Genomic DNA, 57,268 nt, shown 5'->3' on the forward strand with positions numbered 1-57,268 from the left:
TATACTATTTGTAACGATAAAAACATTTGCTCTGCTAGAGTGGGAGCTTTTCTAAAGAAAAGCCCTTGTCCTATTCTACATTTACTGCAAAAACGACAAAGCGATTCGAAAATTGCCCCAGCCACATTTCTCCATTCCCTACCATCACGCCTTGATCATTGACAAACGTATCTGTTACCTTTTGCTGTAAAAACGCTTCCTTTACCTTCTCCGTCATGATTCGATCATACTCTTCCAAAAATTGCTGTTCATCTCGGATAAAATGACTTTTTCCGTCTTTGTTCACACGCAGTGGATACCTGATATGCTTGGCTACTTCTGTCTTGTCATTTTTTTTGACCGCCTCTTGAAGTTTTCCATAAAAGGATTCGAATGCGCCTGCATTTGTAATACCCGCGACTTCATACCGATTCGAGGTATTTCCTTCACGCACATATCCGTCATACCCACTCACCTGTGGAACCAAACTCGTCGTTGCGTGAGCCATCAGCGCGATTCCCATTGCAAGCAACACCCATCTCATTCTTTTCATCGCGTTCCTCCCATATGTATTTCTATTTCCTTCCTACTGTTAGCTTTTCGTCCTCTGCCATTCGTTATGCAAAACCACCATCTACGAAAAAAAGCCCTTATGCCAATACTGACATAAGGGAGGCTCTGCCAACTTCTTTTCCATTAGGAGTCCCGAAATTTCGCTTCCTGACGTTTAATGTCTTCCTCCGAATTGCCCAGCGCAGCTTGCGGGCCTTTGAACTGCTTCCGGTAATAAGCCAAATCCATGATCAGAAGCACCAAAAACATGGCTATCAAGGCATACCCAGCTGTTTGATTGGGTGGAATCACCATCATAATCGAGATGAAGAGGATCCAAATCAAGCTCAGCACATTAATGGGTTTACTCCAGTTCCCCAAATGCCAGGGACCGTAATGCTTCCGCTGAAATAGTCCTCGCGATTCCGCCCGGAGCTTGAGGTACAAGGGGATTCCGTAGGCGACATAAAGCCCAACGACACTTACCGCCGTAAGAAATGCCAAAGTGGTATACGTCGTATTCGGATTGATGCTTTTCACGATGTAATCGAACAAGGCAAGCGCAAAGGAAAGAATGATAACCAGCCAAATTGCTTTTGCTGGCGTTCTGTACTTGGTCGATATTTCCGCCCACTGGTGGCTCCACGGCATTCCTTTGTCACGTGAAAACGCATACAACATTCGCGAGAAGGAAGTAATGGACGCCAAGCCACAGAACCACATCGCAAAGGTAACCAGCCACAACACCACTGAACCAAATGTGCCTCCTAATGCCTCGCTAATCACGTAAATAAATGCATTTTCCGCTTCACTCGCAGTCGCTGCGTTTTTGATGGATAAGGTGACAAAAGCAAGCATGATAAATCCAAAAATAAAGGAAAAGGCCACAGACGTATAAATTCCCCAGGCAGCACGAACCCGCGGATTAATCGTTTCTTCAATCGTATGCGCCGATGCATCATAGCCAGTAAACGTCCACTGCGCTTGTAACAACCCAATTAAAAAAGCAATCGCGTACGGTTTGTCAGAAAAGGTTTGACCGACCTGAAAGAGGTAATCAAGCGGTTGCAAATCATGACGGGAGAAAAAGACGAGACTTCCGACGAGTATGACGACGACGCCAATATGGTACCAAGCGGAGAAGTCATTTAACCGGGCCACGAGTCGAATTCCAATGTGGTTAAACGTACCGTGCAATAGGAGTGTGATCCCGAACAGGATTAACGTGGTTGTTTCTGTTGAGGTATAACCAAACGCACTCGCGAGCAGTGGGTCCGCAAACAAAGAGAACGAATAGTCAATACCTGCGACTATCCCGATTTGGCCAATGAGATTGATCCACGCTGTGTACCACCCCCACCGTTTGCTACCTAAAATGGCTGCCCAGTGATACAGCGCTCCAGCTGTAGGGATCGCTGATGCGAGTTCAGACATCGATGCTGCAATCAGGATGACAAATAACGCTACCAAGGTCCATCCGAAGCCCATCATGCCAGAACCGCCATACAGTAATCCATGTCCGTACAAGGATACTGCACCTGTCAAAATAGAGATAATCGAAAATGAGATCGCAAAGTTCGAAAAGCCACCCATATCCCTCAGTAATTCTTGTGCATAACCAAACTTGTTTAGGTCTCTCTTGTCCTCGAGTAATTGCTGTTCTTTTTCCTGCCGCATTTCGTTATCCCTCCCTTCCCTTCTCTGCTTGGGAACCGATAAAGCTTTCATGCGCGCTTTCATCAAATTGCCGGACGCTTTCGTTTGCCCGATACCCAATGGCAATCGCAACTCCAATGGTAAACAGCAATAAGACGACACCTAGAGCCAGCATTCTCTCCCTCCTTTCGTCCTAGATGCAATTCCTTGACAAGTTAGCAGGAATAGTACATTTTACGTGCCAATTTGACAGCTATACCACCTCATTTGGCTGGCAGCTGCAAAACAAAAGAGCAACTCATGAGAGCTGCTCCTCTTGTTTAATTAGCGCCTTTTTGGGCTTGCAAATAAAAGGCTACGTCTTCACTCGGTAACGGTCTGCTGAATAAATAGCCTTGAACTTCTTCACACAGATGCTCCTGCAAAAACGCAAGCTCCTCCTTTGTCTCGACCCCTTCCGCGATCACACGCAGTTGCAAATGATGCGCCATGGAAATTATCGTGGATACGATGGCCTGATTGGAAGGGTGTCCGATCATGTCGCGCACAAACGAGCGATCTATTTTCAAACGATTCAACGGAAATTCTTTCAGATAGTAGAGAGAACTGTAGCCCGTTCCAAAATCGTCAATCGCAACGTGCACCCCTAATTGCTTCAGTTCCTTCAATGCCTGTGTGGCGCGTTGGACGTCGATCATGCTGCTTTCTGTGATTTCCAGCTCCAAGTATTCCGGTGCCAACCCTGTCTGGTGCAGAATCTCAGCGACCATCTGGGTAAAGTCTTGTTTGAGAAATTGACGCGCAGATAGATTAACGGCTACCCGAAGCGACATGAGTCCCTGCTCTTGCCATTGTTTGTTCTGTTTGCAGGCCGTCCGCAGCACCCATTCTCCAATCGGTACGATCAACCCGGTTTCTTCTGCTACAGAGATGAACTGGTCTGGCAAAAGCAATCCTCGTTCAGGATGATTCCAACGAATCAACGCTTCTACACCAACGATTGCGCCTGATTTGGCACATACCTGTGGCTGGTAATGCAATAGAAATTCTTTCCTAGCCAAAGCGCGATTCAATTCATTTTGAATATTCATTTTGTCATTCACTGCTTGTTCCAGATTCGGTACGTACAGGTGGAAACTGTTCTTTCCTTTGTCTTTGGCTGCATACATTGCCGCATCTGCGTTACGCATCAAGACACTTCTGTCTTGTCCATCTTCTGGATATCGAGAAATCCCGATACTCGTCGTTATGTACAGCTCGTGCCCATGGATAAAAAATGCCTGTTCAATCCTTTGGTTGATTTCATTCGCTATGGATGAAACTTCTTTTTCCATGACATCCGTTAGAATCACCATGAATTCGTCTCCGCCAAGCCTGCTCACCGTTCCTTTTTTGCCCACACAATCCTGCAAACGCAAGGAGGCTTCCTGAAGTAACAGGTCACCAAAATCATGCCCCAAGGAATCGTTTACCAGCTTGAAATGGTCGAGATCCAGAAACAACACGTATACTTGCTGATCCGTTTTTTGTGCCTCCATGATCACCTGATCCAGTTGTTGTTCGACAAAACGGCGATTCGGCAAACCAGTCAACGAATCGTGAAAAGCGAGATAATTGATTTTTGTCTCGTATTCTTTCTTATTGGTAATGTCTCTCACAATCATAAAGACACCCGTAATCTGCTGATCGACAAACACAGGGGTATGGGTCATGTTCAAATGAAGCTGACGACCCTCGCTCGTGGTCAAGGTGATCTCGTAGTTGTGCGCCTCACCTTGCACTGCATTTGTAAAGTTTGTCGATATGAGCTCGGCATCTTTAGAAGCACACATCTTCATTAATTTTTCGAGAGGCAAGCTCCGTTCCTTTGTCAATCTCATTGCCGCAGGATTCATGACGCTTTGGCTACCATCGATCGAGTAAAAGATCACCCCATCGTAATTGTGCTCAAATAGCGATTTATAGCGTTGATCACTTTCTAGCACGCGCAAGCTCTTCCCTGCGAATTGCTTGTCCACGTATACAGAAGCCAATGTCACGACCAGAATCATTACGATGACAATGCCAATCATAGTAGCGATCAGGCCCGAATCATCATGCGAGATCACTGCGATTGTCATGTGCTCATGAGCGACGAATGTGGTGGCGTACATACCAGTGTAATGCATACCGGTAATGGCTGCCCCCATCAACAGCCCTGCAATAATTTTACGCCAGAGACCTTTTACTGGGTCCACCGAACGCAATTGAAACGTAAGAATCAACGCAACCATCGAAACCAAGATGGCAACGAAAATAGATATGGTAAACCACAGCCAATCGTACAGAATAATGGCGTTCATCATCATCGCTGCCATCCCTGCATAATGCATTCCGGCGATACCAGACCCAATGACAACCGATCCTGTTACTACCCTCGTTTTGGACATGGACTGCTCGCTCACGATCCATAATGTAAGCGCTGATGATAAAACGGCCAAAACAATCGAGAAAAATACAATCAGGTTATCATACTGGACGGCAATCGGCAGATGCAAGGCAAGCATGGCAACAAAATGCATAGCCCAAATACCAAGCCCCATGGAGACGGCACCAGCACATAACCAAAACACACGTCCCCTGCCTTTTGCAAAATGGAGACGTGCGCCTAGATCTAATGCTGTGTATGACGCCATTGCTGAAATAAAATAGGAGAGAAAAACCAGAGTCATACTATAGGATTGGTCAAGACTATTCATTACATTCTCCTTCAAAAACCTCTACCGAAGTTTACTCACAAGGAACGTCCTCGCTTTCACGGAAAGTTAATTGGCGTGCCTGTGACATTCTCCCATCTTATCCGTTTTATAATTCTCTGGCAAGAAGCCGACGACGTTCGCGTTTTGGAGATACTACAAAGGAATGCTGCTGCAAAGGAGGGAGATTTCCTTGATCCGTATGGGCTATGCCTGCATCAGTGTAAAGACGAAGAACAATCCAAACAAAAAAACGACGGTTGCCCAAGTAAATAAATTAGATCCCCAAGCTCGGTTAAAAAAGCTGCGGCAAGTTATGCAGGCAAACTTTTTCAATTTAATGGATTTGCTTGCTTATAATGTAGAAAATCATATCTTTTTGTATCGACTTCCTTCTGAATTTGTTCCACTCGCTACTCATCCAGTAGCAGCTGAATGGGATTGGGCAAAAGAATTTGCATGGGACTTCCAAAAAGCAGGGAATTATATCCGCAATCATGGCATTCGTTTGACAGCTCATCCCGGACATTACAGCATATTGAACAGCGACAAGCCTTCTGTGCTGGAATCGACGATTGCCGATTTTTCCTACCATGCAAAAGTGTTTGATTTACTGGGGCTCGACGATAATTCCGTCTTGGTGACGCACGTGGGAGGAGTATACGAAGACAAAGCCTCTTCTCTCGATCGTTTTGCATCCAACTTCGAGCTGCTTCCTGAAAACGTCAAACGTCGCTTAGTCGTGGAAAACGATGACATGTCTTTTACCATGCGCGAGGTACTGGAGCTGTGCGAACGGATCGGTGTGCCGATGGTGCTCGATATTCATCACCACAACTGCCATTCTGATGGCGAAGATTGGGCGGAATACCTTCCACGCATTATTCAAACCTGGGGAGAGCGCACACCGAAGATGCACATGTCCTCGCCTAAGTCAGCAAATGACTTTCGCGCTCATGCAGACGATATTGATCCCGAGGCGTTCCTGACATTTGTCAGTGCGCTAGCGGATTACAATGTGGACATCATATTGGAATGCAAAAACAAAGATGATGCCCTGCTTACTTTAAGGCGCGAGTTAAAGAAAAAAGGCGTCGCAGTTGAAGCATTTACGAATTGAGTATGGAAAAGGACGCCGCTTAATTAGCTGGCGTCCTTCCTCGTGCGCTTCAAAATGAACATCCGCAGTCACACCCACGCCCTCGTCTATGACCCCTTCTATGTCGGCAATTGTATCCGGAGGAAGAGCTACCGCCACTCGAAGATGATGAGCCTCGACCAAAGGAACTGCTACCGTCATTCCATAATTGGCAACGGTCATGATAATGATGCATTCTCCGTTCATGATGTTTGTAATGTCTGCGGTATTCCATGTATTTGCGGCGATTTTCACGATGCTCATCGCATTTGTGGTGGAAATACTGCATCCGGTCCATATGAAACTGGAATTTAAACAGGTACAGCTCCAGATCCCTTCCTATGTTCTCATTCGGTCGCGCATTCGGCCTGACATTCGGTCTAATATTTGGTCTAATATTTGGTCTAATATTTGGTCTTAGATTTGGCATCATGTTTGGACTTTCATTCGGTCTAATATTTGGTCTGATATTCGGTCTTAGATTTGGCATCATGTTTGGACTTTCATTCGGCCGCACATTTGGTCTGACATTCGGCCTTACGTTCGGCCCGACATTTGGCCTCATGTTTGGACTTTCGTTTGGCCGGACATTCGGTCTGACATTCGGTCTCATGTTTGGACTCTCATTCGGTCGCACGTTTGGTCGCACGTTTGGTCTCACATTGGGTCTTACATTTGGCCTCATGTTTGGGCTCTCATTTGGCCTGACATTCGGTGAAGCGTTAGGCATAGGGTTTGCCGGCATCCGGTTCGGTGGCATTGGCATTGGATTCGACGGTTTGAGGTTTGGTGGCAGCAGATTTGGCGGCATTGGATTGGACGGCTTGAGATTTGGTGGCATTGGATTCGCTGGCATCCGATTTGGCGGTATTACGTTCGGCACGTTCGGGTTAGCCAGATTGGGAGCAGGCATGATCGGTTTTTGCGGCATTGGGCGCGCAGGAATAGAATGATTCGGATTGATTGGACTTTCCAACTTGGGCTTTTCAGGAGAAGGCTTCATAGGTGACGGCATCGATGGAGACGGCAATGGCATCGCTGAAGAAGGCGGTTTCGGCATTTCTTTAGGACGCCTTGGGAGTGCGGTAGGCATAGGCGGCATCTTACGTCGCTTTTCCACGGAATTCTACACGTCCTTTCGGATGAAATAACACAGTACATGGTATGACATTTATCCAACTCGAGAGACGACTCTCGCCCAGTTTGAAAAAAAGGACTAAGCCCGTTTTTTACACTCTAGGGAAGTCGCCGTGACAAGATCATCTTGACTGCACGCAGGCATTTGATACAATGATAGCAATAGCTAAAATAATCAGACAGTTGCACATGAACGAAAGTGAGGAAGAACGTATGCCGCCACGAATGCAGGCTTGCACGTTTTCATCCAATCACATACATGCTCTCGAGCGAGGGGTTAGGATATGATATCCTAACCCCTCGCTCTTTTCGTTCTCTGCTCTGCTAAAGGAGGAAATTACAGATGAATCAGCAAGCAAACGTTGTAAAAGTAGATGGGGATCAATTACGTATCGAAGATGTTGTTTCCATCGCAAGAAGCGCCACGCACATCCAATTGACCGAAGAAGCATTGAATCGTGTTCGTGACTCACGTGCCATGGTGGAGAGAATGGTATCGCAGCAGGAAGTCGTATACGGAATCACCACTGGCTTCGGAAAATTCTCCGATGTCATGATCCAAGATGAGGACGTAAGCAAGCTGCAAGAAAATTTGATTATGAGTCATGCTTGCGGGATGGGGGACCCTTATGCCGTTGAAGTTGTCCGTGCGATGATGGCTTTGCGCATCAATGCGTTAGCAAAGGGTTATTCGGGAATTCGGGAAGAGACATTGCTTCAGCTTGTAGAACTATGCAATCGAGGCGTTCATCCGATTATTCCTCAACAAGGTTCCCTTGGTGCAAGCGGCGACTTAGCCCCTCTCGCTCATATGGTATTGGTTATGCTCGGCAAAGGTGAAGCGCTCGTCAATGGCAAGCGACTATCCGGAAAAGAAGCACTGAGTGAAGTAGGTCTCTCCCCAATTCGACTGGAGGCAAAAGAAGGTCTGGCTCTGATTAACGGTACACAGGCAATGACTGCACAGCTTTGCCTCGCCTTGTATGATTCGCGAGTTCTGCTTGAAAGCGCTGAATTGATTGCGGCCATGACGATTGAAGCGCTGCGCGGAATTCCAAAAGCCTTTGATCCCCAGCTCCATCTCGTCCGCCCGCATCCAGGACAGCAGGAATCAGCAAAGCGCTTGCTCCAGCACTTATCCGGCAGCAAACGTACAACTGCGCAGGGTGAGCTACGTGTCCAAGATCCATATAGCCTTCGTTGCCTCCCGCAAGTACATGGTGCAACTCGTGATACGCTGGAGTATGCATGGACCACGGTTACACGCGAATGCAATAGCGTCACTGATAACCCTATCCTTTTTACAGAAACAGGCGACGTTATCTCCGGCGGAAATTTCCATGGTCAGCCAATGGCATTCGCAGCTGATTTTCTTGCCATTGCCATGGCTGAGCTTGCAAATATTTCCGAAAGACGCACAGAACGTCTCGTCAATCCACAGCTAAGTGGTCTTCCCGGATTCTTAACCGAAAATGGCGGACTCCATTCTGGATTTATGATTACACAATATGTAGCCGCTTCCATCGTTTCTGAAAACAAAGTGCTCTGCCATCCCGCATCAGTCGATTCGATTCCGTCATCTGCCAATCAGGAGGACCACGTCAGCATGGGAACGACTTCTGCTCGCAAGCTTCGTACAATCGTATCGAATGTCACCAAGGTGCTTGCCATTGAATATTTGGCAGCAGCTCAAGCTATCGATTTTGGCTCGGGAGATCTCGGCACAGGTACAGCGCGAGCCTATGAGCAGTTACGTCGGGTGATTCCCCGCCTGCATGAAGACCGAGAAATGCATCCTGATCTCGTAAAGGCAGAAGAGCTGATCCAACAAGGGACACTCGCATTTGTAACGGAATAATCGTTCGTGTATAGGAACCATTGTCTTTCTCTGCTAGAATGGAGCTAAGGATAAGCATGTAGATCAAACCACTAGAAGTATGGAGGGCTGTCTCATGAAAGCAGGCAGAGAACTGGACCATCCTGAGTACCTGTTACTGTTTGATGGGGTTTGTCATCTGTGCCACGGTGCTGTGCAGTTTATTTTAAAGCGTGATCCGCATGGATACATTCACTTTGCTTCCTTGCAATCACAGAGAGCGCAGGAAATTTTGTCTCATTACAACTATCAGGAAAAAGATATGTCATCCGTGGTCTTTATCGCCAACGGACAGCTATATACAAAATCAGATGCGATCTTGCATGTTGGCCGCAAGCTTCAAGGTGGATGGCCTCTGCTGTCAAACGTAGCTCGGCTCATCCCGAGACCTGTCCGCAATCCGATTTATGATTGGGTCGCGAGAAATCGCTATCGGTGGATGGGCAAAGCAGAACAATGCATGCTTCCTACCCCACAGATCAGATCCCGCTTTTTAGATTAAAAGGAAAAGGAGAAGACGCTGTCCTACCGCGGCTCCTCCTTTTTTTATTCGCTGTGCCCAATCATTCGTTCTTGAATGACAATCCCTTTTCGTTCATTGCTGTCCGAAGTTTCGGCATAGATGCTGGCCCCATCCCATGAAATTTCAGGATCTCTTTTTCGCTGTAACTAGCAAGCTGTCCCAGCGTAGTGATTCCATTGTGTTCCAGTGCCCTTCTAGCTGGTGCCGAGAGCAGAGAAAGAAATCCTGTGTCCGGTTTGCGTTCTTGCTCACAGATTGGACAAGTCGGACAATCACTGCTTTTCATGTATGAATGACCATTCGCGCAAGTTCTTACCGTTTTTTTGGAAGTTGTCATGGCACATATCCTTTTTATTTCGACGTCGCTAGTGGATGCTCATCGCTCACATAGTCAGCCGCTTTGGCATTTGCCTCTACCTGCGATGGACTCTTGCTGCCTGGGATCACAGTAGTGACTGCCGGATGCTTGAGGCACCACGCCAATGCCCATTGCGCCATATCCATTCCTTCTGGAACTTCATTTTTCTTGATTTCTTCTACTTGGAGCAACAGCTTGTTGACATGCTCCTGATCGTGTCGATGTCGCACATCGTTTCCACCGAATACAGAACCCGGCTTATACTTTCCGCTCAAATAACCACTCGCCAACGGAACGCGCGCCAACACACCCAGGTCTTGCTGCTGGCAAGAAGCAAAAACACCTTCTTCCGGCTTTTGATCCAAACGATTGTACACCACTTGGATTGCTTTTGCATTCACCGAAGTAGCGGCAGTTGTTTGATGCATGTTGTCGTTTTTCGCAATCGAGAGGCCGAGATGACGGATCGTTCCTGCCTGCACCTGTTTGTCGAGGTAAGTCCACAAGCCATCATTATCAAATGCCTCATCAGGTCCCGAGTGGAATTGGTACAAGTCAATATAGTCGGTCTGCAAGGCTTGCAGCGATTTTTCCAATTGCTGCTGAACTTCACTTGCTCCGTAATGATTGGTTCGAGAAAATTTGTCATGAAAATGATGCCCGAATTTCGTCGCCACAATCCAGTCTTCCCGGCGGCTTTTTTTCAAATATCCTCCGATAAGCTGTTCGGACAGATGATCTCCGTAGCATTCCGCTGTATCAATCAAGTTGATGCCGAGATCTTTTGCTTTGTCGAGAATCTGGTCAACAGCTTCTTGCGAGAAATCCATTCCCCACTCCCCGCCAAATTGCCACGTACCTACACCAATTACGGATACGTTCAGATCGGTTTTTCCTAATCTGCGGTACTTCATTGCCCGATTCCTCCTCATTATGGATAAACAAGAATCCCCTGAACGAATGTTCGTTCAGGGTGAAGACTAAAAAAAATTATATGATTTTCTCGATGTTCAATTGACTCACAAAATCTTGCAGATTCCCTTTTCGTTCTTTGCGCATTTTCTTGCGCTCATCCGCAGTTGCCATCAATCTCTCTTCTTCCTCTGTTTCAGGGGCAATGGCTGGCACATCAGTCGGATTCCCTTCCTCATCTAGGGCAACAAAGGTGAGAAAAGATGTCGCGGTCAAAATGCGCTTGCCGGTCTGGAGATTTTCCGAGATGACTTTTACGAAAATCTCCATAGACGTTTTACCTGTTGACGAAACAAACGCTTCCAGGCAGATAGAATGCCCCATTTTGACGGGAGCAAGAAAGTCAATTGAGTCAATTGATGCTGTCACAACAGGGCGACGCGAATGTCGCATCGCAGCGATTGCAGCTACCTCATCTATATAAGCCATCATCGTACCACCAAAAATAGTCCCATGGTAATTCGTATCAGATGGCTGAACCAGTGATGCCTGAATTGTACGAGATTCTTGAGTTGTCTTGACGTTCATCGCTGTTGCTCCTTTATCAATCTACTTGATGCATACATCATCATATCACAAGGCATTCAACGTTCCAATTGATAGCTGCTCGCAAGCATGCCTTCTATTCTTTCTGCATCTTCTTGCAAAATGTAACGTAACAAAGGGAGATTCCACTCATAGGCTGGGCGATAGCCGTCTAATGCAAACAGCTTGTCATCTATGTGCGTGGCAAGCTTTCGGCGGGCCGGACTCGCACAGTAAAACTGCTCCAAATAATCCGTACCCCATCTGGAAAAGGAGGACGTTTCGTTGGTAACCGCCGTTAGCAGGATCCCTTCCCCTGTATCAATCAAATCGATTGGATACAGTTGACAGCTAAATGGCTTGAGGGGCTCAACTTCACGACCAGCCTGCTCGGCATAAGCATGAATCGCACAGCCGTAGCGCCCATTGTTTTCTTGATAAAACAAACAATTGCCATGTCGCATGCGAATAGTTCCTGGCGGCTCATTACGATCCCAAACCCCATGAAGAAGCCAATGATTGCGTTCAGACTCATCTTGGAGTCCAGCAGAGATAGAGGGGATTTCCCCCTCCATGATTGGAATCTGCCACTCTTCTACGGCGTAAGGCTGTCCACCCTCACAGCAGGTCTCGCGATGAACCGTCCTGCAATTCCAACAGTCCAAGTGAAACAAGGCCTGGAGGGCTGTTACATCAACCAAATATTGTCCCGCTCTCACCAAGGAATGCTTGTTTTTCTTTATATATTTTTCGCAGTGGTACGCCTCTTTATCAGACATGGGATCGGGCGTACCTACATAACGAAAAGCTCGCTTCGTTTTCATTTTTGCAATACAATCTCCGATTCTGTTCCAAAAATACGCAAATGGCCTTCCTCATAGCTAGCCAAATCCACTTCATCACCTGGAATTTCCATCAGGATTTCCATTTCTTCTCCCTCTGCTGTCGTAAACACGAGCAGGAGATCTTTTTCCTCAAATTCGTTGTCAGTCAGCTTGATTTCGAGGAGCTCGGCTTGGAATTGTATTACCTCTTCCTCTTCTTCACTATCGGTATCCCATTGGGTAAAAGCTACGGAAGCCTTTTGATTTTTATACTCCGCCAACAGTTGAATCAATTGCTCGTGTTGCTGAATGTCCATCTTGTAATCCCTCCGAAATGGTTCATACTGCCCATCATAACAAAGTAGCTCTTAAAAAGCCAAAAAGAAATACCGCTTCGCTGTGGGAAGCGGCTATTTCTCTTCTGCCTGTTAGCTTACTTTGCTAATGGTCTGGGCTAACGCAAAATCTTTACCGGTTAAACCTTTTGCCTCGCGGGTGGCTAACATAAACGTGACCGTTCCACCTGCCAAATGAATTTCCACGTGCTGATTGTCATGCTCAAGCATCTCTGCCACACGGTTGACGAAACTGATCGCAGTGGAAAAGTCACGACAGTGGTATGTGCGTGATAGTGCCATTCGGTCTTCTACCAGCTTCCAGCCAGGTACTTTGCTCAGATACAATTTGACCTGTTCTAAAGACAGCTTGCTCATTTTAGCAATGCCCCCTTTTACCCGATGAATGGTTGTTACACCATCATATTCACGAGACGTACAGGTTATCCGCACCCTATTGCTTTACGGCATAAAAAATCATACGAGGTGATTCATTCGCCACATATTCTTCAAATTGATAATTTCCAAATACTTGAATTTTTTCGAATCCAGCCTCTGTCAGCATCGCAATCATTTGCTGGGCAGAAAACAAGCGAACCTGCTCCATATACTCACGCGGTTCATTCGACGACTCGTCGGAAATCAGTATCCGCTTTTTCACAAACCCATCCTGGATCCAGCGTTCTTCTTTAATTAACATCCCACTGACTTCCTTCGTAGAGTGCGGCACGAGATTATCGATGACGTACGCTGCATTTAAGAAATCGATGACCACTTCACCTTTTGTTTTGAGTGCTTGTGCCATGTTACGAATAACGTTAGCATTTTCTTCATCTGTGGAGAAATAACCAAAGCTGGTAAACAAATTCACCACGATATCAAATTCTTCGCGAAACGGAATGTCGCGCATGTCACAGCGGGCAAAACTTAGCTGTGGATAGGTGTTTTGTTCCTCGGCCAACTGTAAAAGAACAGGCGACAAATCCACACCAACTACTTCATACCCCCGGCGAGCCAGCGCACGCGAATGACGCCCGCTCCCGCAGCAAAGATCAAGTACGCGTCCTGTGTCCTTTACCGGCAATCTTTCCAACAGATTAGCGATCTCTCCATCTGCTGCCGAATCGTCCCTATGACGATACACAAGCACATAATCTTCGCGAAAGCTGCGTTCAAACCATTCTTCTGCCATGTCTGAGCCCCTTTAATTCCAAGATGTTCTTATTATACCACAGCGGGGTTTATCCGTAGCCGATTTGCGTGTGGCAAAGTGTACGACAGCTTTGTTGAAAAATATAGAAATCACTTTACATACATACTGTATGTATGTTAAATTGACGTCATCCAATTGTGAGGGAGAGATTCATAATGAAAGTGAACAGCTTTTATCCTGTCATTTTGACAGAACAAGTTGCGGCTAGCTCGAAGTTTTATCGCGAACACTTTGGATTTGAAATGGTTTTCGAAGCAGACTGGTATGTGAGCTTGCAAAATCAGAGCAGCACTCCGGCATTTGAGCTAGCCATCTTAGATCCTTCACACAACACGATTCCACAGGATTTCCGAAAGCCAGTAGAAGGTGGTCTTATCCTTAATTTCGAAGTCGATGATGTTGATGCTGAATACGAAAGACTTATAGTGAAAGCAGGTCTTCCTCTCCATCTCGACATGAAAGACGAGGAGTTCGGTCAGAGGCATTTTATTACATCCGATCCGAACGGCATTTTACTTGATATCATAAAAGTAATCCCGCCTTCTGAAGCATTTGCTGAAAGTTATGTTGACCTTGTATAATCTGGCATGAAATAAGTAAGGAGATCGCCTAGCATGAAGATGTCCAAAGCAGAGCAAAAACAGCAGACGATGCAAAAACTGATCGAAGTGGCAAGAGAGATGTTCTCCAGGCAAGGCTACGCGGATGCCGCCATGGAAGACATCGTGAAACAAGCCGGGGTGACCCGTGGCGCACTGTACCATAACTTTGGGAGCAAAGAAGGATTATTTGAGGCAGTATTGGCTTCTGTCCAACAAGAAATCGGAGAGCGCGTAGAAGCTGAAGCTGCGAAAAGTGAGGATCTTTGGCAACAATTGATCTTGGGTTGCCTGGCCTTTGTCTCCTCGGCCGTCGAACATCGCAACAAGCGGATTTTACTTATCGATGGTCCTTCTGTCATCGGGTGGGAAACGTGGCGCCGAATGGACGAGGAAAACTCCATGCGGCATCTCAGGGAGCAGCTTCAAACGATGCAGGAGCAAGGATACCTACGTCCCGTTTCTATCGATGCTCTGACGCATTTGCTGTCTGGTGCGATGAACGAAGCGGTGCTCTGGATTTCGGAGACGCCTGATCACGAAAAGTCCCTTGAGGAAATTTCAGCAGCGATGACCCTACTCTTGGAAGGATATCGCACCAAATAAAAACAAAGCACCCCTGCTTCCGCCTCTTACCGGCAAAATGCAGGGGTGCTCTGTTATTGTAAAGGGTTTTTATGATGAAAAGCGGGTAGCTCGTCCAATTCGAATTTTTTCAGCAGCCCGAGCAATAATGCTTTCTACCGAAGATGGGTCATCCACAACATCGTATTCGTTGATATTGACCCGCAAAATCGGACAGGAAGTAAAGGAGGCAATCCAGCTATCATATCGACCAAACAAATCCTGCCAGTAATCTACTGGCGTTTGTTGCTCCATCGGACGCCCGCGCTCTTTTACGCGGCCAATAATATCATCGAAGCTTCCCTCTAAATAGATCAAAATATCCGGATGCGGGAAGTAAGGCGTCATGACCATCGCTTCAAAAAGTTCTGTATAAGTGCGGTAATCTTCTTCTGTCATGTTGCCTTGCTCGTACAGCATACGGGCAAAAATCCCGGTATCCTCATAAATGGAGCGATCTTGGACAAAGCCGCCGCCATAATCAAACATCCGTTTTTGTTCCTTAAAGCGTTCTGCCAAAAAGAAAATTTGCAAATGGAAACCCCAACGCGATAAATCGTTATAGTAACGGCCCAAATACGGGTTATTGTCAACCTTTTCTACGGACACACGAAATCCGAGCTGATCTGCCAAGGCATGCGTAAAGGTGGATTTTCCTACCCCTACTGTCCCCCCGATCGTAATCACTGCGTTGCTCGGTATCCCGTATTTTTCACGAAGCGTGCTGTTTTGAAACCTCGACATGTACGCAACTCCTTATCCCCATGCTTACTTTTCCTTTGTTCCCTATCCTACTGATCCCATCAACTCTTGAATCCGTGGTGCAATTCGATCCAGTACAATCTTCAAATCTTCTGGTCTATGTACGAAATCCAAATCGTCACAATCGAATTTGATGACAGGCGTATCTGGATGATGCTTTTCAAACGCTTCCATAAACTCGTTGTAATCAGCAATCAGATTCTCCATATAGGTGACATCCATGCTGCGCTCCATTTCGCGATCGCGCATCGCAATCCGCTTCATCACGGTCTCAATCGAAGCTGTCATGTAGATCACCAAATGGGCCTGAGGCAAATCCTCTGTTAGGATATCATAAATTTTGAGGTACTTTGGCAGGTTATCTTCTTGTAACGTTCGTTTGGCAAAAATCGTATTTTTGAAAATATTGTAATCAGAAACAACGGAAATACCTTGATTCAGGAACTGTGAATGAATATCCTGCAACTGCTTGTAACGATTGCAGAGGAAAAACATCTCGAGTTGAAAGCTCCATTCGGCAATATTTTCATAAAATTTACCTAGAAACGGGTTTTCGTAGACGATTTCTTCCAGTAGCTGCAAGTTGCATGCACGGCTTAGTTCCCGCGATAAAGAGGTTTTCCCAATACCAATAGGTCCCTCAACGGTAATCAATATGGACTTCATGTATGCTTCGATTCCTTTCAAGAAAATGAGAGCACTCCGTATTGTAGCATGTATGTAAGCGTTTGTCGAAAACATTCGCACCGTGTCGTTTGGTATCATTTGGTACCTTTTTTCTAAAAGAAAAACTGCTCTTCATCAAGAGCAGTCTGGTTTTTACGTAAAATATTCAATGCGTGCCTGAGGAAACAGTCGGGCAATTTCACTTTCCAAATGGGCCTGCAACGCCTTTGCTTGAATGTCAGGATAGACATACTTCCCTTTCCCATATTTCCCCCATTTGTACTTGCGCTCTTCTTCCTTCATTTCCAACTTCGTTTTCGGATAGCGCTGGAGGATCAAGCTTTTAGCGATCTTGGTAAAACGGTGCTGGATTAGCTCGAACGTCAAATCCTCCATCGCTTCGGGAACCAACTGCGAACGCAGTCTTTCCAGCAAATCGGTATACCCCGCTTCCCATCCGTCAAACCAATACAAAGGCGCTAAAATAAAGCCGAGTGGATAACCGGCCTTGGCTACCTTCCCTGCTGCCTCCAGTCGCTGATCAAAGCTGGAGGTGCCTGGCTCGAAATTTTTGATGACATAGTCAGCATTCATGCTGAAGCGAAATCGGGTATGCTTGTTGTGCTTGGCATCCAGCAAGGAATCCACGTGATGAAACTTGGTCACGAAGCGCAGCCGCCCAAACTCCTGCTGGCCCATAAACTCAATCGCTCGTTTCAGATTGCCCGTAAGATGCTCAATACTAACCGGATCGGATGTACAGGCTGCCTCAAAACGAGTGATTTCACCCGGGCGTTCTTGGATGTACTTCTCGGCCTTCTCTAGAATCTCATCTGTATTGACGTACACCCGAACATAAGGCTTTGTCCCGATATTTGTGTTCAAATAGCAATAGTGACAGTGGGCAGCACATCCCGTAGCCAGTGGAATGGCATATTCTGCGGAAGGCTTGGAGGTCTCAAACTTCAATGTTTTGCGTACCCCAATGACCAAGGTCCGCTTCGCATTCCGATATTTCTCTACTTCTGTATCCCCAGGGATGCCACGGACCTGATTATGGCTGGTCGTCATCTGCATCGGAATTCCTTCCTTTTGAAAACGGCGATACAGCTCTTGACCAAGAGGATAGTTCAGTGCATTTGGCTCGACGAAAATATAATCCGGAACAAACAGCTTGCTGCCTTTCTGCTCCGTCTTTTCAGGTCTTTCCAAAAGGGTCGTACCCATAGCTATCATCCCCCTTCATCTAGTATGCCCGTGCCATTCGACTGGACGTAAGGGGAAGTATGGCTGTGCCCGTTATTTTAGGGTGTTCTTAAAATCGCGTAGCAGCGCCTTTGCTTGCTCCTGTTGAGCTAGCGGTACTTGCAGTGTATAGACATGTCCTGCTTTTTTGGTCTGTCTGAACAAAAGCCTGACTCGAATTCCTTTCATTTCTAAATAACGCCGACATTCCTGAGCAATCCGCGGGAGGCCATACGATTCATGAATCGTAACCCATTTGATCCACATGCACCTGCACCCCATCCTTACACACTTCTTTCTTTTACAGTAAGCAGTGGACAGGCGATTGGTTCAAAAAAACAGCTTGGCTGGCAATTAATGAAAACCGTTTTGGTACCTGCGCCGTCTAATGCTAGAGGAGGGGAAAAAGTGAATCTGGAACAGCTCGTTTCGTGCGCAAAAGATGGGGATGATGATGCCTTTTTTCAACTCGTCAGCCTTCATAAAGAACAACTGTATAAAATCGCCTACGCCTTTCTTCGTAACGAGACAGATGCATTAGAGGCCATTCAGGAAGCGACGTGCCGTTCCTATCTCAAGCTGGCACGATTGAAACAGCCTGCGTATTTTCGTACATGGCTGACTCGCATCCTTATTCATATTTGTCTGGATGAGCAAAAGCGCCGAAAACGGATCATCTTGGATCCCATGGAAGAGGACGTCGAAAGTCGTGCAAGTATTCCTATGGATGATCAAAATGTCGAGCGTATTCAAATCGAAGAGGCTCTCGCTCGTCTCAATCCAAATTATCGTCACATCATTATTTTGAAATATTTTGAAGATCGGACGATACGCGATATTGCAGAGGTACTCGGTCATCCGGAAGGCACGATCAAAACATGGCTACACAAAGCTTTGGGGGCACTCCGCAAAGATCTCGGGAAAGGCTGGTGAGCTTTATGCTTGAGAATGAAAAAAAGAATGCGGGTCCATTCATGATTCCCGCTGAGATTGATCAATACATTCGGAATGGGATGGAACAGGCAAAAGAGCTGCGTCAAAATCGGAGCCGCAATCGGTGGATTCGCATTGGTTCCAGTCTGGTTGCTTGTCTGTTCATTTTCGTGTTTATTTTTTCCGTTCGCCTTTCACCTGCTGTTGCCGCTTATGTCAGCTCGATTCCGGGGATGGAGAAGATCGTTGAGTTTCTTCGGGATGATAAAGGCTTGCAAAAGGCAGCAGAACACAATCTTGTCCAAAATATTGGCGCCAGCGGTTCACTTGAGGGTGTCACTTTTACGATTGATCAGGTATTAGCAGATGAAAAACGGATGCTCCTCTTCTATACACTGAAGAATGATCTCCCCGATAAAGAAGTAGCACTTCACAAAATCGAGTTGTTCGATCAATCTGGAAAGGAGTGGGAGCACGGTGTTTCCTGGTCCGGCATGGGCAGCGAAGACCCTGTGATCCGAAACCGTATTGATATTGTCATCAACGAAGCTACCGAAATACCTCATGTAATGACAGCAAAGGTTACGCTGGAAATCGATCATATCAAACAAGATACTCCCCTATCGATTGACTTTGTGGTCGACAAAAGCAAGTACAAGACTTTTGAGAAAAAAGTGTATCCGGTGATGAAGGAAGTCACGGTTGACGGACAGCGGTTTACGATTGAACAAATTGCAGTCTTTCCTACACAAACAGAAGTGAGTATCCGATTTGACCCGGCCAATAAAAAGCATGTCTTTGATTTTGATAAATTAAGACTTGAGGATGAAAAAGGGCAGACGTTTGCTTTTTGGGGGAATGGCGTTCCTGTTCGTGATAACGGAGAAAACGGAAGGATATACCATCTAGAGAGCATTTATTTTGTGGAACCAGAAAAGCTCTACCTGAAAACAGATGGCATTCGAGCTTTGGACAAAGATCAATTACAAATCGTGATTGATGCGAAGACAGGTACACTCACAGAAGTACCGGATGATCGCCTAAAACTAACGGCGCTGCGTCAAGTCGATGATGTGGTGGGCATGGACTTCTCTTTAAAGGTGCCGCCCCAAGATAATCACTCTCATATCTCTCTTGGGTATAACATGACGGACAACCGCGGAAATGAATATGATTATGTGCAAGGAAGCTCCTATTCCACAGAGGATGCATCCATCCAAAACTATTCCGTGCTATTCAAACGAAAAACAAACAAAGGCACGCCTACTCACTATTCTTTTCCTTTGTCCAGCTATCCTGTACGACTTCAAGGTACATTCTCTGTAGAAATCAAATAAAAAATGCCCCATCAGTGATCCGCTTGTATGGCATCGCTGTGGGGCATTCTTTATTTGATAAACTTAATCTACAACCGCCCAGTGATTGGTCGGCCCATGCCCGCCACCTATTTGCGGAGCTGTCTTAATTGCTTCGAAAATAAAGCGATTTGCTTTTTCAACCGCAGTGATGAGCGGTGTATTTTTTGCTAACTCTGCTGTAAGGGCCGCTGAGAATGTACAACCTGTTCCGTGCGTATGACGTGTATGGATGCGCTCATGGGACAGTTCATGGAATGCTGTACCGTCAAACAAAATGTCCACGACTACGTCCCCTTGCATATGTCCACCCTTCATTAGGACATTGCGGGCGCCTAACGCATGTATCGCTTTCGCCCCTTCGCGCATCTCTTCCGTCGTCTCAATTCTCATGCCAGTCAAGCATTCTGCTTCCGGCAAGTTAGGTGTGACGACTTCCGCGAGAGGCAACAATTCTTTTTTCAATGCAACGATTGCCTCATCCAGCAGTAGCTTTGACCCTCCCTTGGCAATCATTACAGGGTCTACCACCAGCTTTTTCAGTCCAAATGCTTTGACCTCTTCCGCAACAGCACGAATAATATCAGCGTTAAACAGCATGCCCGTTTTCGCCGCGTCAGCGCCTAGATCACGCAGCACCTCATGCATTTGCTGTGCAACCGCCTCTGTCGGCAACGGATAAACACCTGCTACACCCAATGTATTTTGTGCGGTGATTGCTGTGATCGCACTCATTCCGTACACACCGAGTTGATGGAAGGTTTTCAGGTCTGCCTGAATCCCAGCTCCCCCACCGCTATCTGAACCCGCTATGGTCAATGCTTTCGCAATCGTGCTCATGATATTCCCTCCTGCTTTCCACCTTTTCTCACCTGAGTATACCATCCGCTCGTCCCATTCGGTATACTAAAGGAATGTTTGCCAACTGTATGAAAAGGGGACCTTCCATGTCATATCGTATCTTTTATTGGTTAACCTTTCTCATTCCAACCATTATCATCGGGGGCTTCGAGTTCATCCGTCATGACTTTTTACTCCCCTACATGTCTATGGAAGCGGGAAATGTATACATTACCCTCTTGACGCTCTTTCTCTCTTTTTTATTCGCCACTTGGATGTTTCACACCCTCAAACAAATGAATGCACGAATTGTCGAGGAACAAGCTCGTCGCGCTGTTTATGAAGAAAGAGAACGCCTTGCCCGCGAATTGCACGACGGGATTGCGCAGTCTCTGTTCTTCCTCAACGTAAAGCTCAAGCAGGGACAATTGGACGATGCCCGGGTCGCTGTTTCTGCCATCGACAATCATGTACGCCAAGCTATTTTTAACTTGCGCTCATTGCCAGAAGAAGGCAGTCTGGATCAACGCCTTGAGAAATGGCTGGCGCAATGGAGCGCTTTATCTGGAATCGACGTTGTCAGCGAATTGCATGTCAACGACGGATTTTTTACTCCCGCCGCAGAAGTACAACTGTTCGGGATCATTCAGGAAGCTTTTGCCAATATTCGCAAGCACTCTCAGGCCAAGCATTCGTGGATTCACCTCACGACGAATGAAACAACTGGCTGGGTTCTCGCCGTTGAGGACGATGGCATTGGGATCTCCAACCCTTCTCCCGATACGAAAAAATACGGGTTGTCCATGATGCGCGAGCGAGCGCGCCAGTTGAACGCATCCATCGACATTCAGTTACGACCGGCAGGCGGTACAATCATCCGCTTATCTTCTCATTCAGGAGGAAAAATACAATGAACGCATACCGTGTATTGATCGCCGACGACCACCCGATGGCTCGTATGGCCATTCGCAGCCTGCTTGATCCCGATCCCTCTTTTGAAGTCATCGGAGAAGCGCAAAATGGCGAGGAAGCTTTTCTCCTATGCGGACAAATACAACCTGACCTTGTGCTCATGGACATCAACATGCCGAAATGGAGCGGACTCGAAGCGACCCGCGAGGTCAAGAAAGCATACCCGCACATCAAAGTTGTCATTCTCAGCGTCTCCGATGACGTTGCTGACCTGATCACGGCCATTCAGTTCGGCGCCCAAGGTTACTTGCTGAAAAATTTAGAGCCTGACGACTGGATTAACTACTTGCATGCCTTGCTCGGCGAGGACAGTGAATTGACTCGCGAAATGGCAACCCGGCTCATGTACCGCTTCCGTCAAGAAGAGGCGACGGATGAAATGGTACCAGATGTTCTGACCCCGCGAGAGCGAGAGATTGTCATGTATGTGGGAGCAGGAAAAACGAATCGGGAAATAAGCGAGGCGCTGATCATCGCAGAAAACACGGTGAAAAACCACCTAAAAAACATTCTCGAGAAGCTGCAATTGGCTAATCGCGTCCAGCTCGCTGCTTATGCGGTTCGCCATCATTTGGTCATCAAATAAAAACATTGCTTTCTGCTCGATCAACTGTCATCCTTAGAAAGATACGTTTTCCACAGACCTAAGAAATGCAGGTGATCCGCATGATCGAAATCAAGACCTCCAAACTAAGCAATGGAGAATTAAATAGAGGTGTATTTGCAACGCAAGATATCCGAAAAGGCGACCTGATTCATGAAGCGCCCGTGCTGCCCTATTTGAACGAAGAGCATGAGCATATCGAGAAAACCTTGCTCGCGGATTATGCATTTGAGTACGGTGCCAATCATACAGCTTTCTTGTTAGGCTATGGCATGCTATTTAACCACTCCTACACGCCAAATGCCACGTATGAGATTAACTTCGATAACCACACGTTTGATTTTTATGCGTATACAGACATTCAAGCGGGTGAAGAAATCTTAATCAACTACAATGGTGATGAGGATTGCGATGATCCTCTCTGGTTTTATGAAGACCAACAGAAAGAAACAGATGAAACCAAATAAGCGTATGCTTTAAAAAGAATGAAAACCCGGAAACAGACACTTGAAAAAGTGACCGTTCTCCGGGTTGTTTTGTGTAACTCTATCTCTCCCATATTATCGGGGCGGGCTTTCGCCTTTTCATGGACGAAGTGTCTTCTCGAAAAAAGACAGCCGCAGACCGGGCTTCACTTCTTTTTGAACGGTCAAGGTAAATCCATGTCTTTCATACAACCGAACGGCCGGTTCATTCAAGGAACCAGTCGCGACGACTAGCTTGCTGCAACCATGCTCGTGGACAGAGGCAAGCAATTGACTCGCGATTCCCTTGCGAAAATGAACAGGATCTACAATCATTCGATGAATATCCAACGTTTCTCCCTCGATCAAAAAAGAAACTGCCCCTGCCATCTCGCCTTCCTCTATGTAGCCATAAAACGTTTCTCCACATATCCTCAGTTGTTCTACCGATTCTTTCAGGGGTGGAATATCTTCCGTACCAATTAGCTCTGCCTCTATACGATAGGCACTTTGCTGCATGTTCCAAAGTTTTTGTACCGTTTGTTCATCCTGTAAATCTAGTCGCACGATCATTTCGGTTTCCCCCACTTTTAACTGCCTGGTACTGATTCAAAGCTATAATACACATAAGGATCTTTCGGTGCAGAGACGGCTTCAACCTGAGAGGCTTTGAGAACGAGCATGTCGTATCCGTCTACTTGACGCAGCTCGAGCTTGCCGCGAACTTTTACCCAGCTGTCCTTTGCCCATTTGTTCGCGTCCTCCTTTTCCACCAAAACACCATAAACACTGGAATCTGCTGTACAGCAGGTGACGGAAAAACGCGCCACGACAAACTGTTGCTTCGTAAAATCAGGCTGCCGATATACAAAGCCCATCGTCTCAAGCTCTTTTCCAGCAAATTCTTTTGCATACAGCTCCATCGTGGTGAGTCCATCCAGGAACACTTTGTCATTCAGTTCAATCACTGGCTGTTTATGTAAAAAGACGGCGATATCCGCGTAAAAGTCACCAAATCCCCCGTTTGAGAATCGCTGCCGCAATTGTTCGTCGTTTGTCGCTTTCACTGGGGGCGTTGCTCCTTGATTGGTATCCTCTGGCTGTGGTTCTACGATTGGCTCGGCATCCTCCTTTACCTCTGCTGACTGCTCCACATTCTCTGTCGCATTCGCATTCGCATTCGCATTCGCATTCGCGTTTGCCGTAACATCCGCCAGCTTTCGTACATCGTTGCTGAGAAGTGTGATTCCCCGCTTCTCCGCTACATCACTGCCAAGAATTTTATCCGGCATGACAAATCCCATCACGATTGGGAGTACAAACAAGCCGTAAACCAAAAGGGAGCCCATGGATGTACGCGGAACTTTATGCTGCTCCTCACAATTGCAATCGTAAACACTACTGCCTACAAAAATTTGCCGAATGCTGACAATTGTCAAAAGGCCCATGATGACGAGCGTGACATAGCTAAACATGTGTAATCGCGGTGCGAGATAGTGACTGAGCGTTTCCGACAGGATCAAATAGGCCAACAACGCTGTAATGCCCGCTAATATCAGACTACGCATGATATGATGACGCTTCAATTTGTTCTGATCCATATTTTCCTCCTTACATCGGCATGAGCATGGTGACGCAAATGACTAAAAGCGTAATAGCCACGACCAGCTTGACAACAAAACCAAATCGAAACGTTCCAAATAGCATCAACGTCGTTTTTAAATCGAGCATGGGCCCGAAAACCAGAAATGCAAGCAACGAGCTGCTTGAAAACGTATTGGCAAAGGAAGCAGCAATAAACGCATCTGCCTCTGAACAAAGCGAAAACAAATACGCCATCCCCATCATGACCAAATTGGAGGTGAGCGGCGTTTGACCGATGTCCATGAGTGTATCTCGGCTGATATACACCTGTAAAAGCGCACTGATAAACGCACCAAACAACAAATATTTTCCCATGTCAAAAAATTCGTCTACCGCGTGGGCAAATGTCGAGGACAGCTTGCCACCCGTCGTTTTTACATGGTCGGCTTCATGATTGATTTGCGATTCCATGCCGAGCCGTATCGGATTTTTTTTAACAAACAGGAAGACAAGCGTGCCCACAATAAGCGCAACAACGAATCCCGCAATGCCCCGGTAGAAAGCCATTTCCGGCTGACGGGCGAAAGCGACATAGGTCGATGACAAAACTACGGGATTCACAATCGGTCCCGCCAATAAGAAAACAATCCCGACTGACAGCGGCATCCCTTTTTGGATCAAGCGCCGAACCACAGGAATAATGGCACATTCACATACGGGGAATAAAAACCCGAGTAACCCGGCAAACGGCAGGGCCACGAGCGGATGCTTCGGTGTCCAGCGCCTCACCTGCTCTTCCGTTACAAACGTCTGGATAAAGGCAGAAAAGAATACACCCAAGAGGACAAACGGGATTGCTTCCAGCCAAATACTAAGGAAAAAGGTTTTCACATCAAGCCACAATGGGGACCACTCTATGCTCCAACCGGAAAACAAGCTGCTGTCTCTGCCCATTGTTAACCAAACGACACTTAGTCCAAGCAAGAGCGCCCCGATTATTTCAACGAGGAACTGGCGAATCTTCAGAATCAAGTGGGAGTTCTCTCCTCTCTATTTGCAAATAGGTATCATTCCTATTTATATATAGGCATCTATATTTCCTTCTTGTCTTTTACTTTTTTTTGCAAGATGAACAGGTTGTACAGCCTTCCCTTCCCTCTGTATCCGTCTTATAATGGTGAAAAATGGAACGGGTCGGGGTGAATGAAATGAGCGAAGACATTCAACGCATTCCCACTGATTTAGAGGTTTGTGAAGTACAGACGATCGATGAAGAAAAAGTAAACAGGCTTCGCCCCAGAATGATGGAAACGGAAGGTGTCGCCCCTCTCTTTAAGGCTCTCGCAGACGATACGCGAGCAAAAATCATTTACGCGCTGGCTCTAGAAGGAGAGCTATGCGTTTGTGATGTCGCAGCAACCATCAATAGTTCGATCCCTAATACGTCTCACCATCTGCGCTTGTTAAAAAATATGGGTCTGGCCCGGTACCGCAAAAACGGCAAGCTCGTCTATTACTCGCTCGATGATGATCATGTCCGTCATTTAATCATGTGTGGAATTGAGCATGCTGCCGAATTGAAACAGTCAAAACCGTAAATTCACTGGCTACACGCAGGTCCGTCACTATGAGTGACGGTTTTTTTTGCTGATGTTCAAAATAACATTCAAATAATTACTTGAATATAATAATGACTATGGTATGATTTAGTTAATCCTTACCGAAAGAAGGCCCAAATCATGAACGACTATGACGTCATCGTAATTGGAGGGGGGCAGGCAGGACTTGCTCTCGGATATGCACTCAAGCGTAAAAATCGCCGTTTTGTCATCTTGGAGCAACATACACGGATTGGTGATAGTTGGCGACAGCGCTACGATTCACTGGTGCTTTTTACACCACGTAAACATAATCAACTCCCTGGTCTTGCGTTTCCGGGGGAGCCGAATACACTCCCGAACAAGGATGAAGCGGCGGAATACTTGGAATTGTACGCCAAACATTTCGAATTGCCTGTCATGCTGGGTACAACTGTTATGGAGCTCAGCAAGGTTGATTTCAGCTTTCAGATACGGACACAAGACAGTTTGCTCTACGCTAAACAAGTCGTTATCGCGACTGGACCATTTCATACTCCGTTTATCCCAGCTATTGCGAACAACTTGAACCACACCGTTAATCAACTGCACACTTCGCAGTACAAGAATGAGAGCCAGCTCATCGACGGCACGGTCCTCGTCGTTGGCAGCGGCAACTCAGGAGCACAGATTGCGGTAGAGCTCGCCGCCCATCGACCCGTTATTTTTTCACAGGGAGAATCACGCTCTTACTTGCCAATCTTCATTTTTGGAAAACCTATATTTGATTACATGAAGATACTGGGGTTACTCGATGCTCACCACTCCACCTGGCTCGGCAAGAAAATGCGTAGCTCACCCGATCCGATATTCGGTTACAAAAAGCAAGTCCGCGAATTGTCCAGAACCGGAGCATTGCGATTGGTTCCCCGAGCCGTACAGATGAACGGAAATACCGCTACTTTTGCAGATGGAACACAAGCAACGTTCAACAACATTTTGTGGGCTACCGGTTTTCGACCGAACTACGATTGGCTAAACGTTCCAAACGTGCTCGATTCCCATGGCCGACCAATTCATCAACGAGGGATAACAAAGGTTCCTGGTCTATCGTTTCTCGGGCTACCTTGGCAGCATACAAGAGGATCAGCGCTTATGGGCGGTGTCGGGAATGACGCGCTTTATTTAGCAGAGCATCTATAAATCATTCGTTTGATAAGGAGGACACAATCATGGGCTTTCATCATCACGATCATGGAGATGGTCACGATCACCATCACCACGGAAAAGGAGCCAGTAAACGAGCTCTTCTCATTTCTTTCCTCATCATTGCTGTATTTTTAGTTGTAGAAACCATCGGGGGCTTCCTCACCAATAGTTTGGCGTTGCTCTCTGATGCTGGGCATATGTTAAGCGATGCATTAGCGCTTCTGTTGAGCTTGATCGCGGTTCATTTCGCTGCACGACCACCTTCTGCCAAGAGAACCTTCGGGATGAAACGCTTTGAAATCTTGGCAGCACTGACCAATGGTGTGACACTTGTACTGATTTCCTTGTTCATTTTCTGGGAAGGGTTCCAACGCCTGTGGAATCCACCTGAGGTTGCCAGCGGCTCCATGATCATCATCGCCAGCGTAGGTCTTTTGGCAAATATTGCGGCCGCCATTGTACTCATGCGTGGCGATACCAAGAACAACGTCAATGTCCGCAGTGCCTATCTCCATGTTCTCGGCGATCTTCTCGGTTCTGTCGGTGCAATCGTTGGTGGTATCCTGATGTGGGCTTTTGACTGGTACATTGCCGACCCGATCATCAGTATCGTCGTGGCTGTCCTGATCATGCTGAGTGCATGGCGCGTAACGAAAGAATCCGTCAATATTTTGCTGGAAGGCGCTCCTTCACGGCTGGATACGACAAAAGTAGAAGAGCGACTCAGTCAGCTGCCTGGAGTTATCAAAGTGCATGACCTCCATATTTGGACGGTTACTTCCGGATTTGATTCCCTGACATGCCATCTGGTTGTCGAGGACGATTTGCCTAGCTACCCTGTGTTAAATGACGCGCTTGCCCTTATGGAAAAAGAATTCGGCATTACACACGCGACAATTCAGATTGAGAACTCGTCTACTACACACGGTGACTTACATTGCCAGGCAACAGCCGATTTCCACGATCATAACCATGACCATGATCACGACCATGCGCATGATCATAAACAACATAGCCATTCCTAACAAAAAACCCATCTCCCGACATTTTCGAGAGATGGGTTTTTCTTGTGATTAATCTTCCATGGTAGACAGGTCACCAGTTGGTAGACCTAATTCCCACGCTTTCAAGACGCGGCGCATGATTTTTCCGGAACGCGTTTTTGGCAACTTGTCACGGAATTCAATTTCACGAGGAGCAGCATGTGCAGCCAGTCCTTCTTTCACAAACTTGCGAATTTCATCCATCAACGCTTCACTTGGCTCATAGCCAGCTCGCAGCGAGATGAATGCTTTGATAATTTCACCACGTACCGGATCTGGTTTGCCAATGACGCCCGCTTCCGCTACTGCTGGATGCTCCACGAGCTTGCTCTCTACTTCAAACGGACCGACTCGCTCACCGGAAGTATTGATCACATCATCAATACGGCCTTGGAACCAGAAGTAACCTTCTTCATCCTTGTATGCAGAATCCCCGGACACGTACCAGCCTGGGATGCTGAAGTATTCTTCGTACTTCGCTGGGTTGTTCCAGATTTGTCTCATCATGGATGGCCAACCTGTACGGATAGCCAGATTCCCCATTCGATTCGGTGGCAGCTCATTTCCACGGTCGTCAATAATCGCTGCATAAATACCTGGAAACGGCTTACCCATCGATCCCGGCTTGATCGCCATACAGCGATAGTTAGAAATCAGCTGAGCACCCGTTTCCGTCATCCACCAGTTGTCGTGAATGCGTTGATTGAACACGCGCATACCCCAGTGAACGACTTCAGGATTGAGTGGTTCGCCAACGCTCAGGACGTGACGCAGACTGGATAAGTCAAATTGCTTGACGAGTTCATCCCCTGCCCCCATGAACATGCGGAACGTAGTCGGAGCACTGAACCAAATGGATACTTTGTTTTTCTCAATGACTTTATACCAGTCTTCGGGAGTAAAACGTCCGCCACGTACGACAATCGTTGCTCCATTCAACCAAGGTGAAAAAATGCCGTAAGAAGTACCCGTTACCCAGCCTGGGTCTGCTGTGCACCAATAAATATCATCCTCTTGCAAGTCGAGAATCCATTTCCCAGTTTGGTAGTGCTGGATCATGGCATTGTGAACATGCAGAACACCCTTTGGCTTGCCCGTTGAGCCTGAGGTGTAATGTAGGATCATTCCATCCTCACGATCAACCCATTCGATTTCCAGCTCGGTGGAGGCTTCTTCCATTGCTTTTTCAAAGCTGATGTGACCTTCTTTTAGCTCCTCTTCTGCCCCTACAACAATCACATGTTTTAATGCAGGCAGGTCGCTTACTGGAATGCGTGGCAAGAGTGCAGGTGTCGTAACAATCGCAACTGCTTCGCTATTTTCCAAACGATCACGCACAGCCGCTTCCATGAACGCTTCGAACAGCGGCCCTACGATTGCGCCAACCTTAATCGTGCCTAAAACGCTTACATAAAGCTCGGGCGAACGCGGCATAAAGACGAATACGCGGTCCCCTTTCACAATGCCCAGATTCCGCAAAACATTTCCGAATTTATTGGATAACTCGCTTAATTGCGCGAAAGTATAAGTCTCGTCTCTCGTCGCATTGCTGTACATCAAAGCGATTTTGTCTTTCCGATCAGTAGCGAGATGTCGATCAATGGCTTCGTACACCATGTTCACTTTCCCAGTCTCATACCAAGAGAATTGCTTCTCCACATCTGACCAATCAAAACTCGCATATGTTTCGTCATAATTTTCCAGATTAAAAGGGCCTTCCGTTGCTGGAATTTTCTCCACGTTCATGTCTTCACTCTCCCACTCAACATCGTTTTTCTCACTACACAACATTCATAATATTTCTACACTTTTCGAGTAATTCCTCCTGCCAGAACCTACTTATTCGATTGCGAACATTTTCTTGTATAATGACGGTACTCTACTGCAAAGGAGATGGCTGTCCATGATGTTCTGGCTTATGTTACTTGGGGCTATCGCCTTGTTGCTTTTTCGAGCCTATCGCAATACATTTGATGTTCAAATAAAAGAAGTAGCGATACCCTTACAAAAATCCCGGCACCTTCAACAACCGCATGAGTTTGAGCCGATTTCCATCTTACATTTGTCTGATTTGCACATGGAAAACTTATCTGTACTGCCCCAGCGCATTGTCGCTGACTTTTCGCAGCGACAGGTAGACCTGATTGCCATTACTGGTGACTTGCTCGACCGTGAAATAAACATTCCGAAGGCAGTTGCTTTTGTACAATGCCTCCAGCAATTACAGCCAGCACTCGGAATTTATGTAGTTTTTGGGAATCACGACTACGTTCTTACCCCTTTCAAGCTCGCACAGTTGAAATCGGAGTTAGAACGTATTGGCTGTCGTGTTCTTATTAACGAAAATGAAACTGTCTATCACAAGGGGCAGCCCCTGCACATTATAGGTGTGGATGATTTCAGCACGCGCCATAGCAACCTGGCCAAGTCTTTCTTCGGTGTACCCGAGACAGGAGCAAGGCTCGTCTTAACACATGATCCTAATATCGTTTTGCACATGAAAGAGTATGCTTACGATTATTTGTTGTCAGGGCATTTTCACGGAGGACAGATCCATTGGCCTCGCCCCTTTCATCTCGCAACGATGGGGAAACTGCCTAAGCTGAATATCGTGAAAGGTCTTCACGAGATGGATGGTCGACCCTTTTACATCAGTGAGGGCCTGGGGCAAACAGGGGCAAACATCCGTCTGCGTTCCCGTCCCGAGATTACGTTGCATGTATTGGGCAGTGATGCTCCATTTAACGAGATGGCCGCTCCAGCTGTTGCTCTACAAGAAACAGCTGCCACGCTCGCCCTCGACTAAGGTATAATAGCCTTACTTTCGTGTCGAGATGGGGGTCACCTTGTGGAAAAATGGAAGAGAGATGTCGAGCACATCCGACAAGCGACAAATTTACCTATCGAATATGTACAAGTCTCACAAACAGAAACAGCACAAGCCCAGCAGGATTGGCTAAAAAATGGCTGGGAGCAAGTAGCCCTCCATTCGAGTAACGATGTGATGACATTCATCCTTATCGAAACGGCATCATGGCATACTTCAGCCCGAGCGTTGTTGGATCTGATTTTTCCTCATGTGGATGATCCAGCAACGCTTCCCCTCCCAAAACAGATATCCAATTGGCTCTTGAGCATTGTCTCTGGCTCCCCTGTTGCAATCCCTGCTCAACTGGAAGCAAAATGGCCGTGGAAAGAAGCGCGCGTCTCCTTTTTATTAGAGCGATGCAGACCGGATCGCAAGGGCAAGGGAGAATGGGATTCCTTGCAGCCCTTGTTGCATGATTTTTTTGAAGGAGTACCCGATTTCATTCCGTTGACGCAAACACATGCCCTTCTCATCGTCCCTGTCTCCATGCTCGATCATCAAAAAACGGCTTCAGAGCTTTTAGAGTGGGCATCAGGCCTGCATGATCTCATTTCGATGGAATGGATGGAGTCCGTTCGCCTTGTTGTCGGATCGCCACTCACGAGTCCACTTGCATTGGGCGACACTCTTTTGCGGCAATTATCACTCGCCCGTGCCCTTCAATCCTATCGACCACAAATGATGGTCGCTGGGGACTGGTCTTATCCGTTAGAACGATGGGCAGCTTCTCTCCCAAAAGAAATAGCAGCCGCTATCGCCAACGAGCTGGCCGCTGCCATAACCATTCCGCACATGACAGATGAACAATTGGAAACATTAGATACGTTGTTCGCCAGACAATTGAATGTAAGCGATACAGCACGGCAGCTTTTCCTTCACCGGAATACACTGTTGTATCGATTGGACAAGCTGACGGAACAAACCGGATTAGACCCGCGATTGTTTCCTGATGCCGTCATGCTTCAGCTCTACCTTCTCTTTCGTCAAAATTAACAAAACATTTTGTATATACTGTCCATATCCAGCTTGCAAGTGAATTGGTACCCTATCCTTACAGTCATCAAAGAATTTGCTCTCTTCACAAACCCGAGGAGGTGCCTTTTTCATGGCAAAGGTAAGTCTTTCCCACATTTATAAACGATATGGAAACAACGTTACGGCAGTTGACAATTTTCACTTAGAAATTCAAGATCGCGAATTCCTCGTTCTAGTCGGACCATCTGGTTGTGGAAAATCTACCACGCTGCGCATGATTGCAGGTCTGGAAGAGATTTCGGAAGGTGATTTATACATAGGCGATCGCCGTGTCAACGATGTGGCTCCCAAAGATCGCGACATCGCCATGGTTTTTCAAAGCTATGCACTCTATCCGCATATGAATGTATACGAGAATATGGCTTTCGGCCTGAAATTGCGCAAATTCTCCAAATCCGATATTGATAAGCGAATTCAAGATGCAGCTCGAATCCTCGATATTTCGCATTTGCTAGACCGCAAGCCAAAAGCGCTGTCAGGGGGACAAAGACAGCGTGTCGCATTGGGTCGCGCGATCGTACGGGAACCGCAAGTATTTTTGATGGATGAACCGTTATCCAACCTCGATGCGAAGCTGCGTGTACAAATGCGCACGGAAATTTTGAAACTGCATCAACGCTTGAATACCACGATCATTTATGTGACGCACGATCAAACGGAAGCCATGACCATGGGAGACCGGATCGTCGTCATGAAGGACGGCCTTATCCAACAAGTGGCAACCCCGACTGAAATCTACAATCATCCAGTCAATCTGTTTGTAGCGAGCTTCATCGGCTCGCCTGCGATGAACTTTGTGAAAGGGAATCTTTCCGAGAAAGACGGCGCACTCTATTTTGATGCGCAAAATATTCATGTACGCTTCCCGGAAGATAAAGCAAAGACTTTACGGGAAAAAGGTTATGTAAACAAGCAGGTTATTTTTGGTATTCGCCCTGAGGACATTTACAGCGACGCTTCATTTATGGAAGCAAATCCATTTGAGAGCTCGCTGGAAGCAGAAGTTGAAGTCGTAGAAAACATGGGTTCCGAATTGTACGTCTATTTCCACAATATCGGGGATACCCAGATGGTAGCGCGCGTGGATTCTCGTGAAGCGCTAAAACCAAAGATGAAGGTAAAACTAGCGATGGATCTTGCCAAATGTCATGTATTTGACAGCGAGACAGAAGTAGCTGTATTCTAATAGCGATATGAGAAGGAGTGTCCCATCCGGCATTCCTTTTCCTATTTTTTTGTGCAAAACCTTTATAGAGAGAACAACTAGAGGTAGCGTGGAGAGGAGCGGATAAGAAGTGGCTTATCAAATCGTCTTTTTTGACATTGACGGAACCTTACTGAACACCGATCACATCATTCCACAAACAACGGTGGACGCCGTACAAACATTAAAACAAAACGGTGTCCATGTCGCGATCGCAACCGGTCGAGCTCCTTATCATTTGATGCCAATCGCTGAGCAGCTTGGCATTGAGACATTCGTGGGCTTTAACGGGTCGTATGTGAAGAGCGAAGGGACGATCATCCATCACACGCCAATTGCTACAGATACATTGGCAAAACTCGAACAAATGGCTGAGGGTCATTCTCATCCCATGGTATTTTTGAGCGCAGATCACTGCTATGCCAATGCCATGGACCACCCACATATCATCGAGTCTTTTGATTGGTTGCGACTGGAATCCCCGGCATATCGCCATCGCTATTGGGAGCAAAAACCGATTTATCAAGCATTTCTTTACTGTGGCGCTGATGAATCGAGATACACGGGTGAATTCCATGACGTCTCTTACATTCGTTGGCATGAACACTGCATGGATATTTTGCCCCCAAACGGCTCCAAGGCAAAAGGAGTTGAAGCCGTCTTAAAACATTTTGGACTAACTCCTGCGGATGCTGTTGCCTTTGGAGACGGATTGAACGACAAAGAGATGCTCTCCTATGTTGGCATGGGCGTAGCGATGGGTAATGCTCATGAAGAGCTGAAGCCGTTCGCCAATATGATTACGCGCCACGTAAACGATAGTGGCATCCAACATGGCTTAGCAAAGCTTGGTTTAATCTAGACACGTTAACTGTAAGCTATTTCCTTCATAATCACTCCCTTCATGTGCACGCTATAGACAACAGCACTGGAGGGAGTGAGTTTTTTTGCGCGTCTGGCCTTTTGTTGCCGTTGTTGCCTTGGTCGGTCTCGTAGTTGTCCCGTATCGGATGAATCAGAATGCAGAACAAGAAATGCGCGAACCTCATCCCCGCGTGACATCGGTTCAAGCGAGAATTCCTCGTATTAACTACATTGAACAGGTGAAAGACATTCGTCGTGACCTGGAGAAAAAAAGCCATATTCAAACGCTTCATCATAACCAGCGTGATCGCAGTCATTATGTAGAAAATGAAGTCGTCGTGCGCTTTTCACCACGCCCCAAGCAAGAAAAAATTGATCAGCTCGTTTCTTCTTTAGATGCCAAGATCAAACGTGATTTTGACAAATTTCTCATTATCAAATCAAAGAGCATGACTACCAAGCAGCTCATGAAAAAACTGGCTGAACATCCTGACTCCGTATTTGCCGAGCCAAATTACCTCTTACTCCCGAACGTGAAACCAAACGATACGTATTACAAAGAATACCAGTGGAACCTTCCTCTAATTGGCATGGAGCAAAGTTGGGACGTTAGCGAAGGCAGCAGTGATGTCATCGTTGCAGTCGTCGATACAGGTGTGGATATGAAGCATCCAGAATTTGCTGGTAAGCTAGTCAAAGGCTACAACGTTTTGGATGGCAGTAACAAACCTGAGGATGATAATGGTCATGGAACCCACGTTTCGGGCGTCATTGCCGCGAAAACGAACAACGCAGATGGTATAGCCGGGATGTCCTGGAAAAGCAAGCTCATGCCGATCAAAGCCATTGGCGCAGACGGTTCGGGATCAGCCGTGGACATCGCACAAGGCATTTATTGGGCGACAGATAACGGAGCGGATGTCATCAACTTGAGTGTAGGCAACTACACCTCCTCTGCTGCTCTGAGGGAAGCTTGTCGCTATGCCTTTGATAAAAATGTCGTGTTAGTCGCGGCTTCCGGAAACGATGCGAGTGATCAGCCTAGCTTTCCTGCTGCCTATGATGAAGTTCTCGCCGTTGCCGCTGTCGATCATCGTAAAGAACGCGCTGATTTTTCCAACTTTGGTGATTATGTGGATGTATCTGCTCCTGGGGTCGATATTCCGAGCACGTACATTTCTAGCGACTATGCCTCGCTATCAGGTACTTCGATGGCGTGCCCTCATGTCGCTGCACTCGCTTCGCTCATCCGTTCCATTCATCCCAATATGAATACCAAAGATGTGATGAATCTCATTAGACAATCCTCGACTGACCTCGGTGCTCCTGGGCACGATCAGTTATACGGATACGGTATGATCAATGTGAACCAGGCTCTTCGCCAAGCCCAACCGGCCGAGCGAGTCAAAACAGAACAACCTCCGAAAACAATCGGCGGCTTGCTTAATAAGTTTTTTCAACGTCTGCGCTTTGGTGGGCAATAAGTTCAGTGAACAAAAAGGCTTACAAAAAGATAAAAATAAAAAAGGTGGTCGAATCCACCTTTTTTCCCTTTATATGTAGGCACGAATCTTTTAAGCTCGTGCTTTTTCTTGTTGCATTTGTTTTTTCGCAATATAGTCTGTCTCATAATACTGCAAATCATTACGCATCTGTTCGAACACTCTGGACAGGGACAAGGTCAACTGCTGCAATTCAAGGGTGACCTGCTTGCGGAAAACGATACAGTCCTGACCCGTATAGGCCAACCGCCCATCCTCTTCGTAAACCTCACCTTTGGGATAATAGAAGTTATTTATACAGGTATGGTATACCTGATACAATACTTCCTCGGCAAACTCCTCATGAAATCGTGCACGCCGGAGGGATACTCCCAGCCTTTCGTATGCATTTTCGCAGTAAACCAAAAGGTGGCGCAAGTCGGAAAGATAGTTACGGTAATACGTTTCAAATTCTTCAGGATCACCTGATGCGGATACGAGACCAGCTAGGGTAACCTGATTCAAAAAACGTTCCACTTCCATGCTGACCTTTTTCAACTTGGTGTACGTCTCCTCGCACAATTGCTTTAGATGAGTCGCTGACATAAAGTCCCCCTAATGTTGAAGAATCTGCCTTTTTTATAATAAGTATAAAGGAAAGATTATTTATTACACAAGGGTTATTTTTATACAACCAGACCGCTTCACAAGATGATAGATAGCATCGTATAAGCGCAAATAAGGCTACGCCAAAGGTTTAGCGTAGCCAAGTTATCCTATTCAATTGCCATTTAAACCGCCGTTTGCTCACTAACTTTTCCCTTCATTTTCCTTATCTGCAACAAATAAATGAGATAGGCTGCGAACAACCCGATGAGAGTCATGAAGCCGAGAACGACAAAGTCATTCATGACAGCTGACAGACCATGTCCCTTCGTCAAGATCTCTCTGACACCATTCAAGAAATACGTCAGCGGCAAAGATTTTGCAATCGCGACAATTCCAGTCGGCATCGACATGAGTGGCCAAGTATAGCCAGATAACATAAACGAAGGTACTGCAATCATCATCCCGATCTGAGTAGCTTGGAGCTGGCTGCTGGACACAAAGGAGATGGCATAACCAATAGCCAATACCGCCAAGTTAAACATGGTAGCCAGTAGCATCAGGTCGAACGTGCTTCCGTAATAAGGGATATCAAAACCTTTTAACATCAGTGTAAACGCTAGGAACATGTTGAGGGTTCCTGCCAGAAAGTACGGCAACAATTTGCTCGCCGTGATCGCAAAGAAGCTATGGCGAGAGAGTGTAGCCTTCCAGGTACCCTCTTCTTTTTGTTGGGCAACCGACAATACGATTCCGAGAAACAGCACTTGCTGTAGCACTGTACCTGCGAGTCCGAATACCATGAAGGACAAATAGCTGAAGGTCGGGTTATACAGCACTCTGTATCGATAGTCGATACCCGTAAACATGTTTTTCCCTTTTTCTCCCCATCCGCCAATTGCTTCCATCTTCTTCAGCGTGGTTCCTGCTGAAACAGATTTAATCGCTGTATTCGCCGCTCGAACTGCCGTATTCGAGATCATGATGTTGCTGCCGTCGATAACAGTCAGTACCTCTGCCTCTCTCCCAGCCTTCACATCCTTTTCTAATCCTGCAGGAATGATCAGGGCGATATTTGCTTCGCCCTTGTCAACCAATTTCATTGCTTCTTCTTCTGTTCCTACAACGGACGTGATCCGAAATGTATGATCGACCTCAAAGGCGCGATAGAGCTCACGACTCAATTCGGTTTGATCGGCATCCACCATCACAGTAGGGATCTCCATCACTTTTTTCTCACTGTACAGAAAACCGAACATTGTTAAATAAATCAACGGAACGAGGAAGAGAATATTACGAATGGTTTTGTTTGCAAAAAGATTTTTCCATTCGCTCCAGAACAGGTGAGAGAAACTATTCACCATTACCAGCTCCTTCAAGTTGCCACTCAACTGTCAGGCCTGGACGCAATTCCGGATCGGACACCAACAGCTTCACTTGGAAGGAACGAATGTCACGATCACCGAGTTCTTGTGTCGCTTTTTTTACGGCAAAGTCAGCAGCAGGAGCTACAGTAACCACTTTGGCATCTACTTCTCTGTTCAGGGCTGGGACAAACAATTTCACTTGATCGCCTGATTTCACATTCGCGAGCATGTATTCATTCACATAAAATTTGACATAGTTGTCTGATTTCGTTTGGAGCGTCAAAACGGTGAAACCTTGCGAAACCAGCTCTCCCTTTTGAACGGCAACTGCTTTTACAATTCCGTCTACTGGCGCTGACAGCTTGGTGTTGTTCACATAGGCTTCCATTTCAGCCAGCGCACCTTTTGCCTGCATGACGTTCGCTTCTGCGGATTTAACATCCAGCTCCTTCAAGCCTACTTGGCCTCTCCCTGCTACAGCTTGGTTGTATGCAGCTTTTGCTTGATCCAGTTGTGCTTGTGCGGCATCGACCTGCTCTTTGCGCGATCCAGTTTGAGCCATTTTCAACTGTTCTTCTGCTGCTTTAAACTCCGCTTGCGCCTTGTCTGCTTGCATCTGAGCCTCTTCCACTTTCACTTGTGGAACAGCACCCTCCGCCATTAATTTTTTCATTCTTTCCAAATTCGTCGCGGCAATTTGATTCGAAGTTTGTGCTGCTTGTAATTTCGCTTTGAGCTGCGTAATTTCTTCCGAACGCGCCCCATTTCTGTTCGCATCAAGCTGTGCTTGCGCCGAGCTGACTGCTGCTTTTGCTTGGTCGACTTGAGCATTGCTGGAGTTATCCGTCACAGATACTCCTTTTTTCGCCTGATCAAGCTTGACGAGAGAGAGCTTGTAAGCAGCTTCAGCCTGCTCTTTCTTCGCGAGAATCTCCGCGCTGTTTAGCGTGGCAACGACTTGCCCTGCCTTTACTTCGTCTCCTTCTTTTAGGGAGAGCTGTTCGATGGAACCGCCCATTTTAAAAGAGAGATCTACCTCTGTTCCCTCGATTACACCTGCTAATTTCGTTGTGTTCTTACCAGCCATGCTACTCACATTTGAACCAAACAATACGGTTCCAAGTACTGCAATACTGACTACAAAGCTACCTATACCGATCCATGCACGTTTGTTCATCTGTCTTCTCCTCTTGTTTTACGTTTCTCTAGACGTTATTTGGTTTAAAACATTCCTGAAAGCATGTAACGAAGCGTCTGTTTATCTGCGGCACTGTTCACTGGCTCTTTGCGAAATTGCTTGCGAAGCACGGTAAAACCAACCATGCCGAACAATGCAGAAGCGAGTGTACGAATATCGATATCTGCCCGGATATACCCTTGCTGCTGCAATTCCAGCATGTGTGACTCCATTGTGCTGAAATAGCCACCTAACAGATTGCCAACCATCCTGTCGCGCTGTCCATCTCCTGAGAAGGCACTCAGCAACAGGAAACACAAATCTTGATTCTCGGAAAAGAAGCGAAGATGCTCATCCAGCACATTCAGAATGCGATCCTCCAAGGAAAGCTCTTCATTTTGCATTACATTATCTACATGGTAAATCAGCATCTTCACGCCTTTTTCTATCACGTACAAAAACAGCTCTTCCTTTGTGGAAAAGTGATAATAGAGTGTTCCTTTTGCCACCTGCGCCATTTCCGCGATTGCATCCATGGTCGTTTCGCTATATCCCAATTGGGCAAATGCGGTTAAAGCTCCATTTGCAATTTGATCTTTTTTGGATGGTGCCATCACTCCTGTCCCCTTTCAATTTTTTGAACTGACTGGTCAGTACAAAGATTATATTACGAATACTTCCTAGTTTTGTCAAGCAGCCATTCCTTCTATGTACAAAAAAAGATCGCTTTGTGGGCGATCTTTTACTTCTCGATAATTTGAAGGTATGTTTCCATGGTTGCAGGCATTGGCGCGACACCGAGGCCCTCCCTCAGTTTTGCTACACATTTTTCGTACCAGCGAATGGCCTGTGTCCGATTATTTTGCTGATAATACACAGTCATTAGTAAACGGTACGACTCCTCCCAGCAATCATCCACCCGCAGAATCGCTTCACACCAGCGGATTGTTTTTTCCAATTGCCCATCCTCTAGCATGATTTTGGCTACCCTCTCTGCTCCGCGTAAAAACAGTGCCTGCACTCTCTCACGCTCTTCTACGCACCAATCCTCATAACGGCATTCCGGCATGTAATCGCCCAAATAATACGCAAGCCCTTTTTCCAAAAGGATGGCTCCCTGACGCCGGTCTGATTCTGCCAAGCCCAATGTAACGAGCTTTTCGAATTCCTCGACGTCCATATGGTAGCCCGATGCCAGATTGAAACCGTAAGAGCTGCCATGGCGTTGAATGAAGAATGTATCTGTTCTGGCGGCACGATCTGGCTCGAGGGCTTTGTTCAACGCATTCAACGACACTTTAAAATCGCGGATTGCCGCTTCCTCGATACTGTCTGGCCAAAGTCGGTTCATGATTTCTTCCCGGGCTAACAAATGATGTCTCTTCGTTAATAAAAGCTGAAACAACAGCTTGGCTGTCCCACGCTGCCATGCCTTTTCGCTCAGTTCCTGCTCTCCCAGCCATACACGGAATGCACCAAGCGTCTGAATACGAAGGGTATAGCCGGGGTGGAAGGTCACGTTTTGCAAGCCCAAATCATTTAACAGCTGAGAGACGTAATCCGGTGATACCTTCCGTCGCTCTGCCTCAATCAAAATTGGCATAAGCTGCTGTACATCATGTGGGGTAAGCAGGGTCGGTCGCTGCAAAAGGAATTGATATTCACCGGACTTCATCAAGGACAGAGCTTGCGTCACCGCAGGTACAAACAAATCCCATTGTTTTTTGCGATAAGCCAAGAAGCTCAGCCATAATTGACAAATGACTACACTGTAGCTATCCCCGCAGTGACTAAGTCGGTCGGCACAGTCGATAAAGGTAGCCCATGCTTCCTCTTCTTTACCGTATTTGGCGTATGCAATCCCAATCGCCATCCGTACCAGACTGCCTAACCAGTCGTCGCGCATTGCCTCTGTCTCTTGTATCCCCCTGTTGCCATACAAAAGGGCTTGGTCGAGTGCCTTTTCTCTTGCGTGAAGCAGGGTTAGTCCCAGAAGCGTTTCTGACTTTCCGCGTGTCGACTGGAGCTCCTCCATGATCTGCAAACCTTTTTCATAAAGCTGGCGAATCTCATCCATAGGTAATGTTTGACTGATGAGGGCAGCATGGGCTTTTCGAACATAGCCATTTGCCTCTACAAATGGTGAATGCGCTGCACGTCCGAGTTGGATCGCAGTTTCTGCGGATTCCCACCCCCGCTCCCATTCACCATTCAATGCATACACAAAAGATAGCAGCAAAGAGGTTTCCCGATACGATCTGGTCAGCGGAGGATGCTTCCTCTGTTCTACCTGCCACTTACTCTCCAGGAGCTGAATGGAGGACTGCAATCGGCCAGTACGGAACAACAGGCGCGATTCCAGCTCAACCTCCGTCTGCTGCTCTAATTCCTGACTCCGTTCATACCAAGCTGCCGCCTGTTTGGCATCTCCGCGATTCGTATAAATTTCTGCCAGCAAACGGTATAGCCTCGGTGCCATTTCATTCTCTTGTTCAAATGGGGGCAAAAGTTGAATCGCTCTCTTAAGCAGTTCTTCTGCCCGGACGCCTTGTACGCTGTCCAGATGAACGCGTGCTTGCCCTTCCAGCCCGTGGCACAATCCGATTTGATCTTGCTTGTGTTCACATTGTTTCAAAAATTGCTCATAAGAAGAAAAGGCCTTCGCATACAGACAGCGATAACGTTCTACTTCGCCCTGATAAAACAGCAGCCAATGCTGTTCGCACTTGATGTTCTCTGGTAACAGTGTTATCCACTCGTATAAAAAATCCAGCTTCCCTGCTTGCAGCAACCTTTCCGATGCTTGGCACAACCATTCACCCAGCACCTCCCACTGCTCGACGAGCCGCAACCGCCCAAAAGCTTTTGCCTCGTCCCCTTTACGTCTGTACCAGCCTGCGGCCTTATGATTGACATGCACGTACGTCGCTTGATTCGCAGCCAGCTTACTAGACAGGAGACGCTGGAAAAGCGGATGAAAGGAATAATGAGATCCTGCCTGGACATGCAAAAAAAGATTACAACGCTGTGCTTCATACAGGTGCTCGATGTATCCTTCCCCGAGTATTTGCTTGCAATCCTCCAGGTCGAATTGCTCGAGAACCGCTGCCTCCATCAAGAAGCGCTGCATACCTGCGTCTAGCTGTGTCCAAATTTCCACTTCCAGCAAATGCAGCAATCGCGATAACTCACGCAGACTGTCAGAAACCGTCTGCCCCCTCGTTACCATTTCACCAAAAGTGCGCAGCGCCATCACCCAGCCTTGCGCCACCTCTTCTACGCGGCCCCAATCGTCTTCGGACAGCGTAATGTCGTATTGATCTGAATAAAAGGCTTCACACTCCTCCAACGTAAAAGAAAGGTCATTTGTTGTAAGTTCCAGACACTCGCCTCTTGCGGACAACAAGTCGAGATTAGACCACTTCAGTCGAGAGCGCGTTAAGATGACCAGCTTGACTTTTTGTGGGAGAGCCTCGGCTAACCGTTGAATAAATCGATCGACGTCACTACCATCATCTATTCGTTGGTAATGGTCCAAAACAAGTATGTGGTCCACCTGGAGTTGTACACATTCCCCGACGAACCAGTCGACCAATACCTTACTGTCAATGGAGGGCACCGGACTTTGCTCAGTGATACGTATGAGTCGCTCTCGCAATATCTGTCCAAAATTGGAATGAATCTGACGAACGCTTTCGACGAGACAGATGACAAACGCAAGAAGGGCATCGTCTCCATCCTGGATCGTATACCAGGATGCAGCCAGTGCTTCATCATGCAAAAATGTAGCCAGAGAAGTCGTTTTGCCATAGCCTGTCCCTGCATGAATGAGACAAAGCTGCGTATATTTCAACAGGCGTAATTTTTTTGCCAATGCAGGTCGCCGTAAGACATATGGCTTCTGTCCTGGAGGAGTTATTTTGGATATAGGGATGTGGATTGGAATCATAAAATGTGCACTCCTTGCCGTTCTCCTGCTCTTCTTTGACTATTTCCCCATTTCTAACTATTCTCCTGCCAATTGACTCTTAATCAACAAAAAGCCCACCCGGGAGTCCAGGTGGTGCTCATTCAATCCACTAAATTATATCCAATAACAGTATATCCAATATCATTTAACAAAACTTGGAATTCTTCGTCACTAATGTGCTCTCCGTGTGTAATTCGTGAATGCAAATTTGCGATTCGGTCATAAACAGCGCGATTGGTAGAGACGTATAATATGTTGAAGCGTGTTTCTGCCTGCAAGCGTGACCTCATCCGATCCACAACACGTTTATGCAGCGAATCTGGATGTCCATTATCGACTCGCACAATTTTTCCAGGTGTATACGGGATCGACGTCCGCGGATTGACTTCGTCAGGCTTCGGAGTATCGACTGGCAGCACACCTACAATCAAGTTATCCTTGTACGCTAACACCTTGATATCGGTTACACCGGGCAGCTTTTCCGCATGCCCTTCCAAGTGTGTCACGAGCTGCGGCTCACGCTGATGAACCATCTTTTGGCTAATCATGGCTGCCGGTCCTTTATCCCTAGCGACGTTATCGTTCTGGAAGTTAATCCCGAGAGATTCAAATTTGGCCTGATTTCCGTTCTGATCTTCGGTGCCCTGTTCTTTGTTAGGCGAACACCCTGTCAGCAAGCCGGCAAACAGGAGCACAGCAATGATACTCCCACTCATTCGTCTCACAACAAAAACACCTCCTTGCACTTAGTGTGATGTGCAGGAGGTGTTCTTACTCAGGAAGTAGCTACCTTAATTCGTCTTTTGGAAGTCACCTTCAAATGTATCTTTTTTGCCGTCTTTTTCAGCTTTGAGAGTGTAGCTTCTGATTCCATCATTCGTGGATTGGTAAAACTCAAAAGTACCCTCAGCAGTTACTTCCACTTCGTATGTTTTGTCTTCCAACGTTACGGTAACCTCTGTTCCAGGTTCTACTTTACCGACGATTTGGTAAACTCCCAAATTGGCTAAAGAAAAGGTCTTACCTTTAACACTTTCCTTGTCAATAAATGCAACCTGCTCAGGCTTTTTCTCGTCTGTTGCTGGTTTCGTCGGATCTTTTGGTTTTTCCTGTTGTCCGACTTGATTAGGGTTCACATTATCCGCAATCAAAACGGTTTGAGTTTTTGGATCCCAATCTACTTTGTAACTCAGCGCTTCCGCAATAAAACGAACAGGTACTACAGTACGCTTGTTCACAATCTGTGCAGGCACGTCTAGGTTGATCGTTTGTCCATTTTTCTTGGCAATTTTTTGTGTAACGACCAATCTGATGTTATCTTTTCCTTTGTTAATCGTTACGGTACGAGTAGCTTCGTTCCACTGCACTTCAAAACCGAGGCTTTCTGCAATCGGACGAATCGGAACCAGTGTACGCCCCTGGCTGATAATAGGTGCTTGGTCAGGAAACGCGATTTGTTTTTTATTGTACTCCACTTTAACAGCAGTCTGTACTGCTTTCGGCGCAACAGGTGCAGGTGCTGCCGCTGCAGAAAACGCTGCCATTGGTACCAGGGCGATCGCTAGCAGTAATGAGGTTACTTTTTTAAGCAAAACATTCACTCCATTTCCAAAAAAGTTCATACGATTCTTAATCTACTATAGGATGAGGACTGTTTCAAGAATTTCCTACAGTCTCCCTTTCAAAAGATCGTTCTTTCCTAGTAGTTCTCTTCCATCTCGTTACTTTTTCCTCCTCCTTTTGACCTAATTTCAAATTGTTACAAAAATGCAACCATCTTGCTTTCCAAAACCGTTACAATAGACAAGAAGCGACAGCATTTTATCTTGAAAGAGGCAATGACTGATGAATAAATTTCTCCCTTTCCTCATCCTGGCACTTATCTTAACGTTAATTCCTCCAGTAGGAAGCTCCGCCAATACGACGGCCATCCAATTGGGAAGTGATGTACTGTTCAATCAGTTCCACCATCTCATTGAAGGCAAAAAAGTCGGGTTGATTACGAATCAAACAGGTCTGAACAGTCAAATGGTTAGCACGATCGACATGTTACGACGTGATCGCTCCGTCCATTTAACCACTCTCTATGCACCTGAACATGGCCTCGACGGAAAAACGGTCGCAGGAAAACAAGTAACGAGCTTTGTTCATCCCGTCTACGCTATACCGGTCTACGGCTTGTCTGGATCAACTCGCAAGCCGACACCAGAAATGCTGAAAGACATTGATATTCTTCTCATTGATTTGCAAGATATCGGATCGAGAACCTACACATACATATCTACCTTGCAATACGCCATGACAGCTGCAAAGGAACAAGGAAAAGAAGTAATGATACTGGATCGACCGAATCCTCTCGGCGGAACAATTGTCGAGGGTCCTGTAGTTGAACTGCCTTACCGCTCCTTTATCGGAGTGGATACCCTCCCGCTTACACATGGCATGACGATCGGAGAGCTGGCATTGTTTTTCAACCGTACCATCGGTGTAGATCTTACCGTCATTCCGATGCAAGGGTATGCACGCAGCATGATTTATCAACAGACAGGTTTAGCCTGGATTCCGAGTTCTCCGCATATCCCTAACTTGACCTCGGTTTTCGGGTATATGGCAACTGGTTTGGGTGAGGGTACCCCCATTCGTCAAGGCGACCATTTCACCTGGATCGGGGCTGAGGGTCTGGATTCGCACAAGTACGCCGATCTGTTAAATGGAAGTCTTCTGCCTGGTGTCATCTTTATTCCTGAGAATAAAGGAACTGCCGGGGGCGTACGCCTTCAGATCAACGATCTACATCAGTTTAACCCTGTAAAAACAGGTATTTACGCGCTGGCTTACGCCAAGCAATTGCAGCCATTCCCTATGCCCAAAAGTACAAGTATGCAAATCTCCATGTTCGACAAGGTGATGGGTACCAACAAAATCGGTCTGCTTCTCGAACAAGGCAAATCCCCGCAGGAGATTGTTTCTTCCTATGAAGTGGATCTTAAGAAATTTGTAGAGCTGCGGCAAAAATATTTGATCTATGGCGATGAACCGTTTATCCCAATGCAGCCGATTCAACAGAAACACCCAAAACAACCAAAGCAACCAGAACAACCGAAACCATCTAAGCCAGAAAAGCCAAAGACACCGACTCCACAGCAGCCTGGCAATAATAATGGAACGACCAATCCAACGAAGAAACCTGAACCAGCTACAAAACCGATTCCTCAGACACCGAAGTCTTCTGAGAAGATCGCTTATTTAACCTTTGACGATGGACCTTCTTCAGTAACTCCACGCGTTTTGGATACGCTGAAAACGCATCAGGTTAAAGCTACCTTCTTTATAGTAGGCCGTGAGGTAGCTGGTCATGAGGCCATTCTCAAAAGGATTGTAGCTGAAGGGCATGCGGTGGGAGGACATTCGTATTCCCATAATTATCAACTTGTTTACAAAAACATGGAGAGCTTTTTTGCAGACCTAGAAAAAGGCAGTCAAATGATTGAAAAAGCAACCGGCGTAAAACCAGCAGTATTCCGCTATCCAGGTGGCAGCACGAATACCGTCAGTTTGAAATATCAAGATCCCAACCGTTATAACAAGCAGCATACAGTCATGCATGCGATCAAAGCAGAGGCGCAACAACGTGGCTATTCATTTATCGACTGGAATGTAACAAACGGCGATGCAAGAAGCAACAAATACACAGCCGCTCAAACACTGGCCAATATAAAGCAGCAAGTAAAGTCACAAAAAGAAATCGTCGTATTGATGCATGATTCCAGTACCAAGTCACCAACAGCTGAAGCTCTCCCAGAAATCATTTCGTACTTGAAAGAAAAAGGCTATCGTTTTGAAGTCATTCAAGCCGATCGTCCGACTGTTTCGAACGTAAAATAATCACAGCAGTAAAAAGCCCGCTCTGTAATAGAGCGGGTTATTTTGTATGTTAGAGCTTGTGACTGGCTAAGTCGTCAGTGTTTCGTATCGGAGGCGCAGCTCTCTTTTCAAAATTTTTCCGCTAGGGTTTCTAGGAAGATTGTCGGCAATCACTACATATTTGGGTGCTTTGAAGGAGGAAAGACGGTCTTTGCAAAAAGCAAGCATCTCGTCAGCAGTCAGTGACTCACCTGCTTTTGGCACAACGACAGCCGTCACTGCTTCGATCCAGTACGGATGGGGAACTCCGATCACTGCGACCTCAGACACTTTCGGATGTTGATATATAAGCTCCTCAATCTCCCTGCTTGCAACGTTCTCTCCCCCCGATTTAATCATATCCTTTTTCCGATCAACGACCGTGATATAGCCTTCTTCATCCATGATGCCCAAATCCCCGCTGTGAAACCACCCTCCCTGGAAAGCAGCCCGTGTCTTTTCCTCATCTCGGAAATACCCCAGCATCGCATGACTGGTCCTGTGTACAATCTCACCAACACTTCCACGAGGGACTTCATTCCCATCATCATCGACGATTTTCGTTTCTACATTTAACGCTGGCTTGCCTGCAGAGCCCGCTTTTCTCATCTGATCCTTCGGCTGTAAAACAGTTGCTAATGGCGCCACTTCCGTCTGCCCGTAAAAATTGTAATACTGTGCGTTCGGGAGACGTTGACCAAGCTCTTTTAACACTTCTACAGGCATGATCGCAGCACCGTAATAGCACTTTTGCAAAGAACTCAAATTGCGCACGGCAAAATCGGGAGAACGCAGTATTGCAATCCATACGGTTGGCGGGCAAAACAACTGAGTAGCCTTATACGCCTCTACCGTCTGCAGCATCAACGCAGGGGTTGCCTGTTCCAAAATAATACCGCTCCCACCTAGGTACACGTACGGTCCCAAAAAGCAATGAAGCTGCGCACTATGGAACAAGGGAAGAGCGTGAACAGCCACATCCTCCTGCGTCATCCCGCCTTCGATAATCGCGCTGACATATTCGGAGATAATGCTTTTATGCGTGAGCATAACGCCCTTTGGCTTTGATTCCGTTCCGCTGGTATACAAAATCTGTACAACATCTTCATCCGCTATATCTACTTCAGGCTCATGGTCGTCTGCCGCTTCCATCAGCGTGCGAAAAGGCAACCATTCCCCTGCTTGTACTGTAGGTTTGGACATGAGGGAAAGCAGCTTGGGGGAAATTCCAGCTAATTGGAGTCCGTCTTGAGCGAGCTGCAGGAATTCAGGGGATACGAAGCACGCACTCACTTCCGCATGACCCAAAATATAGGCGACATCTTCCTTATTCAACATGAAGTTGATCGGCACCATGATGACTCCTGCTTTCGCTAGCCCAAAGTTCAGAATCGCAAAATCCATCGAGTTGCGTGAAAGTACTGCTACCCGCTCCCCTTTTTGCAAGCCTCTTGAAAGAAGCGTATGAGCCGTCTTATTTGCAAGCTGATCAAGCTGCGTGTAGGTCAATACTTCTTCCTCAAAGTACAGGGCAGGCTTATCAGGATTTCGCCCACGACTTCTTCGCAAAATATCGCCAAGTGCATTTCTACGAACCCGTTGCGCTTCGAGCATGCAAATTCCCCCATCACTTTTAGTCTCATCTCCATTATATAATAGTTTTCTTTATTTTCTGATATTTTTACAATAAAGAAACGACAACTTACACTCAAAGCTCTCAACCATAAAAAAGACCCCAGCTTTTCAACTGGAGTCGGTTCATTTGTATTTATGGCGGAGGGAGCAGGATTCGAACCCGCGTGAGCTTGCACTCTAACGGTTTTCAAGACCGCCCCGTTATGACCACTTCGGTATCCCTCCGTATTTCAACAATACTTACTATATCACAGCTCTACTATTTTTTGCAAGAGCCCTGTATCCATTTCCTTTATCGTTTGATGGCAACGAGTTTCAATTCCGTCATTTCTTCTATTGCGTATTTGACCCCTTCCCGACCAAGTCCGCTTTCCTTTACGCCACCGTAGGGCATATGGTCCACGCGAAAAGTCGGAATATCATTTACCATCACACCGCCCACGCGCAGCTCTTCTGCCGCTTCCAGAGCCAACGACAGATTGTTGGTATAGACACCAGCCTGTAATCCATAGCGCGAATCATTGACGAACGTAATGCCTTGCCGGACAGACTCCACTGGATTAATCAGAACGACAGGACCAAATACTTCCTGACAAGAAACTTTTGCATCTGCCGGAACACCCGTCAACACCGTAGGTTGGAGCATCCGATCCACGATCTGTCCCCCACACTCCAAACGTGCCCCCTGCTGGAGCGCCTCATGAATCCACTCCATCGCACGTTCTGTTTCGCGTGGATTGATCATAGCGGAATAGTCCGCGTCCTCAGAGAGCGAATCACCACCGCGAAGTGCTCGTGTTTGTTCAACAAACTGTTGGACGAAATCATGATAGATCTCTTTGACCACATAAATTCTTTGCACAGAGATACATACCTGCCCAGAATAGGCGAAGGCGCCAAAAACGCATCGGGGTATCACATCATCGAGTTGCACATCGCGATCAACGATCACTGCCGAATTCGATCCCAGCTCGAGCGTGACTCTTTTCATGCCCGCTCGATTGCGTATATCCATCCCAACACTTGGGCTCCCTGTAAACGTCACCGCCCTGACTCTCGGGTCAGACACGATTTTATCGCCAACACTCGCACCACTGCCTGTGATCACATTTAGGGCTCCTGCAGGCACACCAGCTTGCTCTGCGAGCTCTGCGAGAAACAATGCGCTAAGCGGTGTCTGCGATGCAGGCTTAAGAACAACAGTATTACCAGCAGCGAGAGCAGGTCCGACCTTATGGGCGACGAGATTCATGGGAAAATTAAAGGGTGTAATGGCCCCGATGACTCCCAGTGGTTCACGCACGGTGTAAGCCAGGCGCCCCTCTCCGCCGATAGCTGCATCGATTGGTACAGTTTCTCCATGGAGGCGTTTGGCTTCCTCTGCCGCAAACTTATACGTCTGAATGGTTCGAATCACTTCACCGCGGGCTGTTTTAATTGGTTTTCCCGCTTCTATTGCGATGATCCGTGCCGCTTCCTCCAAACGTTCATTCATCAAAATTGAGATTTTTTCAAGCAGGAAGGAGCGTTGATAGGCAGGAAGACGCCGCATGACGGCTGTAGCTTCGTGGGCCGCAGCAATTGCTTTTTCAACCAATGATGAGTCTGCTTGCGAAATTTGTGCAATCTCTTGACCCGTACATGGAGAGAATAGCGGTGCATGAGCAGTGGCTGGCACCCACTCTCCCCCGATAAAGCACGTTTTTTTCATTGGTATCCCCACTCTCATTGATTGGAGTTCACCTCCAAACATTCTCCCTCATGCGCGTGCCTTCCTGTCTTGATTTTGAAATATTTGGATATCTTTTTACTCTTTCACACTTTTAGCTACACCGCACCATTCCAGTAACGTAAGCGCAAAGATCTCTGCACAACGGAATACCTCATCCAAAACGATGTATTCATTCGGGTAGTGTGCAACCTGTGTGACTCCAGGTCCGACAACAATCGCTGGGGTATTAGCCAAAGCCGTCAACAAACCGCCATCTGTTCCCCAAGGCGATGCTTCCACAATGGCACGATCTCCTGTCACAGCTTCAAACTGTGCTTGCAGAATTTCCATCAACGAATGATCTAGCTCCACTGCTCCCGGAACCCAACGAGCTCCGAACCACTCCAGCTCGACGGGCTGTTCTGCAAACCACGGGTCGATCTCAGCCAGCTTTTTGAGTGCTGCTGCCATTTCGGCTTTGGCATTGTCCATCTGCTCTCCTGGGGCAACCCCCATCCTTCCTTCCAGCTTGACGAGGTCAGCTACAGACGAAGGCCACTTGCCACCCTCAATCACCCCCAGATTAATCGGGATCGGAATGGGCAGCTTGGCGTAGAGCGGATCGTCGAGTCGATCATTTCGCTCTTTTTCCAATTGACCAATTGCTTGAACGACGAGCATGCTCTTTTCGATGGCGCTGACTCCCTCGTAGCGGGTCCCTCCGTGAGCAGAACGCCCTTTGACGGTCAATCTGAACCACATGGAGCCTTGCTGCTTCGGGAAAATTTTCATATTGGTCGGCTCTGGAATCAGGGCAGCATCCGCTTTGTACCCGCGAATGATGGTCGCCAATGTTCCAGCACCGCCGCTTTCTTCTTCTACGACGCTCTGAAAAATGACATCGCCTTTCAATTGCACACCCAACTTCTGTAGAACCTGGATCGCCAACAGTGAAGATAAGTTTCCACCCTTCATGTCTGTTGCTCCACGTCCGTAAAGCTTGCCGTCCACAACCTTCCCGCTAAACGGGTCATCGCTCCACTGTGCCAGATCGCCCTCAGGCACTACATCCACGTGTCCGTTTAGAATGATGGAACGCCCATCTCCTTGACCCTTCCACACACCGACGACATTCGGGCTGCCTTCAAACGTCGTGCGCGGGGAGACAAAATACGGATGTGACACCAGCTCCTCGCCTTCCATGACCCATAAGTCAACGTCCAGCCCCATCTGCCCCAAAAGCTCTGCAATGCTTTGCTGGATGGATTGCTCTTCGCCTTGTACGCTCGGGCTTTTTACCCATTGCTGTAGCAGTTGAACAGCCGCCTCGCGATCTTTTTCCAATTGCTCCCGAATAAGCACCTGCCAGTTTGCCATGTTTTTCCCCCGTTCCATGGTTTTTGTCTTTGCTTAGCGGAAAACGCCAACCTCTCCGTCCATCTTGAGCTCGGCTTCCGTTGCTCCAATCACGTCAGCGACACTGTAAGGATACATGACTTCTCGCAGATACAACCCATCTGGCATGACCTCCATTACTGCCATATCCGTGATGATCAAATCCGCTGCTTTTGTCGCGGTTAACGGCAATGAACATTCCCGAACGATTTTCGAACGTCCGTTTTTATCCAGATGCGTGGTCACAACCATGACCTTCTTGGCCTTTTGTGCCAGCTCCATAGCTCCTCCCATGCCTGGGACGCGTTTGCCTGGAACGATCCAGTTGGCAATGTCACCATTTTGGCTTACTTCCAGGACTCCTAAAATCGTCATGTCCAACAGTCCACGACGGATGATGGCAAAAGCAGTCGCACTGTCAAAAAAGGATGCCCCTGTGGCGAGCGTGACAGGAAAACCGCCCGCATTGCATAGCATGGCGTTCTCCTCGCCTTTCGCAGGGCTTGGTCCTGTACCGAGAATGCCGTTCTCCGCGTGAAACATGACCCGCTTGTCAGCTGGGATAAAATCCGCAACCAATGTCGGAATGCCGATTCCCAGATTAATAATCATGCCGTCTTCTACTTCCAACGCTGCGCGGCGGGCAATTCGTTCACGATAGCTCTCTGTTTCTTTTACTTCTCCCATGCCCATTGCCAGTTCACCCCTTCACTTTGGACAATAAAGTTCACGAAAACGCCCGGGGTGACGATTTCTTCCGGGTCGATCATGCCTACCTCTACAATCTCATCCGCTTCCACGATAGTAATGTCGCCCGCCATCGCCACTAACGGATTGAAATTGCGTGCACTTGTATCAAACACCAAATTGCCAAAGCGATCCGCTTTTTTCGCATGTACGATAGCCACTTCGGCAGTAAGCGGTGTCTCCAACAGGTATTCCTTTCCATCCAGAACGACCTTCTGCTTCCCTTTTTCCGCGATCGTCCCGATACCGACATCCGATAGAATGCCTCCCAGACCGACTCCACCTGCCCGTACACGCTCTGCAAGTATCCCCTGCGGGCAGAACTCTACTTCCAGGTCTCCAGCCGTCATTTGGGCCCCTGCGTTCGGATTTGAGCCAATGTGTGAAGCAATGACTTTTTTAACGCGCTTTTCGGTCACCAGCTTGCCGATTCCGATATGCGGGAAAGCAGTATCGTTACTGATCAACGTCAGATCACGAACGCCCCTATCCAAAATCCCCTGAATCAACGTAGGCGGGTTCCCTACCCCACCGAAGCCCCCTGCCAACAGCGTCATCCCATCGTGAAAATGGGTGAGCGCTTCGGACAGGGAGACGACCTTTTCAAATCGGTTTGTCATTCTCGTTCCTCCTCCTCTATCCGATCAGTGCCTTGTCTTGGAGCTCTTGCTGAACAGCTACCACCGCTTCTTTCAGCAGAGATATCAGCTCATCGATTTGCTCCGTAGTAATGGTCAGTGGAGGTGAGATGATGACAGCATCTCCTGCCACCCCTTCGATTCCGCCCATTGCCGGATAAATAAGCAAGCCTTTTTCAAATGCTTTTTCAATGACCTTCCCGCCTACCCCTTGAGAAAGTGCAAACGGCTCTTTTGTCTGCTTGTTTTTCACTAATTCCAGCGCGCACAGCATGCCCAGACCACGTGCATCTCCGATCAACGGGAGCTCGTCAGCCAGTTCTTTTAGGCGGGTAAGCAGATAGGCACCTTGTTCTGCTGCTTTGTCGACTAGCTGATGCTTCTCCACATATTCGAGGACAGCCAGAGAAACAGCAGCAGATTGTGGATTGGCGCTATACGTATGTCCTGCCATAATCGAGCCGCTGCCTTTTGTAATGGTCTCAATGATTTCGTCCGAGACAATCGTAGCAGCCATTGGCGTATAACCGGCACTCATCCCTTTACCCAATGCCATCAGGTCAGGTACGACGTCCCAATGGTCGATCCCAAACGCTTTCCCCGTGCGACCTACCCCTGTCATCACTTCGTCTGCGATAAACAGAACCTCATACTTGTCGCAAATCTCGCGAATGCGTTGGAAGTAACCATTTGGCGGCACAACAGCCCCACCAGAAGCGCCGATGACAGGCTCAGCGATGAATGCCGCTACTTGCTCAGGTCCGACGCGCAAAATCGCGGTCTCCAGCTCGTTTGCACACGCAAGCGCATACGCTTCGAGGGACATGTCTTCTGGTTTACGATACGGATATGGTCCTGTGATCGCCGGATAGTCAGCCAATAATGAGGTGAACCGCTTTCTGCGCAAGACATGTCCAGACATCGAAAGTGCACCCATTGTAATCCCGTGATAGCTCATCCAGCGGGAGATAATCCGATTTTTCGTTGGTCTTCCTTTTTCCTGCCAGTACTGAATCGCGATTTTTTGTGCAGTCTCTGTTGCTTCCGAACCGCTGCTGACAAAAAATGTCCAGTTCAGTGAGCCTGGTGCCCACTCACCCAGCTTTGCAGCCAGTTTCTCCACAGCATCGCTGCTAAAATGCGAGCGGTATACGAAGGAAACCTCCTTGGCTTGCGCATACATCGCCTCAGCCACTTCTTCTACACCGTGACCAATGCTTGCCGTCACCGCTCCACTGGAACCGTCGATGTAACGATTCCCTTCTCTATCGTAAAGATAGATGCCTTTTCCGTGAGAAATTACCGGATACTCTTTGCCCAATTCAGGCTTGATTACATAGCTTTTCGTCATTTTCGTCGCCACCTCGCTTATTCTCTACCTCTATCCTAGCTGAGCAGCACGCAAGAGCCATCCTACGTGCTGGCAAAAAAAACATGGCAAAGAGACAAAATCTTTTGTACATTTTGTATAAGAGAACCTTTACCGAGGCTTTTGGAGGAGATGCCTGATGACCATCACGATAAAAGAAGCACTACAACTGCCGGACATGGTTCACACCAGGCTGATCGCAGGAGCAGGCGGACTGGACAATCCGATTCGTTGGGTGACTATTGTCGAGGTGCTGGAGGATACGAGTCGCTTGCAGGAAGGCGAATTTTTGATTACAACCGGCTTTGGGCTGGCTGAAAACATGGAAAAGCTCGCTTCTTTTATTCCTTCGTTGGCGAAGCAAAAGCTGAGTGGCGTTGCGATTCATACGGGCTTTTACTTACGAGAAATTCCCGAGACGTTTTTGACTTTGGCGGATCACTATCAACTTCCATTGATTGAAATTCCCACGGAGATAAACTTTTCGATCATCACCAAAGCTATCTTGCAGCCGATCATGAATCGGCAATTTGAGACGCTGGCCTATTCCTCGGCGATTCACAATCGAATGATTGACGCTGCCCTGTCCAAAGGAGGCCTTCCCGCCATCGCTGGCGAGCTCGCTACACTTACCGGAGGCGTCGTGTCGCTCATCGATGCATTAGGCTTCGAAGTCACACAGCATGGCAGCTCGGGAGCACTGCCGCATGAGCAGTCCCAGGAAATCTCGCATCGTGTACCGATTCGCGCCAATCGCGAGCATTTTGGCACGTTAACCTTAACGAAGCCCGAGCACACCTGGAAAGAGCTCGATGACGTTGCTCTACAGCATGCCTCTACCTTATGTGCACTCGAATATGTAAAGGAAAGGGCAGTAGCCGCAACGGAATGGCGGTTAAAAGGGGATTTTGTGGAGGAGTTGCTAAACGGGCAGCAGATGACCCATACGGAGCTGGAGAGTCGTTGTCGCATGCTGGGGTACCCGCTTGCTGGACATCATCTCTGTGTCGCTGTTCGCGTAGAGGTAGCCGATCAGACGCTGCTTGGAGACATGCATCAAAGTGTCATTACATTGATGCGGCGGCTTAGCGACCGTCATCAGCGCTCTTATTTGCTACGCGAGCGTCCACATTGCCTCTTATTTATTTTGCCGGATGATCAGACGAGCCTGCGCTTGTTGGAACAGCTCACTTCCCGCTGGAGAGGACTGCACCCTTCTCTTGACCTACAGATCGCCTTGAGCAATCCCTGTGAGCAATTGCCAAACGTCGTCAGTGCCTCCGAAGAAGCGATGTTTGCTCTCCAAGCGTATCCGCTGTTGGCCCAATCCCCGCAAATTTTGCGATACCGGGATATGCAGGGCTATCAGTTTTTATTTCCGTACCATCGTGAAAAAGATAGCTTGCTCCGCCTGTGGAATCCATTGCTAGAGCCATTAATTCGCTATGATACGAAATACAATCAACAGCTTCTCGAAACACTTGAAGTGTATTTGGCCCAAAATGGAAACGGTCTACAGACCTCGCAAGCCTTGTATATCCATCGACATACGCTCAAGTACCGGTTGACCCAGATTGAAGAAAAAACAGGCTACCGCCTGGAGGATGCTCATCAACGCTGGCAGCTTCAGTTGGCCCTGATGGCCCGTCGTCTGCAACAGCAGTTGTATCCTACAAACAGGTAGCCTGTTATTCCCTCGTCGGACGAAGTGGCTTTACCCATATATTCATGTCTTCATATCCTGAAAAAATCGTGCAATTGTTAATCAACCGTCCGCGGTAAGCATAGCCCATTTTGGCAGCCGTCACATTCATTCCTGCAGATTGCGCCCGGGTCAAGGTGTATAAAAAGTAAATCCCCGCCTCCTCCATCCTTTGTTCCAGCGCGATAAACAACGGTTGGAGGAGACCTTTCCCCGCATGGTCTGGATCGGTCGCGCAATCCGTCATTTCCGCTGAACCAAATCGTTCGGATACTTCAGCTGACGCAGCACATGCAATCTTGCCGTCAAATTCAACGACATAATAGATGGTGCCTTCTTGCATGGTTTTGAGAATGTAGGACGGATCGTTCATCGGTGTAGGATACGTCGCGAATACCAATCCATACAAAAAAGCCAATTCCTTCGTGTCTGCCTCATTTGCTTCACGCAGGTGGTATCCCTCGGGTAATGTTTTCTCTATCGTCCCCCCCGCTCGTGACAAGCTCAACGTAAGAATTTCCTCGGCAAGTTTTGCTGCACCAGAGGTGGCCCGCTCTTTTGTCAGATAGCAGGTGAGCATCTGTGCGTTTTCCCCTTGAAAAAAACCATCGATGGTTCCCTCCAGCTCGTAACCAAGGGATTCCCATTGTGAAACATCTTGTTTCTTCCCGTACACAATCACTTTTGTTGCCTCTGACTCTTCGGCCAGCTCCTTCATGACCCGATCCCACTGCTCGATTTGTGATGGTTCATATACGTGCAGCTTTACCCGGCGATTTTGTCGATCAATGATCAGGTCTCCAGCGTCCTGTGCGCCTACAACATTTATCACGGTCTTCATCCTCCCCTACAGTACTCCTCCTCTCATTGTAGCAAAACAAGTAAAGCCGTCATCTGCCAATCTGTATAAAAAAGCGTTCCTCATGCACAAAAAAACACAAGGTGGGCATTCTGTTGGGTCATATTTACTCGTTCTTCATACCATAAAAGTAGATGCTTCATGTGCGAGAAGGAGGGTGTTTTTTGTGAGCTGCAATAACAATTTTGCCCTGATCCTTGTCCTCTTTGTCCTTTTGGTCATCGTACTCGTCGTAATCGGATAGACTTCTGGAGATGCCTCTCATGTCAGGTCGTATCGAGGGGCCTTTTACATATCATGGTAATAGGGAATCACACGCTCGAGAAGGGAGGAAGCCCTCGTGCCCCCACTTATCTATGCCCATCGTGGCGCTTCCGGCCTGTTTCCGGAAAATACGATGGGATCGTTTCAAGCAGCCGTCCGACGAAAAGCCAAT

Annotated in this window: 58 protein-coding genes and 1 tRNA gene (1 of these 59 running past the window's edge); 23 read left to right on the forward strand and 36 right to left on the reverse strand. The window is 47.3% G+C overall.

The window, feature by feature from the left end; all coding sequences use genetic code 11:
• Positions 1-70 precede the first annotated feature (70 nt).
• The 4 genes from POF51_RS24580 to POF51_RS24595 form a co-directional block, all read right to left on the reverse strand.
• Positions 71-532, reverse strand: a complete 462-nt coding sequence (locus POF51_RS24580) for a hypothetical protein (protein ID WP_069852348.1) — start codon at positions 530-532, stop codon at positions 71-73.
• A 143-nt stretch (positions 533-675) separates the two neighbouring features.
• Positions 676-2,208: an amino acid permease gene (locus tag POF51_RS24585; RefSeq protein WP_069852350.1), complete on the reverse strand. Its 1,533-nt coding sequence runs from the start codon at positions 2,206-2,208 to the stop codon at positions 676-678.
• Positions 2,209-2,212: 4 nt separating this feature from the next.
• Entirely contained in the window at positions 2,213-2,362 is a 150-nt protein-coding gene (locus POF51_RS24590; protein ID WP_017247826.1) for a hypothetical protein, read from the reverse strand.
• 145 nt (positions 2,363-2,507) lie between these two features.
• On the reverse strand, positions 2,508-4,925 hold the full coding sequence (locus POF51_RS24595) for an EAL domain-containing protein (RefSeq protein WP_271756267.1): 2,418 nt from the start codon (positions 4,923-4,925) through the stop codon (positions 2,508-2,510).
• Between the two features lie 190 nt (positions 4,926-5,115).
• On the opposite strand from POF51_RS24595, the gene uvsE reads away from it, so the two are divergent.
• The gene (uvsE, locus tag POF51_RS24600; RefSeq protein ID WP_069852355.1) at positions 5,116-6,042 is read left to right on the forward strand and encodes a UV DNA damage repair endonuclease UvsE; all 927 of its coding nucleotides are present in this window, start codon (positions 5,116-5,118) and stop codon (positions 6,040-6,042) included.
• On the opposite strand, the gene POF51_RS24605 is transcribed toward uvsE, so the two are convergent.
• Positions 6,001-6,315 (reverse strand): hypothetical protein, encoded by a 315-nt coding sequence (locus POF51_RS24605; RefSeq protein WP_083261746.1) that lies wholly within the window; start codon positions 6,313-6,315, stop codon positions 6,001-6,003. The two genes, uvsE and POF51_RS24605, sit on opposite strands and share 42 nt — an antisense overlap.
• Positions 6,316-6,551: 236 nt before the next feature.
• Between POF51_RS24605 and POF51_RS24610 the strand changes: the two genes are divergently transcribed.
• The 3 genes from POF51_RS24610 (at position 6,552) to POF51_RS24620 (ending at position 9,575) form a co-directional block, all read left to right on the forward strand.
• Complete coding sequence (locus POF51_RS24610; RefSeq protein WP_244521837.1) at positions 6,552-7,013, forward strand: hypothetical protein; 462 nt, start codon at positions 6,552-6,554, stop codon at positions 7,011-7,013.
• A 527-nt stretch (positions 7,014-7,540) separates the two neighbouring features.
• Positions 7,541-9,055 (forward strand): histidine ammonia-lyase, encoded by a 1,515-nt coding sequence (gene hutH / locus POF51_RS24615; RefSeq protein ID WP_271756268.1) that lies wholly within the window; start codon positions 7,541-7,543, stop codon positions 9,053-9,055.
• Between the two features lie 79 nt (positions 9,056-9,134).
• On the forward strand, positions 9,135-9,575 hold the full coding sequence (locus POF51_RS24620; RefSeq protein ID WP_069852362.1) for a thiol-disulfide oxidoreductase DCC family protein: 441 nt from the start codon (positions 9,135-9,137) through the stop codon (positions 9,573-9,575).
• A 61-nt stretch (positions 9,576-9,636) separates the two neighbouring features.
• Here the strand turns inward: POF51_RS24620 and POF51_RS24625 are convergent, their stop codons facing one another.
• The 7 genes from POF51_RS24625 to POF51_RS24655 all read right to left on the reverse strand — a co-directional run bounded on the left by POF51_RS24625 (position 9,637) and on the right by POF51_RS24655 (position 13,802).
• Entirely contained in the window at positions 9,637-9,933 is a 297-nt protein-coding gene (locus POF51_RS24625) for an RNA polymerase alpha subunit C-terminal domain-containing protein (protein ID WP_069852364.1), read from the reverse strand.
• Positions 9,934-9,947: 14 nt separating this feature from the next.
• Positions 9,948-10,868, reverse strand: a complete 921-nt coding sequence (locus POF51_RS24630) for an aldo/keto reductase (RefSeq protein WP_069852366.1) — start codon at positions 10,866-10,868, stop codon at positions 9,948-9,950.
• Between the two features lie 76 nt (positions 10,869-10,944).
• A complete protein-coding gene (locus tag POF51_RS24635) occupies positions 10,945-11,454 on the reverse strand; it encodes an acyl-CoA thioesterase (RefSeq protein WP_069852368.1) in 510 nt (169 codons plus the stop codon).
• Positions 11,455-11,510: 56 nt separating this feature from the next.
• Entirely contained in the window at positions 11,511-12,275 is a 765-nt protein-coding gene (locus POF51_RS24640) for a DUF3109 family protein (RefSeq protein ID WP_069852371.1), read from the reverse strand.
• A complete protein-coding gene (locus POF51_RS24645; protein ID WP_069852374.1) occupies positions 12,272-12,592 on the reverse strand; it encodes a hypothetical protein in 321 nt (106 codons plus the stop codon). Before POF51_RS24645 ends, POF51_RS24640 begins: the two co-directional genes overlap by 4 nt.
• A gap of 111 nt (positions 12,593-12,703) precedes the next feature.
• Positions 12,704-12,988: a 4a-hydroxytetrahydrobiopterin dehydratase gene (locus POF51_RS24650; RefSeq protein ID WP_017247814.1), complete on the reverse strand. Its 285-nt coding sequence runs from the start codon at positions 12,986-12,988 to the stop codon at positions 12,704-12,706.
• Positions 12,989-13,064: 76 nt separating this feature from the next.
• Positions 13,065-13,802, reverse strand: coding sequence for a class I SAM-dependent methyltransferase (locus POF51_RS24655; protein ID WP_069852376.1), 738 nt, complete (start codon positions 13,800-13,802; stop codon positions 13,065-13,067).
• 176 nt (positions 13,803-13,978) lie between these two features.
• On the opposite strand from POF51_RS24655, the gene POF51_RS24660 reads away from it, so the two are divergent.
• Together POF51_RS24660 and POF51_RS24665 are read left to right on the forward strand one after the other, a co-directional pair.
• Positions 13,979-14,404 carry a VOC family protein gene (locus POF51_RS24660; RefSeq protein WP_271756269.1) on the forward strand — a complete coding sequence of 142 codons (426 nt, stop codon included), beginning with the start codon at positions 13,979-13,981 and terminating at the stop codon, positions 14,402-14,404.
• A 33-nt stretch (positions 14,405-14,437) separates the two neighbouring features.
• Entirely contained in the window at positions 14,438-15,028 is a 591-nt protein-coding gene (locus POF51_RS24665) for a TetR/AcrR family transcriptional regulator (protein ID WP_271756270.1), read from the forward strand.
• Between the two features lie 69 nt (positions 15,029-15,097).
• Here POF51_RS24665 and POF51_RS24670 read toward each other — a convergent pair whose 3' ends face one another.
• The 4 genes from POF51_RS24670 to POF51_RS24685 form a co-directional block, all read right to left on the reverse strand.
• On the reverse strand, positions 15,098-15,790 hold the full coding sequence (locus POF51_RS24670) for a deoxynucleoside kinase (protein WP_069852382.1): 693 nt from the start codon (positions 15,788-15,790) through the stop codon (positions 15,098-15,100).
• 42 nt (positions 15,791-15,832) lie between these two features.
• Positions 15,833-16,474, reverse strand: a complete 642-nt coding sequence (locus POF51_RS24675) for a deoxynucleoside kinase (RefSeq protein ID WP_271756271.1) — start codon at positions 16,472-16,474, stop codon at positions 15,833-15,835.
• 153 nt (positions 16,475-16,627) lie between these two features.
• A complete protein-coding gene (splB, locus tag POF51_RS24680; RefSeq protein WP_069852384.1) occupies positions 16,628-17,701 on the reverse strand; it encodes a spore photoproduct lyase in 1,074 nt (357 codons plus the stop codon).
• A gap of 72 nt (positions 17,702-17,773) precedes the next feature.
• Positions 17,774-18,001 carry a hypothetical protein gene (locus tag POF51_RS24685; RefSeq protein ID WP_069852386.1) on the reverse strand — a complete coding sequence of 76 codons (228 nt, stop codon included), beginning with the start codon at positions 17,999-18,001 and terminating at the stop codon, positions 17,774-17,776.
• Positions 18,002-18,127: 126 nt separating this feature from the next.
• Here POF51_RS24685 and POF51_RS24690 point away from each other — a divergent pair, with 126 nt between their 5' ends.
• Together POF51_RS24690 and POF51_RS24695 are read left to right on the forward strand one after the other, a co-directional pair.
• Positions 18,128-18,652 carry a sigma-70 family RNA polymerase sigma factor gene (locus POF51_RS24690; RefSeq protein WP_069852388.1) on the forward strand — a complete coding sequence of 175 codons (525 nt, stop codon included), beginning with the start codon at positions 18,128-18,130 and terminating at the stop codon, positions 18,650-18,652.
• A gap of 5 nt (positions 18,653-18,657) precedes the next feature.
• The gene (locus POF51_RS24695) at positions 18,658-19,989 is read left to right on the forward strand and encodes a DUF4179 domain-containing protein (RefSeq protein ID WP_271756272.1); all 1,332 of its coding nucleotides are present in this window, start codon (positions 18,658-18,660) and stop codon (positions 19,987-19,989) included.
• A gap of 63 nt (positions 19,990-20,052) precedes the next feature.
• Here the strand turns inward: POF51_RS24695 and thiD are convergent, their stop codons facing one another.
• Positions 20,053-20,847: a bifunctional hydroxymethylpyrimidine kinase/phosphomethylpyrimidine kinase gene (thiD, locus tag POF51_RS24700; RefSeq protein WP_069852390.1), complete on the reverse strand. Its 795-nt coding sequence runs from the start codon at positions 20,845-20,847 to the stop codon at positions 20,053-20,055.
• 107 nt (positions 20,848-20,954) lie between these two features.
• Here thiD and POF51_RS24705 point away from each other — a divergent pair, with 107 nt between their 5' ends.
• The 3 genes from POF51_RS24705 (at position 20,955) to POF51_RS24715 (ending at position 22,890) form a co-directional block, all read left to right on the forward strand.
• Positions 20,955-21,761, forward strand: coding sequence for a sensor histidine kinase (locus POF51_RS24705; RefSeq protein ID WP_017247803.1), 807 nt, complete (start codon positions 20,955-20,957; stop codon positions 21,759-21,761).
• On the forward strand, positions 21,758-22,405 hold the full coding sequence (locus tag POF51_RS24710) for a response regulator (protein ID WP_007724217.1): 648 nt from the start codon (positions 21,758-21,760) through the stop codon (positions 22,403-22,405). The genes POF51_RS24705 and POF51_RS24710 overlap by 4 nt, the downstream gene beginning before the upstream one ends.
• 80 nt (positions 22,406-22,485) lie before the next feature.
• Complete coding sequence (locus tag POF51_RS24715) at positions 22,486-22,890, forward strand: SET domain-containing protein (RefSeq protein ID WP_017247802.1); 405 nt, start codon at positions 22,486-22,488, stop codon at positions 22,888-22,890.
• Between the two features lie 117 nt (positions 22,891-23,007).
• Here POF51_RS24715 and POF51_RS24720 read toward each other — a convergent pair whose 3' ends face one another.
• The 3 genes from POF51_RS24720 to POF51_RS24730 are packed head-to-tail and all read right to left on the reverse strand — an operon-like array spanning position 23,008 to position 25,425.
• On the reverse strand, positions 23,008-23,460 hold the full coding sequence (locus POF51_RS24720) for a GNAT family N-acetyltransferase (RefSeq protein ID WP_069852393.1): 453 nt from the start codon (positions 23,458-23,460) through the stop codon (positions 23,008-23,010).
• A 17-nt stretch (positions 23,461-23,477) separates the two neighbouring features.
• Complete coding sequence (locus tag POF51_RS24725; protein ID WP_271756273.1) at positions 23,478-24,488, reverse strand: TIGR03943 family putative permease subunit; 1,011 nt, start codon at positions 24,486-24,488, stop codon at positions 23,478-23,480.
• A gap of 10 nt (positions 24,489-24,498) precedes the next feature.
• The gene (locus tag POF51_RS24730; protein WP_442869615.1) at positions 24,499-25,425 is read right to left on the reverse strand and encodes a permease; all 927 of its coding nucleotides are present in this window, start codon (positions 25,423-25,425) and stop codon (positions 24,499-24,501) included.
• Between the two features lie 254 nt (positions 25,426-25,679).
• Here POF51_RS24730 and POF51_RS24735 point away from each other — a divergent pair, with 254 nt between their 5' ends.
• From POF51_RS24735 to POF51_RS24745, 3 genes are all read left to right on the forward strand, one after another.
• Entirely contained in the window at positions 25,680-26,069 is a 390-nt protein-coding gene (locus tag POF51_RS24735; protein WP_047069462.1) for an ArsR/SmtB family transcription factor, read from the forward strand.
• A gap of 141 nt (positions 26,070-26,210) precedes the next feature.
• Complete coding sequence (locus tag POF51_RS24740; protein WP_069852399.1) at positions 26,211-27,251, forward strand: flavin-containing monooxygenase; 1,041 nt, start codon at positions 26,211-26,213, stop codon at positions 27,249-27,251.
• A 29-nt stretch (positions 27,252-27,280) separates the two neighbouring features.
• Positions 27,281-28,282: a cation diffusion facilitator family transporter gene (locus tag POF51_RS24745; RefSeq protein ID WP_069852401.1), complete on the forward strand. Its 1,002-nt coding sequence runs from the start codon at positions 27,281-27,283 to the stop codon at positions 28,280-28,282.
• A gap of 48 nt (positions 28,283-28,330) precedes the next feature.
• Here the strand turns inward: POF51_RS24745 and acsA are convergent, their stop codons facing one another.
• Positions 28,331-30,046, reverse strand: a complete 1,716-nt coding sequence (gene acsA / locus POF51_RS24750) for an acetate--CoA ligase (RefSeq protein ID WP_069852457.1) — start codon at positions 30,044-30,046, stop codon at positions 28,331-28,333.
• 160 nt (positions 30,047-30,206) lie between these two features.
• On the opposite strand from acsA, the gene POF51_RS24755 reads away from it, so the two are divergent.
• The 5 genes from POF51_RS24755 to POF51_RS24775 all read left to right on the forward strand — a co-directional run bounded on the left by POF51_RS24755 (position 30,207) and on the right by POF51_RS24775 (position 35,756).
• Complete coding sequence (locus tag POF51_RS24755; RefSeq protein WP_069852459.1) at positions 30,207-31,106, forward strand: metallophosphoesterase; 900 nt, start codon at positions 30,207-30,209, stop codon at positions 31,104-31,106.
• A gap of 42 nt (positions 31,107-31,148) precedes the next feature.
• Entirely contained in the window at positions 31,149-32,162 is a 1,014-nt protein-coding gene (locus POF51_RS24760) for a PucR family transcriptional regulator (protein ID WP_069852403.1), read from the forward strand.
• A 112-nt stretch (positions 32,163-32,274) separates the two neighbouring features.
• Positions 32,275-33,390, forward strand: coding sequence for an ABC transporter ATP-binding protein (locus tag POF51_RS24765; RefSeq protein WP_069852405.1), 1,116 nt, complete (start codon positions 32,275-32,277; stop codon positions 33,388-33,390).
• Between the two features lie 109 nt (positions 33,391-33,499).
• The gene (locus POF51_RS24770; RefSeq protein ID WP_069852407.1) at positions 33,500-34,270 is read left to right on the forward strand and encodes a Cof-type HAD-IIB family hydrolase; all 771 of its coding nucleotides are present in this window, start codon (positions 33,500-33,502) and stop codon (positions 34,268-34,270) included.
• Positions 34,271-34,355: 85 nt separating this feature from the next.
• Entirely contained in the window at positions 34,356-35,756 is a 1,401-nt protein-coding gene (locus POF51_RS24775; RefSeq protein WP_069852409.1) for a S8 family peptidase, read from the forward strand.
• 90 nt (positions 35,757-35,846) lie between these two features.
• On the opposite strand, the gene POF51_RS24780 is transcribed toward POF51_RS24775, so the two are convergent.
• From POF51_RS24780 to POF51_RS24810, 7 genes are all read right to left on the reverse strand, one after another.
• On the reverse strand, positions 35,847-36,359 hold the full coding sequence (locus POF51_RS24780; RefSeq protein WP_069852411.1) for a DUF3907 family protein: 513 nt from the start codon (positions 36,357-36,359) through the stop codon (positions 35,847-35,849).
• Positions 36,360-36,544: 185 nt separating this feature from the next.
• Entirely contained in the window at positions 36,545-37,723 is a 1,179-nt protein-coding gene (locus POF51_RS24785) for an ABC transporter permease (protein ID WP_069852413.1), read from the reverse strand.
• Positions 37,713-38,903: an HlyD family secretion protein gene (locus POF51_RS24790; RefSeq protein ID WP_069852415.1), complete on the reverse strand. Its 1,191-nt coding sequence runs from the start codon at positions 38,901-38,903 to the stop codon at positions 37,713-37,715. Before POF51_RS24790 ends, POF51_RS24785 begins: the two co-directional genes overlap by 11 nt.
• A 44-nt stretch (positions 38,904-38,947) precedes the next feature.
• Positions 38,948-39,517: a TetR/AcrR family transcriptional regulator gene (locus tag POF51_RS24795; RefSeq protein WP_026042999.1), complete on the reverse strand. Its 570-nt coding sequence runs from the start codon at positions 39,515-39,517 to the stop codon at positions 38,948-38,950.
• 128 nt (positions 39,518-39,645) lie between these two features.
• Positions 39,646-42,852, reverse strand: a complete 3,207-nt coding sequence (locus POF51_RS24800) for a BTAD domain-containing putative transcriptional regulator (RefSeq protein ID WP_069852418.1) — start codon at positions 42,850-42,852, stop codon at positions 39,646-39,648.
• 122 nt (positions 42,853-42,974) lie between these two features.
• A complete protein-coding gene (locus POF51_RS24805) occupies positions 42,975-43,589 on the reverse strand; it encodes a YhcN/YlaJ family sporulation lipoprotein (protein ID WP_217368932.1) in 615 nt (204 codons plus the stop codon).
• Between the two features lie 75 nt (positions 43,590-43,664).
• Positions 43,665-44,495 carry a copper amine oxidase N-terminal domain-containing protein gene (locus POF51_RS24810; RefSeq protein WP_069852420.1) on the reverse strand — a complete coding sequence of 277 codons (831 nt, stop codon included), beginning with the start codon at positions 44,493-44,495 and terminating at the stop codon, positions 43,665-43,667.
• A 223-nt stretch (positions 44,496-44,718) separates the two neighbouring features.
• On the opposite strand from POF51_RS24810, the gene POF51_RS24815 reads away from it, so the two are divergent.
• Positions 44,719-46,758 (forward strand): exo-beta-N-acetylmuramidase NamZ domain-containing protein, encoded by a 2,040-nt coding sequence (locus tag POF51_RS24815; RefSeq protein ID WP_069852422.1) that lies wholly within the window; start codon positions 44,719-44,721, stop codon positions 46,756-46,758.
• Between the two features lie 66 nt (positions 46,759-46,824).
• Here POF51_RS24815 and POF51_RS24820 read toward each other — a convergent pair whose 3' ends face one another.
• The 7 genes from POF51_RS24820 to POF51_RS24850 all read right to left on the reverse strand — a co-directional run bounded on the left by POF51_RS24820 (position 46,825) and on the right by POF51_RS24850 (position 54,253).
• Complete coding sequence (locus tag POF51_RS24820; RefSeq protein WP_069852424.1) at positions 46,825-48,390, reverse strand: acyl-CoA synthetase; 1,566 nt, start codon at positions 48,388-48,390, stop codon at positions 46,825-46,827.
• Positions 48,391-48,547: 157 nt separating this feature from the next.
• A tRNA-Ser gene (locus POF51_RS24825) sits at positions 48,548-48,636 on the reverse strand.
• 67 nt (positions 48,637-48,703) lie between these two features.
• Positions 48,704-50,122, reverse strand: coding sequence for an aldehyde dehydrogenase family protein (locus POF51_RS24830; RefSeq protein WP_170831638.1), 1,419 nt, complete (start codon positions 50,120-50,122; stop codon positions 48,704-48,706).
• 96 nt (positions 50,123-50,218) lie between these two features.
• Positions 50,219-51,499 (reverse strand): peptidase, encoded by a 1,281-nt coding sequence (locus POF51_RS24835; RefSeq protein ID WP_069852428.1) that lies wholly within the window; start codon positions 51,497-51,499, stop codon positions 50,219-50,221.
• 33 nt (positions 51,500-51,532) lie between these two features.
• A complete protein-coding gene (locus POF51_RS24840) occupies positions 51,533-52,210 on the reverse strand; it encodes a 3-oxoacid CoA-transferase subunit B (RefSeq protein ID WP_069852430.1) in 678 nt (225 codons plus the stop codon).
• Positions 52,192-52,884 (reverse strand): 3-oxoacid CoA-transferase subunit A, encoded by a 693-nt coding sequence (locus tag POF51_RS24845; RefSeq protein WP_069852432.1) that lies wholly within the window; start codon positions 52,882-52,884, stop codon positions 52,192-52,194. The genes POF51_RS24840 and POF51_RS24845 overlap by 19 nt, the downstream gene beginning before the upstream one ends.
• A 16-nt stretch (positions 52,885-52,900) precedes the next feature.
• A complete protein-coding gene (locus POF51_RS24850) occupies positions 52,901-54,253 on the reverse strand; it encodes an aspartate aminotransferase family protein (RefSeq protein WP_069852434.1) in 1,353 nt (450 codons plus the stop codon).
• Between the two features lie 157 nt (positions 54,254-54,410).
• Here POF51_RS24850 and POF51_RS24855 point away from each other — a divergent pair, with 157 nt between their 5' ends.
• Positions 54,411-55,955 (forward strand): PucR family transcriptional regulator, encoded by a 1,545-nt coding sequence (locus POF51_RS24855; RefSeq protein WP_069852436.1) that lies wholly within the window; start codon positions 54,411-54,413, stop codon positions 55,953-55,955.
• 4 nt (positions 55,956-55,959) lie between these two features.
• On the opposite strand, the gene ablB is transcribed toward POF51_RS24855, so the two are convergent.
• Complete coding sequence (gene ablB, locus POF51_RS24860) at positions 55,960-56,814, reverse strand: putative beta-lysine N-acetyltransferase (protein WP_069852438.1); 855 nt, start codon at positions 56,812-56,814, stop codon at positions 55,960-55,962.
• Positions 56,815-56,896: 82 nt separating this feature from the next.
• Here ablB and POF51_RS32220 point away from each other — a divergent pair, with 82 nt between their 5' ends.
• The gene (locus POF51_RS32220; RefSeq protein WP_158265784.1) at positions 56,897-57,076 is read left to right on the forward strand and encodes a YjcZ family sporulation protein; all 180 of its coding nucleotides are present in this window, start codon (positions 56,897-56,899) and stop codon (positions 57,074-57,076) included.
• 96 nt (positions 57,077-57,172) lie between these two features.
• On the forward strand, positions 57,173-57,268 hold the 5' end (the start) of the coding sequence (locus POF51_RS24865) for a glycerophosphodiester phosphodiesterase (protein ID WP_083261745.1). Its footprint extends 633 nt past the window's final position; the window shows 96 of its 729 coding nt (coding positions 1-96); it begins with the start codon at positions 57,173-57,175; the stop codon falls past the right edge of the window.

Origin of the sequence: Brevibacillus sp. AG, from assembly GCF_028369215.1 — a bacterium.
Classification (GTDB): Bacteria; Bacillota; Bacilli; order Brevibacillales; family Brevibacillaceae; genus Brevibacillus; species Brevibacillus porteri.

Bases quoted from the DNA above. Each gene is read 5' to 3' on its own strand.
- POF51_RS24580 (WP_069852348.1), bottom strand. From the start codon at position 532: ATGAAAAGAATGAGATGGGTGTTGCTTGCAATGGGAATCGCGCTGATG.
- POF51_RS24585 (WP_069852350.1), bottom strand. From the start codon at position 2,208: ATGCGGCAGGAAAAAGAACAGCAATTACTCGAGGACAAGAGAGACCTA.
- POF51_RS24590 (WP_017247826.1), bottom strand. From the start codon at position 2,362: ATGCTGGCTCTAGGTGTCGTCTTATTGCTGTTTACCATTGGAGTTGCG.
- POF51_RS24595 (WP_271756267.1), bottom strand. From the start codon at position 4,925: ATGAATAGTCTTGACCAATCCTATAGTATGACTCTGGTTTTTCTCTCC.
- POF51_RS24610 (WP_244521837.1), top strand. From the start codon at position 6,552: ATGTTTGGACTTTCATTCGGCCGCACATTTGGTCTGACATTCGGCCTT.
- hutH (WP_271756268.1), top strand. From the start codon at position 7,541: ATGAATCAGCAAGCAAACGTTGTAAAAGTAGATGGGGATCAATTACGT.
- POF51_RS24620 (WP_069852362.1), top strand. From the start codon at position 9,135: ATGGAGGGCTGTCTCATGAAAGCAGGCAGAGAACTGGACCATCCTGAG.
- POF51_RS24625 (WP_069852364.1), bottom strand. From the start codon at position 9,933: ATGACAACTTCCAAAAAAACGGTAAGAACTTGCGCGAATGGTCATTCA.
- POF51_RS24630 (WP_069852366.1), bottom strand. From the start codon at position 10,868: ATGAAGTACCGCAGATTAGGAAAAACCGATCTGAACGTATCCGTAATT.
- POF51_RS24635 (WP_069852368.1), bottom strand. From the start codon at position 11,454: ATGAACGTCAAGACAACTCAAGAATCTCGTACAATTCAGGCATCACTG.
- POF51_RS24640 (WP_069852371.1), bottom strand. From the start codon at position 12,275: ATGAAAACGAAGCGAGCTTTTCGTTATGTAGGTACGCCCGATCCCATG.
- POF51_RS24645 (WP_069852374.1), bottom strand. From the start codon at position 12,592: ATGGACATTCAGCAACACGAGCAATTGATTCAACTGTTGGCGGAGTAT.
- POF51_RS24650 (WP_017247814.1), bottom strand. From the start codon at position 12,988: ATGAGCAAGCTGTCTTTAGAACAGGTCAAATTGTATCTGAGCAAAGTA.
- POF51_RS24655 (WP_069852376.1), bottom strand. From the start codon at position 13,802: ATGGCAGAAGAATGGTTTGAACGCAGCTTTCGCGAAGATTATGTGCTT.
- POF51_RS24660 (WP_271756269.1), top strand. From the start codon at position 13,979: ATGAAAGTGAACAGCTTTTATCCTGTCATTTTGACAGAACAAGTTGCG.
- POF51_RS24665 (WP_271756270.1), top strand. From the start codon at position 14,438: ATGAAGATGTCCAAAGCAGAGCAAAAACAGCAGACGATGCAAAAACTG.
- POF51_RS24670 (WP_069852382.1), bottom strand. From the start codon at position 15,790: ATGTCGAGGTTTCAAAACAGCACGCTTCGTGAAAAATACGGGATACCG.
- POF51_RS24675 (WP_271756271.1), bottom strand. From the start codon at position 16,474: ATGAAGTCCATATTGATTACCGTTGAGGGACCTATTGGTATTGGGAAA.
- splB (WP_069852384.1), bottom strand. From the start codon at position 17,701: ATGGGTACGACCCTTTTGGAAAGACCTGAAAAGACGGAGCAGAAAGGC.
- POF51_RS24685 (WP_069852386.1), bottom strand. From the start codon at position 18,001: ATGGGGTGCAGGTGCATGTGGATCAAATGGGTTACGATTCATGAATCG.
- POF51_RS24695 (WP_271756272.1), top strand. From the start codon at position 18,658: ATGCTTGAGAATGAAAAAAAGAATGCGGGTCCATTCATGATTCCCGCT.
- thiD (WP_069852390.1), bottom strand. From the start codon at position 20,847: ATGAGCACGATTGCGAAAGCATTGACCATAGCGGGTTCAGATAGCGGT.
- POF51_RS24705 (WP_017247803.1), top strand. From the start codon at position 20,955: ATGTCATATCGTATCTTTTATTGGTTAACCTTTCTCATTCCAACCATT.
- POF51_RS24710 (WP_007724217.1), top strand. From the start codon at position 21,758: ATGAACGCATACCGTGTATTGATCGCCGACGACCACCCGATGGCTCGT.
- POF51_RS24715 (WP_017247802.1), top strand. From the start codon at position 22,486: ATGATCGAAATCAAGACCTCCAAACTAAGCAATGGAGAATTAAATAGA.
- POF51_RS24720 (WP_069852393.1), bottom strand. From the start codon at position 23,460: ATGATCGTGCGACTAGATTTACAGGATGAACAAACGGTACAAAAACTT.
- POF51_RS24725 (WP_271756273.1), bottom strand. From the start codon at position 24,488: ATGGATCAGAACAAATTGAAGCGTCATCATATCATGCGTAGTCTGATA.
- POF51_RS24730 (WP_442869615.1), bottom strand. From the start codon at position 25,425: ATGGGCAGAGACAGCAGCTTGTTTTCCGGTTGGAGCATAGAGTGGTCC.
- POF51_RS24735 (WP_047069462.1), top strand. From the start codon at position 25,680: ATGAGCGAAGACATTCAACGCATTCCCACTGATTTAGAGGTTTGTGAA.
- POF51_RS24740 (WP_069852399.1), top strand. From the start codon at position 26,211: ATGAACGACTATGACGTCATCGTAATTGGAGGGGGGCAGGCAGGACTT.
- POF51_RS24745 (WP_069852401.1), top strand. From the start codon at position 27,281: ATGGGCTTTCATCATCACGATCATGGAGATGGTCACGATCACCATCAC.
- acsA (WP_069852457.1), bottom strand. From the start codon at position 30,046: ATGAACGTGGAGAAAATTCCAGCAACGGAAGGCCCTTTTAATCTGGAA.
- POF51_RS24755 (WP_069852459.1), top strand. From the start codon at position 30,207: ATGTTCTGGCTTATGTTACTTGGGGCTATCGCCTTGTTGCTTTTTCGA.
- POF51_RS24765 (WP_069852405.1), top strand. From the start codon at position 32,275: ATGGCAAAGGTAAGTCTTTCCCACATTTATAAACGATATGGAAACAAC.
- POF51_RS24780 (WP_069852411.1), bottom strand. From the start codon at position 36,359: ATGTCAGCGACTCATCTAAAGCAATTGTGCGAGGAGACGTACACCAAG.
- POF51_RS24785 (WP_069852413.1), bottom strand. From the start codon at position 37,723: ATGGTGAATAGTTTCTCTCACCTGTTCTGGAGCGAATGGAAAAATCTT.
- POF51_RS24790 (WP_069852415.1), bottom strand. From the start codon at position 38,903: ATGAACAAACGTGCATGGATCGGTATAGGTAGCTTTGTAGTCAGTATT.
- POF51_RS24795 (WP_026042999.1), bottom strand. From the start codon at position 39,517: ATGGCACCATCCAAAAAAGATCAAATTGCAAATGGAGCTTTAACCGCA.
- POF51_RS24800 (WP_069852418.1), bottom strand. From the start codon at position 42,852: ATGATTCCAATCCACATCCCTATATCCAAAATAACTCCTCCAGGACAG.
- POF51_RS24805 (WP_217368932.1), bottom strand. From the start codon at position 43,589: ATGAGTGGGAGTATCATTGCTGTGCTCCTGTTTGCCGGCTTGCTGACA.
- POF51_RS24810 (WP_069852420.1), bottom strand. From the start codon at position 44,495: ATGAACTTTTTTGGAAATGGAGTGAATGTTTTGCTTAAAAAAGTAACC.
- POF51_RS24815 (WP_069852422.1), top strand. From the start codon at position 44,719: ATGAATAAATTTCTCCCTTTCCTCATCCTGGCACTTATCTTAACGTTA.
- POF51_RS24820 (WP_069852424.1), bottom strand. From the start codon at position 48,390: ATGCTCGAAGCGCAACGGGTTCGTAGAAATGCACTTGGCGATATTTTG.
- POF51_RS24830 (WP_170831638.1), bottom strand. From the start codon at position 50,122: ATGAAAAAAACGTGCTTTATCGGGGGAGAGTGGGTGCCAGCCACTGCT.
- POF51_RS24835 (WP_069852428.1), bottom strand. From the start codon at position 51,499: ATGGCAAACTGGCAGGTGCTTATTCGGGAGCAATTGGAAAAAGATCGC.
- POF51_RS24840 (WP_069852430.1), bottom strand. From the start codon at position 52,210: ATGGGCATGGGAGAAGTAAAAGAAACAGAGAGCTATCGTGAACGAATT.
- POF51_RS24845 (WP_069852432.1), bottom strand. From the start codon at position 52,884: ATGACAAACCGATTTGAAAAGGTCGTCTCCCTGTCCGAAGCGCTCACC.
- POF51_RS24850 (WP_069852434.1), bottom strand. From the start codon at position 54,253: ATGACGAAAAGCTATGTAATCAAGCCTGAATTGGGCAAAGAGTATCCG.
- POF51_RS24855 (WP_069852436.1), top strand. From the start codon at position 54,411: ATGACCATCACGATAAAAGAAGCACTACAACTGCCGGACATGGTTCAC.
- ablB (WP_069852438.1), bottom strand. From the start codon at position 56,814: ATGAAGACCGTGATAAATGTTGTAGGCGCACAGGACGCTGGAGACCTG.
- POF51_RS32220 (WP_158265784.1), top strand. From the start codon at position 56,897: ATGCACAAAAAAACACAAGGTGGGCATTCTGTTGGGTCATATTTACTC.